The following is a 57671-nucleotide window of genomic DNA, read 5'->3' as shown; positions in this document are numbered from 1 at the left end:
TATATGACCGCTGTTCGTTGAAAGCTACACATGACTCACACTGATTGCAAGCCTCTCCGTCAGCGGTAGGCGTCATACAATTAATGGTTTTGGCAAAGATACGCGCGCAAGTCGTTTTTCCTACCCCGCGCGGTCCGCAAAACAAATAAGCATGAGCCAGTTTTTGGGTAGCAATTGCATTTTTCAGCGTAGTAGTCAACGCCCGCTGCCCCACCACCGATTCGAACGTGGACGGACGGTATTTACGGGCTGAAACAATATAGTTTTCCATATCCGGGATTCTCTCTGTTTTTGAAATTTCGCTTATTCTGCAAATGTACACAAAAAAAGTGATAAGTAATAAGGGATAAAGAGAGAAGTTTTGAAGCCGAAGCGATAAGTTTTTAAGTTATTAGTTTTATCTTTGCAGATATTAAAAGGAGAAATTATGGGTAAACTAATCAGTATCTGGAGTTTCATATGCAGACGCAAGTACCTCATTACGGTCGTTGCATTTGCTGTTATCATTGGCTTTCTGGACGAGAACAGCCTGGTTCGTCGTTTCGGATATGAACGGGAAATCAGCCAGTTGAAAGAAGAGATAGAAAAGTACCGGGCAGATTACGAAGAGAACACCAAACGTCTCAACGAAATAAGTACCAATCCGGACGCCATCGAACAGATCGCCCGTGAAAAGTATCTGATGAAGAAACCCAACGAAGATATTTACGTTTTTGAAGATTAAAGAATGAAACAATTAGTACCCGCCCTTTTCACCGCAGGCGCCATAATGGCTCTCACCGGAGCAGCTGTGTTTATTACCGGATGGATATACGCTCCTTACATATATACTGTTGGAGCCGGATGTATCGCATTGGCACAAGTGAACACACCCGTCAAAGGAAAGAGCAAAACATTGAAACGCCTGCGTGTTCAGCAGATATTCGGCGCACTGGCACTTATCCTGACCGGAGCCTTTATGTTTACCACACGAGGCAATGAATGGATTGCCTGCCTCACAGTTGCTGCCATCCTCGAACTTTACACCGCTTTCCGTATTCCACAGGAAGAAGAAAAAGAAAGGTCATAAAAAAAGCCCGTTCATAGCTTTTCAGTCTTGAACAGGCATCACTTTTTTTAATTCGATAATGTTTCGTCCTTTTATAAAGAACGGAACAGTTTTATATCATTTATTTCTTCACAGGTGAATATCTTGCATTCAACCCGTCAACAATTTCTTTTGTAATATTGAAAGTGCTGTCAGCATAAAGCAGGTTATCGAAACCAGTGTTGCTGAAGATCAGGCTATATCCGTGAGTCTTATTATATTCTTTCAGGAAAGCGTTGATAGAATCGCGGAACTGCAAGCTATTCTTGTTGTTCTCTTCCATCAAACCATTCTGAAGTTTGTTGCTCAACTCTTGCAAATCTTGTTCCAACTTCACCAGACGGTTGTACTCTTGCTGCGCTCTATCTTGTGACAGGAAAGCATTGTTTTCAACTTTCTTCTGAAAATCTTGCTTTTCCTTGTTCAAAGAGGTAGCCTTCTGATTCAATGTCATACGAACGTTTTCGCTCTTCTTTACCATCGCCTCATTCAAGTCAATACAGAAATTGTATTTGGCAAGCAGCGTATCTATTTCAACATAGGCAATTTTCATTCCTGACAGTTCGGCATTAGCCTGAGCCGGAGCATTGGTAGTTTGATTGTCAGTTTTGCCAGCACATTGTGAAAATAAAACGATAAACGCAAGAGCAGCCAAACCGTTCATGAGGTAGTTCATTCTATTCATAATTAATAAGTATTGTTTTTAATAAATTTAATTCATACTATCGTTCAAGGCTTTTTCCAACTCGTTAATAGAAAAACGCGGCTTCTTTTGTGCTTCGCGATCTTGCGACTGTGCGCATCCGATTCCTTTCTGACGCAACGCTTTATTCCCACTCACGTGACCATTCGGGAATTTCCCACCCTTCGTAAAGAATACTTTCACCCCTAATAATACCAGGGAAATAGCAACTATTAACAAAGTTATCAGTATAGTCTCAACCATTTCTATTAATTTTGTGAGTGCAAAGATAGGCTTTAATGAGATATGAGTTCAGATAAGTCAATCAAATTAACCATATTTAGCAATAGAAGAAGCGAAAACAACCCTTCTATTCCTATTATAAAATAGAAACAGCATGGAAAAAAAAGACTTAAAGCCGGCTGGCGTATTCAAGTATTTCGAAGAAATCTGCCAAGTGCCACGCCCTTCGAAGAAGGAAGAGAAAATGATTGCCTACCTGAAGGCATTCGGAGCAAAACATAATCTCGAAACCAAGGTGGACGAAGCCGGTAATGTATTGATTAAAAAGCCCGCTACTCCGGGAAAAGAAAATCTTCAAACCGTCGTTCTGCAATCGCATATCGACATGGTGTGCGAAAAGAATAACGATGTTCAACATGACTTCCTCACCGATCCCATCGAAACTGAAATTGACGGTGAATGGCTGAAAGCCAAAGGCACAACCCTCGGAGCCGACAACGGTATCGGTGTAGCTACCGAGCTGGCTATCCTGGCTGACGACAGCATTGAGCACGGCCCGCTGGAATGTCTGTTTACTGTAGACGAAGAAACGGGGCTTACCGGAGCTTTTGCCCTACAAGAAGGTTTTATGAGCGGTGACATCCTTCTGAACCTTGATTCGGAAGATGAAGGAGAAATCTTTATCGGATGTGCCGGAGGTATTGACTCCGTTGCAGAATTTACGTATAAAGAGGTAGAAGTTCCCGCCGGATATTTCTTCTTCAAGGTGGAAGTGAAAGGTTTGAAAGGCGGTCACTCCGGTGGTGACATTCATTTGGGACGGGGCAATGCCAACAAAATACTGAACCGTTTTCTTTCACGCATGGCTGGCAGACATGATCTGTACCTTTGTGAAATCAACGGAGGTAATCTGCGTAACGCTATTCCCCGCGAGGCTTATGCCATCTGTGCTGTTCCCGAAGACGCCAAGCATGATGTCCGCACCGAACTGAATATTTTCACCAGCGAAATGGAAGACGAATTATCCGTTGTAGAGCCTGACTTAAAGTTGGTACTCGAATCGGAAGCTCCCCGTAAGATAGCTATCGACCAGGATACCACTACCCGCTTATTAAAAGCTCTGTATGCAGCTCCTCACGGTGTATATGCTATGAGCCAGGATATTCCCGGACTGGTGGAAACGTCTACCAATCTGGCATCTGTCAAGATGAAACCGAATCATATCATCCGTATTGAAACCAGTCAGCGAAGTTCTATACTGTCCGCACGCAACGATATGGCGAACACGGTTCGCGCCGTATTCCAACTGGCAGGAGCTAATGTTACGTTCGGTGAAGGTTATCCGGGATGGAAACCGAATCCACATTCGGCCATCCTCGAAGTAGCAGTTGAATCATACAAACGCTTATTTGGTGTAGATGCGAAAGTTAAAGCCATCCATGCAGGATTGGAATGTGGTCTGTTCCTTGATAAATATCCAACGCTGGATATGATCTCTTTCGGACCGACACTGACAGGTGTTCATTCTCCTGACGAACGAATGCTTATTCCTACTGTAGAAAAGTTCTGGAAACACCTGTTGGACATCCTGGCACATGTACCTGCCAAGAAGTAGCGGGCAAATAAGTCAACATAAAGAAGAGTATGGTAACAGTCAAAAAAGAATAGCTGTTATCGTACTCTTTTTTACTATGATTTTATCAGGTGTAAGTTTCCTCGCTCCTTCCAATATCATTGCACAAGAGGTTCACGGCAGACAAGCCTCCTCTCAACAAGAAAGAATCTCTTTCCGTGTTGTAAGTTGGAACATAGAAAACCTGTTCGACACACACCACGACAGTCTGAAGAACGATCATGAATATCTTCCCGATGCGATACGTCATTGGAATTATAGCAGATATAAGAAAAAACTGGCTGATGTTGCCCGTGTAATTACTGCTATTGGCGAATGGAATCCTCCCGCATTAGTTGGATTATGTGAAGTAGAAAATGATACAGTGCTTCGTGACCTTACCCGTCGTTCTCCTTTAAAAGAGCTCAGCTATCGTTATGTAATGACCAACTCCCCTGATTTAAGAGGAATTGACGTAGCCTTGCTTTATCAACGGGATCTATTCAAACTATTATCTTCCCGTTCCATCTCCATTCCTCCGTTTAAGCAGCACCGTCCGACAAGAGATTTGCTACACGTCAGCGGGCTTCTACTGGCGGGAGATACACTCGACGTATTTGTCTGCCACTTCCCCAGCCGTTCGGGTGGAGCCAAAGAATCGGAACCTTATCGTTTATATGTAGCTCACATACTGCGTACGGAAGTCGATAGCATTATGAATATTCGTTCTCATCCGCAAGCCATTATCATGGGGGATTTCAACGATTACCCGACGAATCAGTCCATTCTGAAAATACTGAAAGCCGAAGCGCCTCCTGTTAAAACCAATGACCTAGCTTCAACAACCGACTCCGCCAACGCCTCAACAGTTACCCCCTCCTCACTAAAACTATATCATCTACTTGCCCGAAAAGCAAAATCAAAAAACTTCGGTTCTTACAAATTTCGTGGTGAATGGGGATTACTCGACCACTTGATTGTATCAGGCACGCTATTAAATCAATCAAATCACTTTTTCACTAGCGAAGAAAAAGCAAATGTATGCCTTCTCCCTTTTTTACTGAAAGACGACGAAAAATATGGTGACAAAGAACCTTTCCGCACTTATAAGGGAATGAAATATCAAGGAGGCATCAGTGACCATCTTCCTATCTACACAGACTTTGAATTGATTGTATATTAATTATGGCAAACGATAGTAGCCAATATTATCAGGTTATTACAAATAAAGATAGTCAACCATTATCAGAGAAGTACAAACGCCGCTACAGCATACTCTGACAAGAGACTATTCTCATCGTAGTGAGAATACTTGAGAAATATAACGCCTCATCATAGCTTCATAAATTAAATTATCAAACAAGAGTTCCGAACTTCTATTTCTCCATGTCCTCTATGATGCAAATGATGAATTAGTCCGAATACTGATAAACCTTCAAATCGAACTTCGGAACCATTGCCAGCAAATGGTCGAAGATATCCGACTGAATACGCTCGTATTCTTTCCAGACCTTATTGCGGGAGAAGAAATAAACCTGAATAGGTACTCCGTACATCGTAGCTTCTTTCTGACTGATAATCAAATCCAACTCCTGATTGACCACAGGCAGACTACACAAATAGCGTTCAATATATACCCTGTACACTTGAGAATTGGTAGGAACGACTCCTTCTTCCGGCTGATAATCCGCCATTAATGGAATTTCTTTCCGGTAACGGTCCAACATTTCCGGAGTACAGAATTGAAGTGTAGTCAAATCCAAAGTTATACTCTTCATCACCCGTCGTCCTCCCGACTGTGTCATTCCCCGCCAATTCTGAAAAGGACTGCTCACTAATGTATAAGGAGGAATAGTGGAAATGGTATTATCAAAATTCTGGATCTTGACTGTATTCAGCGTTATTTCCTGTACAATGCCATTTGCGTCACCGGAAGGAAGCGTCACCCAGTCCCCCGGACGAACCATATCGTTGGCAGAAAGCTGGATACCCGCCACAAAACCTAATATGGAATCTTTGAATACTAACATTAAAATAGCCGCTGAAGCGCCCAAGCCCGCAAACAAAGTAGCCGGAGACTTATTCACGATAATAGCAATGATTACAATCCCGCCAACAAAGAAAAGAAGCACCTGCAACACTTGGATAAAACCTTTCATCGGGCGGTCTTTCATCGACTCTCTTCCGTCATAGATATCCATTATCATCAACAGAATCCCATTTATAGCCAATAGTAAAGAGAAAATAATATAAATGACGCACGCCTTCTGGGAAATCAGCAACAGCTCTTTTCCACGGATAAAAGCCATCGGCAACAACGAATAAACCAGAAAAGCCGGGATGGTATGAATCAAATTATGAAATACCCTACGCTTCATCAACAATGTATTCCATTGATGAGGTTTACGTCTCGTATACTGTTTCATACCTCCAATAAGAATTGCCTGGCAAAGATAATTCAAAACGATAGCAACCACTATCATCAGTAAAGCCATAATAGTCTCATCAAAACGATCGGCAACAGCCGGATCTATTCCCCAATTAATGAGGGTTTTATTCATCCATTTTCCTAAATCTACTACTAACATAACTTCTGTCTTTTTTTATAAATAACAGTAAAATATTCATTTGGTTTAGAAAAAAAGAGACTAGTATCCGATTTATCAAGAATCAAGACACCGGTCTCCACTGCTACTCTCTAAGCATATCATTTTTCGATGAGGGCTCCATCAGGGAATCACCATCACCCCTATTTCATTCATATTTACTTTAGCAACGGTAGCATCAGGTGTAGTGGCCTCCAGTTTAATGAAACGTGCCTGTACTTTCTGACTGAAAGCAACCGTCTGTGGCAACGGATTATGCATAATATTGCTGAACTCTCCACTGGCAGGCACTTCTTTCCAGCTCTTACCATCCATGCTTACAAAGAATTGATAACGGAATGCCATCGTCGGCTTTGCCTCCGCTTTTGAAGGCGCGTACGTGAAACTGCTCAATGTTACCGTCTTCCCCAAATCAATCGTTAATGGAGAAGCAGCAACCTGTTTCCATCCGGAACGCGGCAAATTATTCCAGTCTTCTTTCGTTGTTTCTTCCTGCAAAGGTTCTGCATAATAAGCGGCAACCTGACTAACGTAAGCAGTCAACCGGCACTCGTCTATTCTCACCCGGAGCTTATTGGCATTAACTGCCGGAAAGCGCAACATACGTTTATATCCTATCGTCGTACCTTTTCCTACTTCTTTCCAGCCATTATCCGTCAAGGCTTCCACAGTAAAAGCCTCTACCCTCTGCCCTTTCGTTATATCTTCCTGCAACATGACCAGATTGATTTCCGATTTGGACTTCAAGGCATAGACAGCCTCACCGCCCGAAGTAGTGCTCCAGTATTTTCTTCCGTTTTTCACCCGGTTGTCAGCAAACGTTTGTTGCCGATAATCAGCAAACTCTTTCAACCGCTTGATATCAGCTTCATGAATCAGTCCCCTCCGGTCAGGTGGAATATTCAACAGGAGCACTGAATTATATCCTACCGACTGGAAATAAATATCTGATAAATGCTTCAAAGATTTCACTTTACCATCTTCCTCCGCATGATAGAACCATCCCGGACGGATAGATACGTCGACTTCCGAAGGATACCAGAATAATTCCGTAGCTTTCTCCAATATCTTACGACTTCCCAAATCCTCTGCTTTACTGAAAACACCCAAACGTTTGTTGTTCTCTTGTGAACGGGCATATATACCGGGAGTCAACACAGTTGCGTTCCATTCCGTTTCACGGCCTACTCCTTTCTCGTTTCCGACCCAGCGGACATCATCCCCCATAATTGCCATCACAGCTTTGGGTTGGAGGCGTTGGATGGTTTGGTAAAAAGCGTCCCAGTCATACACTTGCTTCTTTCCGTTCGGACCTTCTCCATTCGCCCCGTCGAACCAGACTTCATGTACTTCACCATAATTGGTGAGCAATTCCGTCAATTGCCGAATAAAAAAATCATTGTAACGGGGAGAGTCTCCATAACATTCCGCATTCCGGTCCCAGGGAGAAAGATATACTCCGAACTTCATATCATATTTGTCACAGGCAGCACGAAGTTCTTTCACTACATCGCCTTGTCCGTTTTTCCAGGGAGAAGAGGCCACGGAATGTTTGGTAGTAGCCGTTGGCCAAAGGCAGAAACCGTCGTGATGTTTTGCAGTCAGAAGCACCATTTTAAAGCCGGCTTCCTTGAGGGTACGTACCCATTGTTCAGCATCCAGTTCCGAAGGATTAAAGAGCGCGGGATCTTCTTTCCCGTCCCCCCATTCACGTCCGGTAAAGGTGTTGATACCAAAATGAAGGAAAGCTGTTAATTCCATTTGTTGCCAAGCGTATTGCTGTGGAGTAGGTACCAGACGCGCTGCCATATCAACCTTCTGTTCGATAGTTGCACTTTGAGGAAATTCAACATGCTTCACATAGTAATTTTCTTTTTTCTGCGCCTGCGCTCCACTCATGAGAGTAACAGACAATAAAAGAGAGGTTAGTAGTTTATTCATGGTCTATTAATTATTGCAATCGTACAAAGATAAAATAAAGGTGCAGATTTCACGATCCTCATGGAATATTTTCTTACGACATTCCATCCAATCAGTGTAACCCCCACCTTTATATATAATCTAAATAACCTATTGATTTAGTATCTATTTCACCGGATAAAGGGTAAATTCAAAACTCTGTTTCTTTAATGGAACCAAGTATTGCGGTAATACTCCGGGACCACAAGTAGCCGTTCCCACACCTGCCTGTTCAGCATCCAGATGCACTGTCAACAATCCATCGCGTTCCAGTTCATTGATATGGCGGGCCTTCTCTAATAATACATCCGAGAAAGGAATGATACTAAACTGGAAAGCACGATCCGACTCAACAAAGATACCTTCGCCGGAAGTATCTGCCAACTTCACCCAACGTACATCGGTGCGGTTGCCTGTAGATTGCGGAGCAACATAATAGTGGAACATCCGTTCCGGTGTGGTCTGATATACACCGATTTTACCGGACTGATTGCGGTCAATATAGGTTTCATTATCTCCACGTCCCAAGTAAGAAACCTGATCGTAGGCGTTCGACACACGGAACGTCAATCCCAGGCGTGCCATTGATTTCACGATGGTCGTGTCGGGTTGGAAAGTTGTATGTACTTTCAGTGCACCGTTTCTATCCAGTGAATAAACAAAGTCAGCAATTCCTACCCTTTGCGTTTTTGCATTTAGAATTTCTACACGGGCAGTGGTCGAAGTCTTACTTTCCCTCAATGACACTACTTTCTGGGTCAGACAATCCAATCCCGCATCACGCCACAAGCGTGCGCCGTTCTTATCCCGGTTGTCATTATCCGTTGCCGGGCGGTAAAGGCTCAATGTCAGCGGAGTAGCCAATAATTCTTTGCCGTTCAGGTTCAATGAAGTCAGCGCGCCTGTTTGCTTATCAACGGTGAAAGTCGTTTCACCTGCTTTTTGCGGACGGTAGCCTGTGTAGTTCTTATTACCGGCAAATACAAACTGGTCGTATGCCACCTCCCAATCCTTATCTATCATTGAAGAAGCTTCACGACGGGTCCAGCTGATATTCAAATAAGCCTCACGGACTGTATTCGGAAGTTTTACAGCACCCAAAGTAACATCAACAGTAGCGTGCGGTGCACAATCAACCGTTTTTGTACCTTCCGCCAAAATCTTGCCATTATCTGCCGTCACATTCCAGTTCAGTACATACTCATTCAAGTTAGAGAAATCATACCAGTTCTTGACACGGATAGTCAGATTCTTCTGATTCGCCAGCGTTACTTTTATGTTCTGATATACTTTCTTTACTTCGAGCAAATGCGGGTGCGGTTCACGGTTGGCGCCCACCAAACCGTTACAGCAGAAGTTTCCGAAACTTGGAATTCCTTCCGGTCCGTAATCACCGCCATACGTCCAGTACCATTTACCATTCTTGTCTATTTCGCGGAATGACTGATCCACCCAGTCCCAAACGCAGCCACCTTGTGCCATCGGATTGTTTTCAAATACGTCCCAGTATTCTTTCAGTCCGCCGCAACTGTTGCCCATCGCATGAAGATATTCACAAAGAATGAAAGGGCGGTAGATGTCTTTCTCTTTTACGTATGCTTTGATATCGTCTACACTGCGGTACATACGACAGTAAATATCCGTATTATAGTTCAATTCGGCACGTTCATACTGTACAGGGCGAGTTTTCTCCACCGATTTCAGCCAGTCATAAGTACGTTCGAAGTTAATTCCGTTTCCTGCTTCATTTCCCAATGACCAGATAACGATAGCCGGGTGATTCTTAGAACGTTCATACATCCGGTGAGTGCGATCCATGTGTGCAGTCAGCCAGGTACTATCCTTGGCTAGGGAAGCAGGACCATATCCCATTCCGTGAGATTCGATGTTTGCCTCATCAATCATGTACAAACCGTAACGGTCGCAAAGTTGATACCAGTAAGGATGTGTAGGATAATGCGAGTTACGCACCATGTTGATATTGTGCTGCTTCATCAGTTTGATGTCCAGTTCCATCAGCTCCTTGCTCACGGTACGTCCCAGTTGAGAATGCTCGTGTCGGTTGGTTCCCTTCACCAATACCGGAACGCCGTTGATGCAGAAACGTCCGTCTTTGATTTCCGAGGTACGGAAGCCGACTTCACAACCAGTCAGTTCGGTTACCTTGCCTTGTTCATCCTTCAGTTCGAGTATTAATGTGTAAAGATGAGGATGCTCTGCACTCCAAGCCTTTACATCGGGAATATTCTTTTCATCAAACGTGATAAAATTGCTCAATCCGCGGGATTTTATCCGGATAGCACCCTGCAGGACAGCTTTACCATCGGCGTCTTTCAGGGTATAAGCAATAGAAGTAGCTCCAGATATAGCAGAATGTCCCTCTACGGTCACTTCAAGTCCGAAAATACCATCTTTGTATTTCTCTTTTTCTAAAGAAGCATTCAGTTTATAATCCGCAATGTACTGTTTGGGAGTACTGTAAAGATACACGTCACGTTCGATACCACTCAAACGCCACATATCCTGACATTCCAGATAAGCACCCGAACTCCAGCGATACACTTCCAAAGCAACCACATTTTCGCCTTCATTGAGGACATCTGTAATATCCCATTCGGCAGCCGTCTTTGATCCCTGATTATAGCCAAGTAATTTTCCATTCACCCATACATAATAGAAAGAAATGACTCCTTCACAACACAGTACTACCCTGCGTCCTTTCCAGTCGGCAGGCACTTTGAAGGTACGTCGGTAGGAGCCGACTTCATTCTCTGCATAAGGCACCAGCGGCGGATTCTTCTTGAAGTTGAACATTTTATCATCAAACTCATACGTTTCGTTGACATAGATAGCCGTGCCATACCCCTGGCGTTCCCAGTTACCGGGCACATTGATATCCGCCCATCCTCCTGTATAATAAGAAGGTTGGTAAAAGTCCTTCGGACGATTATCGAGATTCTTCACCCAATGGAATTTCCACTTTCCATTGAGACTCATATAAAAAGGAGACTGTTCATACCCTCCCGGCTTTTCAATGTCGGAAGCGTTGGCGTAAGGCCATACGTATGTGTGAGGAGCGAGTTTGTTCAGTCCCACCGCATACTGGCTTTGCCATTCGGGCAACGGTTGTTGCTGCGCTAAAGTGAAAGTAGCAGTCAGTCCTGACAATAGAACTAAAAGAGTTCGTTTCTTTAAGCTAATATTCATAAGCATGTCATCATAATTGGTTTATATAATAAATTAGGCACAGATTAAGCTGATTGACGCTATTATTTTATATACTCATCATTCTAAAAACCGTGAAATTCGTGTAATCCGTCTCTAATAATATAAGATTATTCTGCAAGAGCACTTAATTGCTGTTTTTAACTATTTGATTACTATTCTATAATCACTTCATCAAAATAGACTCTCGCTTCCTGACCGGGACGGACATGCTCGTCGGGACATATCCCCGCACCTTCCGCCGTCACTCGGACATAACGAGCAGATACTCCGCCCATATCTATCGAATAGTCATTTCTAAAAGTTCCTTCCAGATAGATTTCTTTCGGAGAGAAGTTCAATTCTCCCATAGTATGGTAGGTTCGATTGTCATCGGAAACTTCTACGCGAATCATCTTCGGTTTATGTGCTCCCATTCCATAATTCGTAATGCAACCGATGGTAAATTTATTCAAAATCTCCCGCCCCTGCAAATCTATCGTGAAAGATATAGAATCATTTTGATTCCAGTTACACCATTCAAAATCAGTATATTTCAGGCTTCCCCGCAATCCGTTGACTAATAACATTTCGTTCTTCTTATTGCCAAGCAAAGGTTTTGCCGTAGCTTTGTTCCATGTGAGTTGCAACTCTAAAGTTTCTCCCATTTGCTTGCCGTTCATAAAGGTAGCGGCTTTCACCATTTGCGTCTTCGTCACACGGATAGGTCCGTCGTAACGATGAGAAGACATAGCCGGATTACTTCCGTTCAGTGTATAATGAATCTCTACATCCGGGCGGATACATTCCAAATTCACTTCCAGATGTCCGTCCACTGGTGTCACCGTCTGTTGTATGTTATACATTGAGCGGGCATAGACAATTCCTTTTTCCGCAATATGCGCGTTGTATGCATCCATCCGCTTCAAGAATCCAGACCAGTCCTTCGTTCCTGCGGGCGTCCATGCCACTTCTGCTAAAGCGGCCAAGCGGGGGAACAAAAGATAATCCACATCTTCTGGCTTATTACAGAACTCTGTCCACATACAAGCCTGTACTCCCATTAACAAAGACTCATATTCCGGTTTCCAATCCTTCTGTACAGGTTCGTAATCGAAAACATCTTTCAGGGTATTGTTGCCAAAATAGGTTACCGGTTCAAACCATTGCGGTCCCTGATAACGAATCAAGTATAAGACACGCGCCGGAGTCATGATAAAACGATGTCCCTTTTCGGCAGCTTTCAGAGCAGCCGTACCCATTCCCTGCCAGCCTAGGATAATAGATTCTTCAGGAAGAAAAGAGCTGTTTGTCAACTCATCCCAGCCAATCACTTCACGACCTTTCTTACGCAGATAATCACTGATACGTTTCATGAAGTAACCCTGCAAATCTTCTTCATTGGCCAAACGCTGTTTTTTCATCCGTTTTTGGCAAAGCGGGCATTTCTCCCAGTTTGTCTTTCGCGCCTCATCTCCACCAACATGAATATAGCGAGAAGGGAAAAGCTCTAGAATTTCGTCAAAAACATCTTGCAAGAATGTAAATACGCTATCATTTCCCGCACAGTAGATAATCTCGGAATTTCGTCCTCCCAGTCCGGGAAGTACACCGACAAAGTCTTTCACAACCGGACAGGCAAGCTGGGGATAAGCAGCCAGAGCAGAGTTACTGTGTGCCGGTACATCTATTTCGGGAATGACTTCTATCTGTCTGTCGGCTGCATAAGCTACAATTTCCCGGATGTCCTCCTGCGTGTAGAAACCGCCTATCGGAGTAGGTTCTCCCCGTTCCGGGTTGCGACGTGAGTGGAAAGGCACATCTGTACGGTCTACTCTCCACGCTCCTATTTCCGTCAAACGGGGGTATTTCTTTATTTCAATCCGCCAGCCGTTATCGTCTGTCAGATGAAAATGAAGTTTGTTTATTTTCAGCATCGCCATACAGTCAATGATTCGCAGTACATTCTTTTTAGGGATAAAACAACGTACCGGATCCAACAGTAATCCGCGGAAACCGAAACGGGGTTCATCCTGAACCGTCATTGCCGGAACTCTCCAATCGACATTCCGGACCGGTTGTTCCGATTCTATGGCAGCCGGCAGAAGTTGGCGGATAGATTGCAGGGCATAGAAAAAGCCTTTTGTATCCGAAGCTTTAATGAGTATCTGTTCCGGCGTAATCTCCAGTAAGTAGGCTTCACTTTTTAAAGAAGAATCCGTCACAAAACGGACTTGTCCCTCTTCACGCCCGACATTCAAAGCAGGAGTTATTCCGGCAGCACGAGTAAACAAGTCAATAAAATTGCGAGCAATCACGGCTTGTTCCTGACTTTCTACCGCAAACACCGTTTGGGCTGAAAAGGTGAAGTTACCACTACCCGGCACAATCTGTGTCGGGCGTGGTACTATTGAAATTAAAGGGGATGTTAAGTTATCAGCCTGCAAAAACGCTGTCAGTGGCGAAAGCAGTATGAGAATGATTAAGATGTATTTTTTCATGGCGTATGTACATTGGTATTATTCCTTGTCTCTCTCCGGTGAGAAGCGGACAGGATCATTGTATTGCTCCTGAAGTTTCAGCATTTCTTCTTTTAGTTCTTTCACTACCGGTTCATATTCAGGTTGTCCGTAGAGATTGTGCATTTCCGACGGGTCTGCCTGCAAGTCATAGAGTTCCCACCAGTTGATATCATTATAGAAATGAATCAGTTTATAGCGGTCTGTACGTACACCGTAATGACGTTTCACCATGTGTTCAGCGGGATATTCGTAGAAATGATAGTAGAGAGCCTTCCGCCAATCTTTCGGATGTTCGCCTTTCAGCAAGGGGACGAGGGATACACCTTGTATGTCTGAAGGAATCTCTGCTCCTGCCAATTCGAGGAAGGTAGGTGCATAGTCGATGTTCTGCACCATTTCAGTGATGTCTCCCCTGCGGTCGAATCCTTTCGGCAGACGCATGATAAGCGGTGTACGCATGGATTCTTCATACATGAAACGTTTGTCGAACCAACCGTGTTCGCCCATGTAGAATCCTTGGTCGGAAGTATAGACAACAAGTGTGTTATCCAGTAATCCTTTCTCTTTCAGGTAGTCGAGTACACGACCTACATTGTCGTCCAGCGACTTCACCGTCTTCATATAATCGCGCATATAACGCTGGAATTTCCAGTTGGCTAGTTCCTTGCCTTGCAGGTTCTGTTTATAGAAGTCGTCTATTATTGGGGTGTAGAATTTGTCCCATGCAGCACGTTGTGCTTCATCCATACGACCAATATATTTCTCATATAAGGATTTCAGACGGGTCTTTTTGTCGGGACGAAGCATTTTGAGGTCATAAATCATGTCCATGTCTTTCATAATACTCATCTCTTGTGCGGCAGCGGCAGGGCGTCCTTCGTAATCGTCAAAGAAATTGTCCGGTAGCGGGAAGGTTTTATCTTCGTACAAAGCCAGGTTGCAAGTATCTGCCAACCAATTACGGTGAATAGCCTTATGGTGAATCAAAAGACAGAAAGGTTTCTCCGGATTGCGTTTGTTTTCTATCCAGTCAATGGCATCGTCAGTGATAAGGTTCGTGATATATCCATGTTTTTGGATAGTGTCATTGTTCTGTGTGATGAAATCCGGATTGTAGTAGTCGCCTTGTCCGGGGACAATCTGCCAGTAATCAAAACCGGAAGGCAAACTTTCAAGATGCCATTTACCTACCAGTGCTGTCTGATAACCGATTTTCTGCAACAGCTTCGGAAAAGTCTGTTGCGAACTGTCGAATACGCAAGTGGTATTATCATAGAATTTATTAGCACAACTATGTTTACCCGTTATCATGCAGGCACGACTGGGACCGCTTAATGAATTGGCTACAAAACTTTGAGTAAAGCGTACACCATCGGCAGCAATACGATCGAGATTGGGTGTTTCCATGTAGCGTGTGTCATAACAGCTCATCATCTGAGCTGTGTGATCGTCTGTCATAATGTAGACGATATTCAAAGGTTTCTGTTCCACAGGCTTTTGCTTGTTTGAACAGGAAGCAAAGGAAGCTACAGCTGCTACTCCTGCTAAAGGAAAGAATAAGTTTGGTTGCAATTTTTCCATAAATACTAATTTGTATAAGATTGTGTCAGCAAAGATAGAGGACAGCCATCTATTTAACTTCCACAAATTACCATTTAATTTCCAATAATCTCCATTTCTGCATAATTGACTAATAAATAGCCGGAAGCATATCGCCTTCTAACGATAGCTTCCGGCATAAAATTCATTTCACACTATTGAAAGCTAATTGAAAGAGATAGCATTAATAAAATAACTGATTAGCCCAGACTTTTTCAGCATCAGTCTGTACATAATTCTTATTTGTATAGATACGAATCCAATCAATTTCCATTCGAGGCGTATTATCATCCGTTTCACAATTGGCAATACTTTTCAGTACATTATCCCAACCTTCAGGCGCTTTACCAGCAGCCCGTTCCGAGCTTTCAGCCAATCTCATAAAGAAGTAGAGACCGGCACTGCCACCAGCAGCAGTAGCAGGATCAGGATTAGCAGTAGCAGGAGTTCCAGCCTTGTCGAATGGCCACCTGTCAGGAGATTGTGTACGATTCACAGTCAGATTGGTTGCTCCATTAATTCCTAAATTGATTATATTTTCATCCACAAGTTCCACCCAATATATATTCCATTCATTCGCTTGAGGTATTGCTACACTCTTTGAACCTATCTCATTATCAACAGTTACAGCCTGAGTAATTACAGAACCTTGAGTGTTCTTGAGAATATCGATCTCATCTTTCGTGTTCGGAAGGGAATTTTTCTGATTTTTAAGTCCGATTGTCGGAACAAAACCAGTCCGTATTCCTCTCAAACGCGCCTTCACTTCAATTCTCATACCAGGAAAGAACCGAGTATGTTGTGGGGCAAAAATACCACCAAATTTAGAACATTGCAATGCGGCGACACCGTAATCCTTGGTAGCAGTCATGGCACCAGTCCCCTGAACATTTTTATCCACCCACATATTTAAAATACCTTCATTGGTTATATTTGTACATTTTGCATTATTCACAGCTTGTATTTTCTGTGACGGTGCATCATTAATATCAGAAAAGGCCCAAGAAATACGATGTCCGAAAGCATTAGGGGTATTATTTCCGCCACTAAAACTATTATTAATATAATGGAACTCTATCGCATTGCATAATACCCAATCTTTATCTTTCAAAGCTGAAGTGGGATGAGCGCTATTCTTATTCATAGCTATTTTATCTCCCGTAAACCAACTTTCAATTGCAGTTTTATTTTTATCAGACATAAACGGCCTATCCGGGAATTCATACACCTTCGTTATATCAAACAGATTAGGATCTCCCATAGATTCCAAATCAGTCATAGTTATAGTCAGAGTAGAATTTATCATCGGATTCGCTGGAGAATCACTCTCCAGATTCAATACCAGTTGCAAATCCCCTGTCATTTCAAAATCCTGTTTAATAGTCACAGCATCACTTTTTGCCGAAGTTCTTCCTGCAGGAATTGTTAATGTAGAAGGTAAATTTTCATACCTATCTCCTTCCCCTTCTTTCGGAGTAATTTTCATATTAAGAGGTACGGAACTTGGTTTTTCAATCTTTGCAACTAATACAAACTTACCACCTTCCATTACTACATTCTCCGCATTGTTCTCCAATGATGCCATTATCCGATAATAATCGGAAACCTTAATTACCTGACTGGAGCCTTCCATCTTATAACCACGGGCAAAAGCCGTAAAGTTTATAGCAGTACTACCCGTCAGTCCGGATGCCTTTACCGGGAAATCCACCTGAATCTGTTTTTCCCCCTTCGGAAAAGTAACGATTCCATTGAACTGTTCGAATACATTCGAAGCATCTTCCGCTCCGGCTTTCGCCGTAAAGTAAATATCAAAATCTTCATTTGCTACAACCTCCTTGCCATCAGCATCCGGTTCCACATTTATATTCACTTTCAAGTGTTCGCCCATCGCTAATGCGTTGTCATTGATGCTCATCGTTAATGGCACGATTTCCGGTAGAGGACGGTATTTCGTTTCTTCCTCACACCCGGTCAACCCCATGGTCAACAAGCATATCGGAAATATTTTATATAATATGTTCTTCATATCTTTATCTATCTAATTATCATAAATGAATTTTATTCAGTTCCCTTACTTAGTCGGCCATCCCGGATTCTGATTCAGCTCATGGTCCATCTGGATTTCATCCGGTGGTATGGGTAACAAGTAATCACGATCTTCATTAAACTTGTAGCCTTCAGGCAAGTACTCTTTCAACGGATCCATCCATCCTTCATTATCTGTCAGTACATGATTCAGTCCTTCTTTCCGCAATGTAGGCGAAAAGCTCAGATAAAGCACACCGTCTTTGCCCAGATAAGCTCCACGTCCGCGTCCTTCCACACCTTTCAACGTACCGGCTACCCTCCAACGCATCAAGTCATCCAAACGAAAACCTTGCAGAGATAGCTCTGAACGTCTTTCCCGACGTACCTCCTGCACTGCCGGCGGCAGGCCTTGGAAAGGGAAGTGAGGATCAGCCGCCGGAGTAACATAGGCCACACCGGCTCTTTGACGCAATGGCTTTAATGTTTTCTCTGCCACGTTATCATTATACTGCCCTAATTCGGCAGCAGCTTCAGCATAACAAAGCAACCCTTCGGCATAGCGGAACATGACATGAGCCGTTTCACAATTGCCGGTTACATAGGTCGTATCAATGCCAAGGCGAGTATGGAATCCGGTCACGTTCTTGTAAATTCCATCCCCATTCAAGCGCGGAGATGAAATATCTTTATTCTTTTCCTTTTGTTCTGCTTCGGTCCCTGTCTCGTCATACGCTCTCACATTCATCAAGCTATTAGACTTGAACTTACAACCGGTATGCATCACCATAGCCAAAAGTCTTCCGTCACGATCTTTAAATACCTCATTAAAGTCCTTATACTTTTCATCGGTTGGGTCAACCGGCGTACCATCCACATTCAGAAAATTATCCACCAAAGACTTGGATAGTCCCGAAGGCTTCACATTATCTGTTACTCCACCGCTAAGCTGTTGAGTAACGGTATTGAACACGCCATCAGCTATTGAATATTTTTTCCAAAAAGTCACTTCGCTAATGTTGGAAAGATCGTTTGAATTGAATAGCTCCGAAAAAGCGTCATCTATATTGGTAGCTTTCGGATTGGTTGCTGTCATATGCAAAGTCAGTCCGACCGGGAACAAATATTGATCTCCCCAGTTCATCACTTCCTTAAAAAACTCTTCAGAGTTATCTTCCGTTGCAAAATCAGTTCCTTTGTGATACTTCTCCCACGAACCTTCGTACAAAGCAACTCGCATAGCCAGAATCATGGCCGTTTCTCTGTTGACACGCAATCCACTGTATTTACTGCGGGAATGTAAATTAGCACGAGCCTCCGGTATCAACCCAATAGCCGCTTTCAAATCGTTCAGGATAAAACGGGCTGCATCCGCACGTTTTGTCGCAGGAATTTGCAAACCGCCCAACGTAGCATTGCCATCCCAGAAGTCATCCATAATGGGAATATTACCAAAACGTGTGAGCAGATAGAAGTGCCAATAAGCACGGAAGAAATACGCTTCCCCTCTCAATGAAAGCACTTCGTCCGTTTCGTCCACTTCGGAAACTGCGTAATAATGAAAAAAGTAATTCACCATACGCAAGTTTTTATAGCCTTTATTCCAATCGTCAGAGCCACTGAATTGATTATTCTCTCCATTCAGGCGCATATCATACTTTTCCGAAAGGATATTGTCACTGTTCACCTCTTCTCCTCTGACACCAATACCATATTGAGCCGGAGCCGGTAGAGAAGTATACAAATTATTTATATAGCTCTCTACATTCTCTCTGGTTTTCAAGAAATCTTCATTGTTAGGCTGCGTATAGGGTTTACGGTCCAAATAGTCGGAACACGCCGACAACAGTAAGCCTGCAAAAACAGTCAGGATAATTATTTTATTTTTCATGATAGCGTTCCTCTTTAATTAAAATGTAAAATCAAGTCCAAACACGAAATTACGGTTCATCGGATACACCTTTCCGTTACCATTCTGATTTTGAGCCGAGGTAAGTCCCGGAGCAGCCGCGTTACTTCCGCCTGCCCACGCGTTCACCTGATTAAGGGTTTCCGGATCAAACTGATTCGGCAGTTTACTGATGGTAAACAGGTTATCGCATGTAAAGTATACTTTCAGGTTACTTAGTCCAATATTCTTCAACAATTGAGGCTTAAAAGTATAGGATACTGTCAAGTTCTTCATACGCATATATGCCGCATTCAGCATATAGCGGGTAGTATTGTATCCCGTATTGGCATTCGTTGTCTGGGCATCGGTCGTCAGTCGAGGTAGATATCCATTGGGATTCTCGGGACTGAAATAATCGAGATGCTCCTTGAACCATTCTTTACCACCGAATAGGTAAGTACTGGCGGCCATCGGGAAATCTCTCTTGGCAACTCCTTGCAGTAAAGTGGATATTTCAAATCCCTTATATCCTACGTTCAGATTGATACCGAAACTGTATTTGGGAGTGGCATTACCGATAATTTTCAGATCACCATGGTCGGCCAATGTACCCTTACCCGGGTCCACTTTACCGTCACCGTCAGAATCAATGTATTTCAAGTCGCCTCGTTGCCATTTGTCGCCGGACTTAAAGAAACTAAGATCTACTTGTCTTAGGTATGCGTCCACTTCGCGATTGGACAGAAAAAGATCATTCGCTTCATATCCCCAAATCTCACCTATGTCCATTCCTTCATAATATCCTTTATTAGTTGCCAAACCGGTATGATTGTTGTATATCAATCCCTCCGGATTGTTGTATTTGGTAACAACAGCTTTGTAATTGAATACATTGAATCCTATGCCATAGCTAAAGCCACATTTTAGCTGGTCCTGCCAGTTTACAGACAATTCCCAACCACGATTACGTAAAGTAGCGTTATTGACCTTCGCACGGTCATCCGTACTAATACCTCCGAGATTCGGAATAGCTTCAGCAGGTCCAATCATGTCGCGCGTGGTACGCTGATAAATATCGGCAGTAATAGACAGTCGGTTATCCAACAACATCAAGTCGATACCTAAGTTGGCATTATCCACCTTCTCCCACGTAATATACGAACTGATCATCTTAGGCGTAGTGGCTAAAGTTCCTTTTTGAGGAGTAGCTTGCACACCGGGCAACAGCCAAGCATTGGGTGAATCGGAGGTCAAACTCTGAATCCCAAGGTAATCGTAGAGTCCCGCTCCATTCTGATTACCCAAGCGACCGTAAGAAACACGTACTTTCAATTGAGAAACCGGCAGATTCAAAGCTTTGAAATAGTCGGTACGAGAAATGTCATAACCGGCTGAGAAAGAAGGGAACAATCCCCAGCGATTTCCCGGAGCAAAACGGGAAGAACCGTCATAACGTCCACTGAATTCCAGAAAATAAATCTCCTTGTAATTCCAATTCAGTTTAGCGTACATACCCATTGTAGCCCAATGCGTCCGGTCTTCACCTGCCAATACTTGCCCGTTAGCATTCACAAAAGAGAATATATCACTAGTCAGCAATCCGTCTTTATAAGTATAACCATTCGAATTTTCTTGCAGTTCCATCTGGAAACCCGCCATCGCCTTAAAGAAGTGGTCGCCCCAAGCATGTGTGTAGGATGACGATACGTTTGGAGACAGGTAGTAGTTGAAAGTATTACCGCGTGTATAAGAGCCCCAATTTGAGTTTTTCCAGTTCATGCCCGGATATTGATACCCCTGCTTGGTTCCCTTACTTATATCCAACGTTCCGTCAGGCTTTTCAGCAGTGGGATATCCGCGTTTGAAGTCATTGTTTTCCACATCGAAGCGTACTTTCATTTCACCTACAATATCCCAACCTTCCAGCGGAGTAATCGTAGTGGCAAACGACATCGCATCAGAAATTCTGTTCTGCACATAATGCGATTGTTTCAGATAACGGTATTCGGAATTGTCATTATATTCCGACTTTACAGGAAGATGGGTAGGAGAATTCGGAAAGCTGCTTCCGATAGTTCCATAAAAAATGGTCTGGTTAGCCATCGGACGCTTCAGTATATTCAGCGAAAGGTTATTATTGAAATTAAACTTCAACCATTTATTGGCTCGGATCTGAAACTTCGAGTTTACATTGTACTTACTCAAGTTATCGTCCACTTGATCCAGTAATCCTTCCTGGTAAATATATCCCAAACCTACGTAATAATTAAATTTATCAGAACCTCCCGTTACGCTCAGATTATGAGAATGACGGATGGAAGCTTTTTTAAAGTAGTAATCATACCAGTCGGTATTGGCATACACAGCATCTTTAGAACCTGCCCAACCGGTACCGTCCGCATTAGGTCCTATGCCCGGGAACTTTTCCGAATAAGGATTCTCCATAAAGCCCTGCATCTTTTCGATGAGCGCATCAGGAATCGAGTGTTTTACTCCATCGTTATCATCTCGTTCGTTCAGATAATTGGCAAATTCAATAGAATTCATCATTTGGGGCATATTAATAGGAGAACTGAATCCTACAGTACCACTGTATGATATACGTGTTTTTTCCTTTTTACCACTTTTGGTAGTGACGATAACCACACCATAGGCGGCACGTGCACCATAAACGGCAGCAGCAGAAGCATCTTTCAATACACTGATGGTTTCGATGTCGGCAGGATTCACGTTCTGCAAACTTTGCTCCACTCCGTCTACCAATACATAAGGTTCGCCTCCATTGATAGAACCGATACCACGAATATTGAATTTAATTTCGGCACCGGTCTCACCGCCTACCCCATTAGCAACCGCATCAGAAGAGAAGTTTAAACCGGCTACATTACCCTGAAGGGCACTCGTGAGGTCAGTAACCGGACGGTTGACAATAGCATCGGAACCTACAGTAGCCACCGCCGCCGTAATGGTGCTTCGTTTCTGTTTATCCATACCTACTACTACCACTTCATCCAAGACTTTTGTATCCTCTTTTAACGTAAATCGGTTGCCTTCTGCTTTTGTCACCTTTATTTCAAGGGGAGTAAAACCGACATAAGAAATAACCAATGTGTTACCTACTTTCCCTTTCACGGAAAAGTTACCGTCAATGTCAGTCAGCGTCCCATCTTTAGAACCTTTCACCATCACTGTGGCGCCGATAATGGTTTCACCTTTATCATCTACCACTTGTCCTTTTATCATTTGTTGCTGTGCCAACGCACTCAAAGGAAAGGATAGCAGGAGTATCAGAAACAGAATCAAAAATTTCTGTACTCGCATGAACTTCTTTTTTTCCATAATATTGTATTTGATTAATTTAGATTCTCTTTTATTCCGTCGGATTCGCATAATATTCAAACTCTTCTTTTATGACCTTCAACAAAGACTTATTATTGGTTATGTCAATATCTGTTGCCAAATCCCAACTCATAATGCCTGCATAGTCTTCTTCACAGACATACCTCGCTTTCTTGCGAATCGTTTCTATACTGTTGAAAGTATATGTATTTCCTTTATATGTATATGTATCTTCATTCGTAGTAGCCAAACCATCATTCACGAAATCACAATAGGCAGCAATCAGACTACCCGTAGAACCATAGAAAGGCACTCCCATCACCAGCTTATTCTTAGGGATTCCATATGCCACAGCTGCTTCTCCATCTTTTACAAATTGCTCGTAAGGAAAACGCATCACTGCAGGGCCGTAACATTGATAAGAGATAAAATCCAGAGCATCAATAGCTTCCGGGGAAATTTTAAAAGAAACCGGATGCAACGACGCGGTGAAGTAAACATACTTTCCTAATGTAGAACGCATTTGGATTACAGTTGCACTATAATTATTATATTCACTGGCATTTGTAGGCCATTCAAAATCAAAATCAACTCCATCAAAATCATATTGTTCGATAATCTTCTTCACCTCGGAAGCAAATCTTGTACGGGCAGTGGCATCAGCCATCATCTTTTTCCATTCTCCACCAGCAATGCCCAAGCGCAATCTTCTATCTCCCTGTTGTCCCTGTAAAGCGGTACGTATATTATTCAAACGCCCCAGCCAGGAATGTGAATCCTTGCCAGGTTTCGTGGCATCATCGTATTTCCAGTAAGCAAGTATTTTTGAATTATTCCAATTGTCAAAGGTGATAGGGTTTCTACCTGATGTACCTACTACCAGACTGCTTACAAAAGTTTCATCTAAATAACCTTTAAATTTATCTCCAATCAAAAAATCAGTACGTGTATTAGGTACTTCATTAGGGAGAGCACCTACAAAACTTATTGCAGTATTGTTTGTATCTACATAAAGTTTAGCCGTTCCCTGTTCATAAGTCAACCCAATATAGTGCCAGCCTGTTGCCAGATCAGGAGTGGTAACGGTTGCAACCGAACTTCCAATAGACAGTTTCAAACTATTAGCTGTCGCACCCATTTGAAAAGCAATAATCGTGGAATTTCCATCCATTTTCTTAAAGAGAAAAGCTCCGTCCACCCATTCACTTATATATATATAGGTACCAAAGGTGAATTTATTAAAGGCTCCATCAGCAGAGTGAAGTAATCCATCACCGCCATTCATAAGACTTGTTCCTTCAAATTTAACCACTCCATTACGACCTTGAAAAGTGCCAGCATGAGATACGTTTGTCATCGTTGCATCATTCAACGGCAATTCAAAAGCTACCTCACCATTTGCATAAGGACGCGCTGCCAAATAAATCAAATCTGTACAAGCACCCATACTGGCTGCCGAAATACGGTTTATTTCAAAAAAATCCCCCCGAATATAAGAGCAATTAATGAATGATTTTACAGTAGGATTATCCGGTTCTTCCGGTTCACCAGGTTTTCCTGTGATTGCACCTTCAGGAGGAGTACCAGTTGGAACGTCTACCCATTTTGTGTCTTTACAAGCTGTCAACGTTCCAAAAAGGAGGAGACAAAGAAATAGGAATTTGTTTCTCATAAATTTAATAATTAAGATTAGCTTTATTTAATAATTGTGCTGTCCCTTTTGACAATCACTACCACAAATGTAGGCTATATTAAAGGCAAAGAATGTTCTATTTTAGCTACGATTCTTCCAAATTTGTCTAAAATCGTCCATTTCATCGATATATCTAAACATCATAGACATTGTTGGACATCTTACGAATCAAAAAAAGAAAGCGGAAGTATTCATTCCTGAATATTCCCGCCTCTTTTATATTTTATCCTAATATAACTACAACAATTTTCCTACGAAGATATATTATAGGTTTTCTATATCAGAAGATTGAAGACCCGTGTATTTGATAATTGTATCAATGGATATTCCGTCCTCCCTCATCTTTCGAGCAATTTCAATTTGCTTCTTTTGCTCTCCTTTCTCCATCCCTTTCTCCATTCCTTCCTTTATTCCTTCTCTTATCCCTTCCTTTAGCCCTTCTTTCATCCCTTCTTCAGCCGCTTTTCTCCGCATCTCTTCGTTTTTACGCCGTTCATCCTCCTCTACGATTTGATTGACTCTATATCGATCTAATGCCTTATCATAAGCGATACGATTTTCTTCCGAAAGATCGGCAACTGCTGCCAATCTCGCCAGATGTTCAAACACTTGTTCTTTAATTGATTGATCACAACCATGAAAGCCAACAACAAGATTAGAACGACGTGAGTATAATGTTTCTTTCATCTATAAATTTTGGTAAGTTCACCTGATTTAGAGACTATTCCAGCTTTTTTTAGAAAAGATTGGGCATTCCTTTTATTAGCTGTAATTTTCTTCACTACCTCAACTCTAAGTTCTTCCCGAGTTTTTATTTTCTTTGTAGCAGTCATTATATACCTCCTTTCTTGTACAAAGATAACTATTTAAATCCATAAACATAAAAAACAATCCCAAACTTTACGGATTTATAGCCTTTTAAGTAAGCCGTCTCCCTTTCAATTCCTCCAAACAAACAAGAGAAATGTTCTTTTTTTCAGATTAAGAAAGAAAACAAAACTGTTGAAGATGGGAATCCGGAATTAAAAGCATCCATATTATCACATATATATGCATATTACTGCCACAATACAGCATATATTTTCAGATAATATGCGTTTTCTTTAAAGAAATAAATGATTTTCCTCGGTGAGCAATAAGCCATTCCTCGGTGAGGAACACATCCTTCCTCACCGAGAAAGCCTTCCATACTCACCGACCAAGTTATAAAAGCCCTTGGAAAAGCCCGTTTATAGGCTAGTTCATCATCACATGCGCGCAAAATAAGAATGATAAAACAAACTACATACGGGCAAACAGTAAGCATATAGATAGCAATACAGAGGAATTATTTATTTTTAGACAGGAATTATCCAGGATAACAAACAGCCCTACATTCTTTCATCCAAAATGCAGAGCGTTTTTTCCTTCACCACAAACAAGTGACTGATATATTAAAAACTGAAAGAATAGAATATACCCTTTTTCAGATCAGCATATTTTTAATCCCATCCTTTCAACAACCATACTCTTTCAGCGTCTGCATCAACTTCGCACCATTGATCGGCTTCACCAGATAATCATCACAACCAGCTTTCAACGCAGCTACCCGGTCGGCATCAAAGGCATGAGCAGTCAGGGCGATAATCGGAATTTCAGCATTGAACTTCCGGATCTCCGAGGTTGCAGTACGCCCGTCCATTACAGGCATCTTCATATCCATCAGTACCAAATCCACCGATTGGGTACGGACAATCTCAACTGCCTCCAGTCCATTCGGTGCGTGTAACAACTGGCATTTGTTTTTCAAGATAGAAGATACCAAAAAGAAGTTACTTTGTATATCTTCAACGACCAGTACTCTTTTAGGTACTTTCTTTGTTTCTTCGGAGTCAAGAACATTTTCTTTATCTGCATCCTTCTCATTATTCCGACGTGAAGAAGTCGATTCGCTGCCAACTGACTTAAACTGGCATGGCAAAACCGCCCAAAACAAAGACCCTTTATCAAATTCCGACTCAAAGCCTATCTCTCCCCTGCAAGCCTCAACGATGGCTTTACAAATAGACAGTCCCAATCCGGTTCCCTGTGCAAATTCATCCAGTTTCTCAAAACGATGGAACACCTTGTCTTTTTTATCTTCCGGTATACCAATACCTGTATCGCGAACGTAAAGACGAATATTTCCGTCTATCTTTTCATACCCCATTTCAATCATTCCTTTGGAGGTATATTTGATAGCATTAGTTACAAAGTTAGTGAGAATCTGCGCTAACCGGTTTTTATCCAAACGAACGGTACAAGTTTCATAAGGATTCACGGGAACTAACCGAACCTGCGGATTTACTACACGACGATGCATCGAAGCAGCTAATTCGTTGAAATAAACAGCCAAATCAAAATTTTCGTATTTCAGTTCTACCGAGCCGGCTTCTATTTTCGAAAGATCCAGTATGTCGTTAATCAGCTTCAAAAGCAACTCATTGTTGGCATTGATAATCTGAATAAATTCTTCTTTTTCTTCTTGATCTTCCGTCACCATCAATAAGTCGGAAAAACCAACGATAGCATTTAACGGTGTACGAATTTCATGGCTCATATTTGCCAGAAAGGCGGATTTCAACTTATCGGATTGTTCAGCGCGGCTCCTTGCCTTTTCAAGTTCACCAATCATGTGCTGCCGCTCGGTAACATCATCTACACGAATCACGACACCGTCAACATCTCCCTGTTCATTAAATATGGGAGTAGCAAAGACTTCTATGACATGCTTGTTATCCAGATTAAACAAGATAGACTCTACCTGACCGGATTTCCGGGCACGTTGCATCACACAATTCTCACAAGGAGTGGTGCGATTATGGGCTGTCAGATAGCAAGGTTCTCCTTTTTTGTAAGCCTCATAAGAAAGGCTTTTACTACAAAGCGAGATATTCTCCCATTGTACGATATAGTCGTTCGCAATATATGCCAATCCCGAATTAATATTGTTCAATACCAATTCATTCTGACGAATCAAATGGATCATTCTTTGTTCGCTCTCAAGAAGTTCTTTTTTCGAACGCACAACCTCTTCGTAAAGATTATCATATTTGTTTTGCCACAAAACACGTTCGGTGATATCTTGAGTTATCACCATATAATTGGTAATTTCAGACTTATCATTATGTACAAAAGAAACGGTAATCTCGAAGAATTTTATACCGGACAGATTAGTAGGAAAAAGACGGCACAAGTCATCAAAATCATATTTTGCCATGAAACGCACTGTTTCTCCTTTTCTGATCTGTTCCTTGATTTCATCAGAGAAACTGGTGTAGTTGAATAGATTATAGCCCAAAATATCCTTTTTGTCTTTTATCCCCATTGATCTCAACCGTGAATAATTGACATCTATCATGAGACCGTCCTTATCATACAATTCCAAGCCTACAGACAAGTCATTAAAGATATTATGCAATAAGTTATCAGCTATCCCATTTACCAAAGTCTGTTCCATGCAGCAAAATTTGTATAGTATTACAATATTGATTGTTTATCCAAGCAAAGTTACTTTAATATTTTGTTACATAGAAAGAAAGAGGCCTTTTAGCCTCTTTCAGTATCTTTATTTCGCATTTTGGTATAAGAAGCCTTCTGCTTTCGCTAATGTTTCCGGTTTGCCTATATCAATCAGATGCAACTTTTCTGTCAAGTAACCACCATAGTTTACTTGCCGGCAAGTGGCAAGATAGAAATCCATGATAGAGAATTTTCCATCCCATGAGGGAGAGGTCATCCATTGAAAAATGGCGGGCGAAAGTACATGGATGCCACTGAATGCATATTCTTGATAAAGGGAAGAATCATACTGAAAACCTTCCGGTTTCACTTGTTCCGTATCCTTGTTTATCCATCCGCAAAGTCTCTTATCTGTATCAAAAAGAAGATAGCGGGAGGTTTTACGTTGGCTGGCCAGTAAAGTGGCAACAGCACCGCTTCGTAAATGGTAGTCATATAATTCTTTCAGATTCACGTCTGAAAGAATATCGACATTGTGTATCAGGAAAGGCTCATCGGAGTTTTCAAAGAAAGAACGGGCTTTCTTAATTCCCCCACCGGTGTCGAGCAACAGATCGCGTTCATCGGAAATATGTATGATAAGCCCAAAATTCTCATTGGCTTCTAAGAAATCAAGTATTTGTTCGCCAAAATGATGGATATTAATCACTATTTCTGTGAATCCGGCAGCTTTCAGTTTTAAGATCACATGTTCCAACATCGGATGTCCGGCTATGGGAACCAAAGCCTTCGGCATGGTATCGGTGAGCGGCTTCAGCCGGCTACCCAAACCGGCTGCAAATATCATTGCTTTCATTCTTTCGGTTACTTTCTTCTTTAATATTTACTCTTCTTAGATTGTTGCCTCAAACGTATGTTCGATATTCTGTTCCCGATGCACCAGTTCGACTTTCACACCAAATTTCTGATTCAGGTGCTCTGCCAGATGCTGGGCAGAATAAACAGAACGATGCTGTCCGCCGGTGCAACCGAAGCAGACGGACAAATTGCTGAATCCGCGTTCCATATAACGTTGCACGGAGGCATCCACCAAAGCATAGACATGATCGAGGAAACGGAGTATTTCTCCATCTTCTTCCAAGAAAGTGATTACAGGTTCATCCAGTCCGGTGAAAGGTTTGTAACGCTCATACTTACCGGGATTATTCACGGCGCGACAGTCGAATACATAACCTCCTCCATTGCCGGTAGAGTCATCAGGAATTCCTTTCTTATAGGCAAAACTCATTACTTTGACGGTTAACTGCCGCTTTTTCAGATCGTCCGTAAATTGTTTCAGTCCGGTAAGCTCTCGCAAAACGTTACAGAGATACGGATATTCCGGATATTCTTCTTTCAACAATTCACGCAGGTTTTCGATGGCATAAGGAACACTTTGGATAAAATGCGGTTTCTTTTCAAAGTAACCACGGAAACCATAAGCTCCCAGCACTTGCAGCGTACGGAAAAGGACAAAGTGACGAAGCTGGCTATAAAAATAGGATTCGTCAATCGGTTGGTATTTGCGAAGAGCTTCCATATACTCTTGCAGCAGTTCTTTACGAAGACTATCGGGATATTTCGCTTTCGCTTGCCACAGGAAAGAGGCTATGTCATAATAGAACGGGCCTTTGCGTCCGCCCTGAAAGTCGATAAACCACGGTTCGCCGTCTTTTATCATCACATTACGGCTCTGAAAATCACGATACATGAAAGTAGCGGAAGAACTGCGAAGCAAGACATCGCTCATTTTCTGGAAATCATCTTCCAGTTTATCTTCCTGAAACTCCATACCGGTAGCTTTCAGGAAGCAATATTTAAAGTAATTCAAATCCCACAGAATGGAGCGTTGATTGAACTCCGGTTGAGGATAACAACGGGAAAAATCAAATCCATCGGCCCCGGCAAACTGAATGGCAGGAAGCAAACGAATCGTTTTGCGAAGCAACTCTTTTTCCTCTTCTGAAAAGACGCTGGTAGCACGTCCTTTCTCTATGGCATGGAACAACAGAGTATCGCCCAAATCCTCCTGCAAATAATAGGTCTTATCTTCCGAAACGATGCGCACTTCGGGAACAGGCAGTCCACATTTGTGGAAGTGTCCTGCCATATAAAGAAATGCTTCATTCTCATCGATAGAAGCTCCGTAAACTCCAATCAATGTTTCTATACCCGTCAGCCGAAAATAACGGCGGTTGGAACCGGAAGACGGTAATTCTGTTATGTTTTCAGCGGGAACGCCCGTATATGACTGATAAAGTTTCTGTAGTTCTTCGGTAATCATAGTCGTATATTTTCGAGCAAAGATAGAGAATCTAGCTAAATAATACTATCTTCCCGCTGATAAAAACCGGCTACTTTACCTAATCTGCTGTGTACAGGCCTTTACTTCCAATAAGCCGGTTATTTAAAAAAGTTGTTGGAATGGCTCCCTATGAATATAAGATGAAGAATTAGCAATTCTCATTGTATTCAAGGATTTTCAGTGCAGAGATTAAAGATTTTCAGTACAGAAATTTATAATAGTTTATGCAGTCGAGTAGTCATCCCCTTATAAGGTGACAATAATCATTTTGTAAAGTGATAAATAGCACCCTATAAGATGACTATTATCCCATTACAAGGGGACAACTTATCTTTAGAAGGACGGAAAGCTTTAAAGATACAAAATTAAATAGAAAAAAGCAACTATATATAACTCTTTTACCTGAAGGAATACAAAATAAGTTTGCTTTTCAACAAACATTCATCCGAATGTATTATCTTTGTTTTAGTTTAACTGACCTAATCTCATGAGAAGAAAGACCTTTTTACTACTATGCATCGCATTTATCGCACTGTTTATCGGCATCTCCCCTCTTCAAGCCGGTCATTATTACTATAAGCAAATCTCACTAAAAGACGGACTGCCTTCTACCGTACGATGCATCTTAACGGATGAACAAGGTTTTGTATGGATTGGAACCCGCTCCGGACTGGGACGATATGACGGACATGAACTTAAAAAGTATGTCCATCAGTCAAACAACCCTCATTCCATTCCTCACAATTTAATCTACCAGCTGATAGAAGATGTACAAAACAATATATGGATTCTGACAGATAAGGGAGTGGCACGTTATCAGCGGCAAAGCGATGACTTTCTTATACCGACTGATGAAACAGGAAATAATATCATCGCCTATTCCGTCTGCCTGACTGATGATGGAGTGTTATTCGGTTCGAAAAATAAAATCTTTTTCTATAATTATCAGGATGCCACTTTCCGCCTCCTGCAAACGTTTGACCTAGAGCCCAATTATAATGTGACTCTGCTAAGTCTATGGGATAAACGAACATTACTTTGTTGTAGTCGCTGGCAAGGACTACTCCTGCTCGACCTGAATACCGGAAAATGCCGCCGTCCTCCTTTCGATTGCGGAAAGGAAATAATGAACGTACTCATAGACTCACAAAAAAGAATCTGGGTAGCCCCTTACAACGGAGGGCTGAACTGCCTGACACACGACGGTAAACTACTGGCTACATATACTACCCACAACTCTTCTCTAAGTAACAATGTTGTACTAAGTCTCGCCGAACGGGAAGGAGAAATCTGGATTGGAACAGACGGAGGAGGCATTAATATTCTCGACCCGGAAACCGGACATTTTTCTCTGCTGGAACATGTGCCCGGAAGTGACAACTATTCACTTCCCGCCAACTCTATCTTATGCCTATACAACGACTACAACAACAATATATGGGCAGGCAGCATCCGCAACGGACTAATCAGCATCCGGGAAGTTTCCATGAAAACATATACAGACGTACCACCCGGCAACGACCGGGGACTTAGCAACAATACCGTTCTAAGTCTTTTCCAGGAATCTCAAGATCAAATCTGGGTAGGCACGGACGGAGGAGGTATCAACAACTTTAATCCGCTCACAGAGAAATTTACTCATTATCCCTCAACCTGGGAAGACAAAGTTGCCTCTATCTGTCAGTTTACTCCCGGTAAATTATTAATTTCTATTTTCTCACAAGGAGTATTTATTTTCAATCCGGCAACTGGAGAAAAACAACCTTTCACCATTGTCGACGCTGAAACAACAGCACTCTTATGCAATCGAGGCAAGGCTGTAAATCTACTCCGGAACACTCATCACAGCATTCTGTTCCTTGGAGAACATATCTATATATATGATTTGAATACACGTACTTTCAGTACCGCTATAGAACAGGAAGAACAAGATATTATCGGTGCTCTCCTGCCAATCGGCAATTATAGGAACACCACTTATCTAAATGATACGAAGCACATATATGAACTGGACAACCATACAAACCGGCTGAAAGCCCTATACAGATGCTGGAAAGACACGACCATCAACTCCGTTTCAAGAGACGAAGAGGGAAACTTCTGGATTGGGAACAATTACGGATTGGTACACTACAATCCCGCCACCAAAATACAGACTCCGATCCCGACCTCTCTATTTAGTGAAATCACTTTGATCGTATGCGACCAGCAAGGAAAAGTATGGATAGGAGCTGACAGCATGCTTTTCGCTTGGCTTATCAAAGAAAAAAAGTTCGTTCTATTCGGCGAATCAGACGGCGTAATCCAGAACGAATATCTTTCCAAACCCCGCCTGTTAAGTATGCAGGGAGACGTCTATATGGGTGGAGTAAAAGGTTTACTGCACATTAACTGCAAAATACCATTAACAACTTCTGAACTTCCCCAACTCCAATTATCTGATGTCATCATCAATGGAGAATCCGTGAATAACGAATTAACCAATCGACCAACAGGGATCTCCGCTCCCTGGAACAGTAATATCACTATCCGGATCATGTCGAAAGAGAAGGACATTTTCCGACAGAAAGTGTACAGATACCAGATAGAAGGGCTGAATGACCAGCAAATCGAATCGTACAATCCCGAACTGGCTATACGTTCACTTCCTCCGGGAAGTTATAAGATTATGGCTTCATGTACAGCTAAAGATGGCAGTTGGATTCCCAGTCAGGAAGTACTGGAACTAACCATTCTCCCTCCCTGGTATCGGACATGGTGGTTTATTCTTAGCTGTACCGTTCTTACTGCTGCCGCTATTATTGAAACTTTCCGAAGAACTCTAAAGCGTAAGGAAGAAAAACTGAAATGGGCAATGAAGGAACATGAACAACAGGTATATGAAGAAAAAGTACGTTTCCTTATTAATATCAGTCATGAGCTGCGCACACCTTTAACGCTCATACACGCACCGCTTAGCCGGATACTGAAATCGCTTTCTGCCGAAGATACACAATATTTACCTATAAAAGCAATCTATCGCCAGTCACAGCGAATGAAAAACCTTATTAATATGGTACTCGATGTACGCAAAATGGAGGTTGGGGAAAGTAAATTGCAGATACAGCCGTATGCTCTCAATCAATGGATTGAACATGTATCCCAAGATTTCGTCAGCGAAGGTGAAGCTAAAAACGTCCGTATCCGCTATCAGCTTGACCCACAGGTCAATACTGTAAGTTTCGATAAAGATAAGTGTGAGATTATTCTAAGCAATCTGCTTATCAATGCCTTGAAACACAGTCCACAAGATGCAGAAATAACAATTACATCGGAGTTGCTTTCCGAGAAAAATAGCGTACGTATCTCCATCATTGACCGGGGAAACGGATTGAAACAAGTAAATACACAAAAACTCTTCACCCGTTTCTATCAAGGTACAGGAGAGCAAAGCGGCACAGGTATCGGATTATCTTATTCCAGGATTCTGGTAGAACTACACGGAGGCTCCATCGGTGCACGGGATAATCAGGAAGCTGGTGCAACATTCTTCTTTGAACTACCCTTGAGACAACAATCGGAAGAGATCGTCTGTCAGCCGAAGGCATATCTGAACGAATTGATGAACGATGATAGCAAAGAACAGTTACCGGAGGAAAATACGTTCGATACGAGTCCTTACAGTATTCTAGTGGTGGATGACAATCCGGATTTGACGGATTTTCTGAAAAAGTCACTGGGAGAATATTTCAAACGGGTAGTGATTGCTTCCGATGGTGTGGAAGCCCTTCAACTGACCAGAAATCATGCTCCGGATATTATCGTCAGTGACGTGATGATGCCGAGAATGAATGGATATGAACTTTGCAAAAATATAAAGGAAGATATTACGATCAGTCACATTCCTATCATTCTGCTGACAGCAAGAGATGATAAACAAAGTCAGTTGAGTGGCTACAAGAATGGGGCGGACGCTTATCTGACTAAGCCCTTTGAGATAGAAATGCTAATGGAAATCATTCGCAACCGATTGAAAAACCGCGAATCTATCAAGAAAAGATATTTGAATACAGGATTAGTCCCTGCGCCGGAAGAGAGCACTTTCAGCCAGGCAGATGAAACATTTCTGCTGAAACTGAATAAAATTATTCAGGAACATCTGGATAGCAGCAATCTGGACGTCACTTTTATCTGCAAGGAGATAGGTATGAGCCGGGCTTCCCTTTACAATAAGCTAAAAGCTCTGACCGATATGGGAGCCAATGATTACATTAATAAATTCCGGATGGAGAAAGCGATCACATTAATCACCAGTACGGACATGTCGTTCACGGAAATTGCCGAGAAGGTCGGCTTCACTACTTCACGCTATTTCAGTACGGCTTTCAAACAATATACAGGAGAAACGCCAACTCAATATAAGGAGAAGAGAAAACAGGAACGGAAAAAAGAGTAATGAGCAGCTACCCGAAAAAACAAATATTCTTTAGGCACGGAATTCTAAGACCTGAGCAAATAATCCGTGCCTAAAAATTTTAATATACTGCAAGTTTCATTACTTACTTAACCATTGACTTTTTTATAGTCTTCCAGAAACTTCTTCAATCCCGAATCCGTCAACGGATGATTCAATAAACCCTTGATAGCACTCAACGGACAAGTAGCAACGTCCGCTCCCACTTCCACACATTCGATAATATGTTTCGTATTGCGGATAGAAGCAGCGAGCACTTGTGTCTTGTAATCATAGGTACGATACATACGTACAATATCTCCCACAAGCCCTACTCCATCTTCACAAATATCGTCCAGACGACCGACAAAAGGCGAAACATAGGTAGCTCCGGCTTTAGCTGCCAGTAATGCCTGTCCTACTGAAAAGACTAATGTACAGTTAGTACGGATTCCCTTTTCCGTGAAATGTTTGATCGCTTTAATGCCATCGGCAATACAGGGGACTTTTACTACAATATGCGGATTGAGCGCGGCAAGTTCTTCACCTTCACGAATCATTCCTTCATAATCGGTTGCTATCACTTCGGCACTGACATCTCCGTTGACAATCTTACATATCTTGATATAATGTTCACGCTGATTCTGCGTTCCTTTGATACCTTCTTTCGCCATCAGCGAAGGGTTGGTAGTCACTCCGTCAAGTACTCCGAGGTCATAAGCCTCCTGAATTTGCTCCAAATTAGCTGTGTCAATAAAAAATTTCATACTCTTAATTTTTAATGGTTAACGATCTAATAGTCAAAGATAATAATTTATTTCCATTCATCTCTGATTATGCAATCGTTATTGACGAATCAAGATATACATCCTGAATAGTATTCAATAATTCCACCCCTTCGTTCATTGGTTTCTGGAACGCTTTACGTCCGCTAATCAATCCCATACCTCCTGCACGTTTGTTGACTACAGCTGTAATGACTGCATCACGCAAATCGGAAGAACCGTGAGATTCTCCACCGGAGTTAATCAAACCAACGCGTCCCATATAGCCGTTGGCTACCTGGTAGCGGCAAAGGTCAATCGGATGTTCGGAAGCAAGTTCGGTATACATACGCTCGTCGATCTTTCCGAAACCGATAGCTTTGAAGCCACCATTATTAGTCGGAAGTTTCTGTTTCACAATATCAGCTTTGATAGTCACTCCCAAACGGTCGGCCTGTCCTGTCAGGTCGGCGGCAGCATGATAATCGACAGCACCTTTCTTGAAATCATTATTGCGCAGGTAACACCAAAGAATGGTTGCCATCCCCAGTTCGTGAGCATATTCAAAAGCTTCGGCTATCTCCACGAGCTGACGGCGACTCTGTTCCGAACCGAAATAGATAGTGGCGCCTACCGCTACTGCTCCCATATTCCAGGCTTCTTTAACGGTACCAAACAATACTTGGTCGAAACTGTTAGGATAAGAAAGTAATTCATTGTGATTCAACTTAACGATAAAAGGTATTTTATGGGCATATTTACGTGCTACGGATCCAAGAATCCCAAAGGTAGAAGCTACTCCATTACAGCCTCCTTCAATAGCCAGTTTTACGATATTTTCCGGATCGAAATAGATCGGATTGGGGGCAAACGATGCTCCGGCAGTATGTTCGATGTCCTGATCGACAGGAAGTATAGACACATAACCGGTATTTGCCAGGCGGCCATGTCCCAACAACGTTTGCAGACTGTTCAATACTCTGATGCTCCGGTCCGAATCAATCCAGATTTTATCTATTGTATCGGGAGACGGAACATGAATCAATGATTTATCAATGGTTTCGCAAGTGTGGTCCAGGTAATAACAGGCCTTATCTCTTAATAATTCTACTACTTTACTCATAACTTCTTTTTTTAATGTGTAACTTTTCTATTTTTTCTTTCCCTGATTGGCTACTGCTTCCATCAGTTTTTTGATCTCTTCCGGGTTTCCCAGGAAATAGTCATTAGCAACGTTCAGGTTTTCATCAAACTCAAATACGTAAGGCACAGCCGTAGGTAGATTCAGCTTGACAATATCTTCATCGGAGATGTTTTTTAGATGCTTGATGATGCCTCTCAAACTATTGCCATGAGCGACCACCAACAGCGTATGAGCTGTTTTCAGACTAGGAAATATATCACTTTCCCAATAAGGCATAATACGTTCTATGGTATCTTTCAACGATTCAGTACGAGGCAACTCCGCATCGGGTACTTCATGATAACGGTAATCAAAACGGGGATTTCTCAAATCACTTTCTGAAAGAGGATGGGGAGCTATATCATAGCTACGACGCCACACTAGCACTTGTTCTTCTCCATATTTCTCGGCAGTCTCGGCTTTATTCAATCCCTGCAATTCACCATAATGCTTTTCATTCAAGCGCCAGCTTTTCTCTACAGGTATCCAGTCCAGATTCATCTTATCGAGAACACAGTTCAAGGTTTTCACCGCACGCTTCAAATAGGAAGTATAAGCCTTATCAAAATTGAAACCATATTCTTTCAATGTCTCTCCAGCTTTTTCAGCTTCGGCAACTCCCTTTTCTGTCAGATCTACATCTGTCCAGCCCGTAAAACGATTTTCTTTATTCCATGCACTCTCTCCGTGACGAAGTAATACTATCTTTTTCATTTCTAAAATTCTCCTTTCTTCTTTTTATATATACAACAGATTGTTTCTTCACAAAGTTCACTAGAAAATAAATAGTTGTCAATACCCAGAAATAATGATTCTTTCTACAAAGAAGCGGGATGCAGTAATCAGGGATATAAAAAAATACCCTCCTCTAATTCTAAGCTTGCATTATGGATGATGATTCATCAAAGCAAGGTTATCATTAGAGAAGAGTAAGTCTGTAAAAGTAAAAAGAGAGAGTTTATATATACAAGAAAATCTGTTCTACTTTTCTATTTTTTCTATTCTTCGTTTTCCTCAAAGCTATTTATCAGAAGACCGCGTATCAGCATCTTTTCCATAATATCCTTCTTTTATTTTCTGAACGTTGCGCAGCAATGCCGCATAATGCCGGTAATTGAGATCTCCCTCCTTAGAAGCAGCAAGTTGCTCTTTTACTGACTCTTCAATCTTATCTAAATGCTGTTCTACAAAAAGCTGAATATCAGAACGGCTGATTGCCAGATTTGCATTGGCACCATCTTTGCTACTAGGTTTAATCATTCCTTCGACAAACCCCAGATAAGTCCGGTGCAACTGACGGCGGAAATTATTCTCCAGTTCACTGGGATCATTCAACGGTTTCCATATTGCAGTAAATACATCGTTCAAATAATCATCGAGTGCATACGATTCCGAAGAACACAATGAGGTTGAGTAAATATTATACAACATTCCCGGTGCAAGTAGCAAAGCTACAACAGAGCTTTGGCGGTCACGAATCTCATCCACCGGCTTGACTCCGGTACGACTCACCACTTCATCAGGGTAGAGCCAGAGCGGAGCTACAAACAAATTGCGTCCCAACCATTCAACAGCTTCTTTCTGCAAACTGCGTGGCAGATAATCATGCACTTTGAGATCCGGCAAATTATTGGTATAGCGTCCTCCTATGTTCTTCTGCACTTGCAGGGTATACTTCAGATGTTGGGCACGAACCGAATTATAAATGGTGGTTAAGTCAGTGTACTCTCCGTCAGGCTGTGCTGTCCAGGTCAGTATGTTTTCCATCACTCTTTTCAGGTTCTTTATACCGTATTCATTGGCTTTCATATTATTGTCGCCCAAGTCCTCACTCTGGCTACGGGGATCAAATCCCTTTCCTTCATCACCAACAAACCACAAGCGATGATCTCCCCGCAGTTTTTTGGTTACTTCGGCACGTAATACGTCTTTTTCTTTATAAGGATCCTTAAATTCCGGACGATAGCGATATCCCCATTGGATAGCCCATTTGTCATAAACACCGATACGAGGGAACAATCCTTTTTCGGAAATCCGATCTTCCGGTTGGGCTACATAATTAAACCGCGCATAATCCATGATCGATACCGTATGACCATTGGCTTCTACCCAAGCTTTATCACGCAGTTTCTCTACCGGAGTAGCCGAACTGGCTGCCATATTGTGCCGTAAGCCGATACTATGCCCCACTTCATGTGAAGAGACAAACTGAATCAGACTGCCCATTAATTTGTCGTCAAAAGTCATCGTGCGTGCGCGCTTATCCAGTGGCCCGCACTGCACCATATACCACTTTTTGAGTAAGTTCATTACGTTGTGATACCAACAAATATGACTTTCCATAATTTCTCCACTACGCGGATCGACAATACGCGGACCGTAAGCATTCTCCGTTTCGGAGGGTAGATAACGTATCACACTATAACGCGCATCGTCCAAACTCATATTGGGATCGTTCGGCCATTCTTTAGCTATTATAGCGTTCTTGAATCCGGCAGCTTCAAATGCTGTATTCCAGTCTTCGACACCTGCTTTAAGATAAGGTATCCACTTCTTCGGTGTTGCCGGATCAATGTAGTAGATAATGGGATTTTTCGGTTCGGAGAGTTGTCCCCGACGGTAACGTTCCGGATCTTTCGGTTCCAACCGATAGCGCTGGATGATGGCTCCACGATCGGTAGTCTGCTGGTCGTCCGAAAATTCGGTCAACGAGTTTTGGAAAAATCCCACCCGGTCATCGGCAAACCGTGGCTGCATCGGTTCTTTGGGTAACATCACGATGCTTGTATTCAGTTTCACAGTCACCGAACCAGTCTGTGCAGCCGGTAGTCTACCAGCACTAATACTATAAGTACGCAAAGTCACTGCCTCCACGTTGATAGGATAGGTTTTTATCGTATCCATAAATGTGCGGTCCTGGGCTAAAGTACCGATGCCAAGAATGGAACGGTCGCTTGAGGTAAAGCCGCACAATTTATTATCACCTAAAAAGAGTTTTGATACATCAATGAGCTGTGCCTGAGTCTCCGGATTTCTACCGATTACATCAAACTTATAGATTACAGGATCTACAGTCGATTGTTTCAATGCCTCGGCAATGTTATCACCCGGACGGGCAAACTGTGATTGCACATATTCGCGTAAAAAGAGAGTCTTATCATCATGCTGTTCCCAATAAACAACACTCCGGTTCACCTCTTCTCCGCTAAGCATTTTGAAACCCTGTGGCACTGCTTTAAACCGGGTCACAGCCAACAACAACCGTCCTAAAAGAGTATCCGGCACCTCAAAATACCAGTTATCTTTGATGTGGCGTACCGTAAACATACCCTCACATTCACTTCCTCCATCTTTCAACAGTTTTTCATAAGCCGTTACTTTCTTAACAGTGTCTTTCTTGACCGTATCTTCCTGTGCTACCAGTTTCTTCTTTCCACTTTCCAGAAGAGATATACCACTGGCACGAGCTCCCACACCTTGCAAGGACAGGAACGCCAACACAGCCATCATCAAAATCTTTCGCATAGTTTTCTCTTTATTTTTTTCATTCGTTAGTGTTCATTGTCAGGTTCGGATTTTTTTCACGGGCAGCCAACGGGAATGGAATGATATACAACCGTGAATCCGGCTTCAACGTATATGTCTTTTTCTCGACATCCGTAGATACCAGCGGGAAAGTACGGGTGATTGTCTTTGCGTAATCAGCTTCCGTATTGTATCGTTTCAAATCCCAGAAGCGACTAAATCCGGAGATTAACTCCTTACGGCGCTCATCAATGACTGCCTGCACCATCGCACGTTCGGTAGCAGGTTCCGGCAATACAGCTTCGGCTCCCTTGATTCGTTTTTCACGCAACTGATTCAATGTTTGGACAGCTCCCGGTATATCTTTCAGCCGTGCTTTCGCTTCTGCCAGAATCAGGTAAACTTCGGCAGTACGCATTCCCACAGACATAGGCTGAAACTTAGAATAAGTAATCGAAGTATTCCACAAAGCAGCTCCTGAACCTTCGTCAAAGTAGTATATACTGTTGTCACTCGTTTTAAAGAATTGGTTCAAACGTTCATCATTCTGCCCGAAAAGTTGTACCATCTCCGGGCTAAGCATACCATAACAAAAGGCCAAAACTTCAGTAGGACCACCCATATAAGCATAGTTCAGCACTTCCGGGTTACCGCCTTTGGCATAAGTAGTAACCTTAGTCGGACCTCCTTTAGCTCCCAAATCAATATAATCAATCAGGGTATTATTCAACTTCAATGATTCTTCGGCAGCTTCTTTCGCTTTTTTCCAATCTCGATGGAACAGATAAACACGGGCAGCCAACGCATATCCAAAAGCTTTTGACGGATGATATACATTCACCGGCTCTTCCTGTAAATAAGGAAGCGCTTCTTCTATATCCTTAATAATAAAATCGTATACTTGAGCAACCGTAGATTTGGTTGGAGTAGCCTCCAAATCATATTTATCAATGATAGCAACTCCACCGTCAGTGGCTGCTGTTTCCGGATTATATGCTTTCGCAAATGTATTTATCAGAATAAAGTGATCCCAGGCACGCATGATCTTTGCTTCCGCTTTTGCCAATTCCTTAACATCTTTATCACCCAGACTAGCATCAACCAATGAAATTACGATATTTGACCGTAGGATATATGTATAACAATTTTCATATAAATTGTTATCACTTAGCTCTTTCCGGTTAGCTGCCTCATTAAAAGTCATGTTAATACCATCCCATGAAATAAATTCATTACCTATGATATTCGATTCTTTCGACCAGACATTATCGCTCAACAAGGCAAAAGCTGCCGGATGGTAGGCCCGGTTGGGCAGGGCTATCAATTCATAATAAGTATCAGTAGAATCCACCGTTTTCTTGCCTGTAGGAGTAATATCCACATAGTCTTCACAGGCTGCAAAACCCAATATGAGAATAACTGGCAATATATAAAGTAATTTACGCATATCTTATATCTTTTAAATGGTTAGAAACTTGTTGATAATCCGATGGAGTAAGTCTTAGGAGAAGCGATGCCACGTGTACCGTCATTCATTCCATAGCTTTCCGGATCAATATCACTTCCTGCCTTACACCAGGTAAACAGATTATTTACCTGCACTTTCACTTTCAGAGAAGAGAGGCGGAGGTACTGGCAAACCATAAACGGCAAGTTATATCCTACACTCAAACTACGCAATTTCACATAACCTGCATCTTTCACATTGATGTCACCAAATTGCCACCAATCCTGGAAAGTTGTTGCATAAGTTTTTACCTGTGCCGGTATATCGAGGTACATACGTACCTGTGCATTCGAATCATCCGCAGTCCAACGGTTAGCAATTCCTTTCAAGGTTTGAGTACCTAACTGGTCATCCATTTTTAATACACTGTTACGCAGTTTATTACCACCAGCATACACAAAGAATGCATTCAAATCAAAATTCTTATAGTTGAATCTTAACCCTACTGACCCGCTGAATTTCGGAGTCAGCGAACCAAGGTTCACCAAGTCATCAGTACCTTTGAGCGAAGAACCAGAAGTGATACTGGCTACCGTACCATCTTCATTGAATTTCACCAGATCATTTCCATCTTTATCCACTGCTACCGGATATCCATTCTCGATACGATGTATACGGTAAGCCCATAACGTATTATAACTAGTACCTTCCATAAAATAAACCTGCGGACTTGCGATAAAGACTCTTGCATTATCAGATTCACTATGATCGACTTTCAACATTTTGTTCTTATTATAGTCAAAGTTAAAATCTACAGCGAAGTTCCAGTCTTTCTTACGTATGATATTGGTTGTAAGGGAAAGTTCTACGCCACGATTACGCATCTCACCATTATTCACCACACGTGAACCGGCTCCTAAAGTAGGGTCCATATATCGGCGTACCAGCAAATCAGATGAGTGACGATTGTAATATTCCAGACTACCGCTTATCAGATTCTTGAAAAGACGGAAATCTAATCCTATATTGTAGGTGGCTGTTTTCTCCCAACGAAGCTTCGGATTTGGCAAATCATCATCCTCATAAGTCAGATAGGTCGTTTTAATAGGATTACTTTGCGTTTTTTTCTTTACAACAAAATAGGTAGTTGAGCTTTGATCGACATTACCGTTGATACCGTATGTCATACGTAGTTTAAGGTAATCCAGCCAGGAAATCTCTTTTATGAACGATTCTTCCGATAAAATCCAAGAAGCACCGATTGACCACAAAGGATGGCGCTGATTGCGTATATCGAGCCCGAACAAGTCAGCTTGATCCCAACGTATACTTCCGGAAAGATTATAACGTGACAGATAAGAGTATCCTGCATTTGTATAAAAAGACGCATAACGATGGCGTGACTCGTGCAAAGTAGCAGACAGCCCCGATAAAGTAATTGTTCTGCCAGAAAGAGCACTTGTTCCTACACCGTCACGATAGGTCTGCCAGTTCATAAAATCAGAAGTTAATGTCTGCGGATCGTAGCCATACAACAATTGGCGGGCAGGTGTCGGAATCTTGTTTTCACGAAATTCCAGACCGGCAATGGCAGTTACTGCATGGCCTTTCCAAGTTTTGTCAAAGTCAATCTGGTTTCGTACCGTGTAACGCTTACTTTCTACTTCTGTCTGATTAAAACGTCCCCCTTGCGGCAATTGTGCTTTTCCATTTGTATCAACCATACTGTTATATAGCATACGCATTACATAAGTATTTTCCGACTCAAATAGTTCACTCTTACCTTTATTCCATTCATACTGATACATGAAGTTGTATTTGAACATTTTCAGGAAACGAGCCTGTAAACTTACAAACGGACGAATACTAACATCATGTGACTTTGTTATGCTTTCCTCCAATGCATCAAGTACATTGAAACCAAACGTTCTATAAGGTGAGACACCTTCAGCTTTTCTTACAACACTCCCATTATAGGAAGGAGATGTATCCACATTCACGTAAGGAGAAGTATAATGGTTACCATCGGCATCCAATATCCGTTCATATCGCTGTTGCAGGGTGTAGCTAGTATAACCGCTATTCGGGGTATAACTACGTCCCATACGTACATCCACTCCGGCATTCAGGTTCAGCCAGTTTGTAACCGCATAATTCGATTTATAGTATAAAGAAATTTTATTACTTTTGCCACTGATAACGCGCTGACTATCCTTTTCATAATTGAAAGAAAGGAGATGGTTGCTATTTCCGGCTTTCTGTGATACGGTTACATTATAGCGCTGGGTTATAGCCGTACGCCAAGCGTTATCACGATATTCTTTATAATAATCATTATTGCGCCATTGCCTCAACGTAGCATTTACTTCACCACTGGTAATATCCCCATTGGCCTGATCCAGATAAAGCTGAAACAAGGGATTGTAATAATTATACTCAAAAGAAGATAAAAAATTCGCCGCACTTCCTTTTTCCGCTACATTGGCATCAAAAACAGCTGTCTGATAATCAATAATATCACTTGTTGAAGCTAAATTCAAACTCTTGAAATTTGGTTTGGTAGTGATAAACCAGTCTGCATTAATGCTCACGTGCGCACCTTCTTTTTTAGCCCGCATCGTGGCTACCACAATAACGCCATTGGCTGCCAAAGCACCATAAATACTGGCAGCGGCAGCATCTTTCAGTACAGTGATACTCTCTACATTATACGGATTTATCTCGCTCAATCTCAAATTGGTTGGCATATCGTCCACAACAATCAGTGGTTCTGTTCCCACATCATGCGAGAATGTACCTACCCCACGAAGAATAGGACTCATATCACCCGTATTCGAATTGATATTCATACGCAAACCAGCTACTTGCCCTTCCAGAGATGAGGCCAGATCACTGTGCATCTGTCTGTTCAGTTGCTCGGAATCAACGAAACCGAAAGCGGCAGTAGAACGTTCACGGCTAATACGCTGATAACCCGTCACAATAACATCACCCAACTGTTGCTTGTCCTCATGCATTATCACCCTGACGTTGTTACGGTCTTTAACAGAAACCTTTTCCGACTGCATACCAACGAAAGACACTTCCAATGTATGTACATCGACCGGAACTCTACAAGTAAAGTTTCCCTCTGCGTCCGTAATAGCACCAAAGGGACTGTTAAGCACCTTTACATTTGCTCCCGGCAAGGGATCACCACTTTCATCCACTACCTGACCTCCAACATTTCTGAACTTGCCTGAAGCAGTTGTCGAGGTAGCTTTCACTTTACGGACAGTGATGAAATTTTGTTTCACATCATACTCAAAAGGCTTTCCTTCCAGCATCTTCTGAAGTGCTGCAAAAGGAGACATCTGATATATACTCACAGTTACACGATAGGGTGCAACGTCTTCACTGGGGAAATTCACCTTATAACCAGATACATTGCTGAACTGTTTCAAGGCCGAACCGAGCGGCTCGTTTTTCATCTCTAAAGAAATCTGCCTGTTTTCTGCATTCTGCGCCCATCCTTGCAAGGCTGTTGCTGTAAACACCAGCAATAGAAAGGCAGTTCTCATCCACACAAGCTTTTTTTTAGTTCTTTTTTCTAATAATGTAATTTGTTGCTTTTTCATAAGAGTTGTATTTGTATAGTTAAATCTGCTTGATTGTAATGGTCCCGTCCTGATAGTCCACCTGCACTTTCTCCAACTTATTCAGCAGTTCCAATGCTTCATCCAAATGGGTATTTTTATTAGCCCAGAAGTTCAACCTGATATGGTACAGTTCGCACCGCTCAAAATCGATATTCACATTATACCATCTTCCCAAAGCACCCATGATTTCTTCCAACGGCACATCCTCAAAGTAGAACATTCCCTCTGTCCAGGCTGTATATGTAGCGATATTCACTTCTGATACTTTTTCCTCTCCGGTTTCCGTATAGGTCAAATCCTGTCCCGGACGTAATGTTACCGACTTATTGTTAACTGTGTTTGTGACCTGCACCTTACCATTCACCAAAGTTACATGACGATCTTCAACACTATAGGAACGCACGTTGAATTTAGTTCCCAGCACCATGGTATTCATGCCATTAGCACATACAATAAACGGATGTTCGGCATCTTTTGCCACTTCAAAGCAAGCCTCCCCTTCTAGTTCCACACGTCGTTCTTTTCCATGAAATGCCACAGGGTAGCGCAAACGACTTTCAGCATTGAGCCATACCTTAGTCCCATCAGCCAGTACCAGCAGAAAATCTTTTCCACGTGGTGTAGTCAAAGTCTGACAGCATACAGTGTCTGCCGAGACAGTTTTCCAGTCTTTCACATCCATCACACTGTCTGTCAATAACTGCTGTTCACTACGACCATCCATTTGTAGGACCACATGTTCATCATTGTTGTTCGCAGCAAAAAAACGTATCGGCTGTTCTGCAGGTAAAGAAGTGGAAGGAAGCAAAGAAGGAATCAGAAAAGCCAGTATCAAGACAGCTGCAGCAGAAGAAGCAATTGCCAAGATACGCATTTTCTTTCTGTACTTGCGTTTCCGTTGCAGATTCTCACGTATCACAGCTTCCTTACAAGCCATTAATTCCAAGAAAAGTTCTTTATTTTCAGGTATACCTATCCACTGAAGAAATTCATCAGTTTCTCTTAATTGTGGATGTTGTATGGCACGAAGTGCATAATCTAATTTTTTATCTGAATGGTCTATCATAGTGTCAATAGTTTCATTAAACACGTAAAGGTTACTGAAACTGATGACACCCCGATAGGATTTTTTTTAAAAAAAGATGGTTAATTGTTTTCGGAGTATCTTTAAAGCTCTGGCAATGTGCGTTCTAACGGTATTATCACTAATACGTAACTTTTCACTGATTTCCGCACATTTCTTTTCATTTAAGAAGAATTCTTCCACTACGGTTCGCATTTGTGGAGCCATCTGGCGAATACTCTCCTGCATCCGGTTTATCTTGTCTTCATACTCACGGTATTCTTTCACAGTCCAGCCACTGTAAAGTTCTTCCAGATATCTTTCCGCATTTTTATGCACCACGTTCTGATGACGTATTTGGTCAATACAACGATTTCGCACCATGACGAAAAATAACGGCAGCAGATCCTCTTCCGTTGTCAACCGTTCGTTGCTCTCAAGCACCGAACAAAAGACATCGTTCACCACATCTTTTGCGCTTTCCTCATCATTCAGCAGATTATATGCATGAATATAGAGTTTTTGCCAATGTTCCCTGTATATAACAGTTATAGCATTTTGACTATTATTCATGTATTTATAGTTACTTTTTGCGTTTCATAGAGCGCAAAGATAACCAATTGGAGCAAAAAACACTCTATTTATTAAAAAAGATTATAATTCATATAAATACATTTGTTGTTATAGACATATTCTATTCCCATCGTCTGACTCTTAATATTTTGACACTATGTTTCTCTCCAGAAAGATACGATTCACAACTATATCCGGCCGTTTCCATTCATCTGGACGTTGATTTAATCTTCGCTTTATCTTTACGCGTACAGAATGCTTCGATTACTTTTTTTACACGAAGATAATTTATTGATACTCTGCTCATATATGCCCATTTTCTTTGTAATACATACTTTCCTTGTGATACAATCATACTATCTTTTACTTTTTTAAGGTGGAATTCAACAAAAATGATTATTTTTACGAGCAAATTATTGTCTAACTACCTGATAATACAGACATACCTTGAAAATAAACGAACAAAACGAAAGCGAATTCCTACAAAAGCTTATGAACAAAGCGAATATAGGATGGTGGGAAGCTGACTTGAAAGCAGAGACTTACAAGTGTTCGGAACTTATCTCCCAACTACTCGGAATAGGAGAAGACGGGCTCATCAGTTTCGAAGATTTCAACAAGCGTATTCTAAAAGAAGATCAGGGATACGCAACTTTTCCGTCTTTTGACAAAGTACAACAGACTGTAGAAGAAATATACTTGTTTGATACTCCCAAAGGTCATGTATGGATTCGTAGCAAGGCATGCTTCCAGGAAACAGACGAAAATGGTAACACCAAAGTATATGGAATTGCCGAAACCCAAGAGGGAATTCATATAGCATCTGCACACCAGGCTCTACAAAATAGCGAGCGGATCCTTCATAATATATATAAGAATCTTCCGGTAGGCATCGAATTATATGATAAGGACGGTCAAATGGTCGACCTGAATAAAAAAGATATGGAAATGTTCCGAATTTCCAATAAAGAAGATATTTTGGGAGTCAACATTTTCGAGAATCCTATATTGCCGGAAGAGATAAAACAGAAAATAAAAGACAATGAGAACGCAGATTTTACATTCCGGTATGACTTTTCCAAAATCAACAAATATTATCAGCCTAACAGTACAACCGGTTTCATTGACTTAACAACCAAAGTCACCACTCTATACGATCACAATCACGAACCTATCAACTACCTCTTAATTAATGTAGACAAGACCGAAGATACAATTGCTTATAATAAGATTCAGGAATTCGAGAGTTTTTTCGACCTGGTAGGAGATTATGCCAAAGTAGGTTACGCGCACTTCGATGCTTTGAGTCGGGATGGGTATGCTTTGAGAAGCTGGTACAGGAATGTAGGTGAAGAAGAGGGTACCCCATTGCCGGAAATCATCGGCATTCATTCCCATTTCCATCCAGAAGATCGGGCTGTGATGATCGACTTCCTGGATAAAGTGATAAAAGGAGAAAGTTCCAAGCTATCCCGCGATGTCCGGATTCGCAGAGCAGATGGAAATTACACTTGGACACGGGTTAACGTATTAGTAAGGAATTACCAGCCCCAGGACAATATCATCGAAATGCTGTGTATCAACTTTGATATTACCGAACTGAAAGAGACAGAGCGGATGCTGATTGGCGCCAAAGAGAAAGCTGAAGAAGCCGACCGGCTAAAATCTGCTTTTCTTGCGAATATGAGTCATGAGATACGTACCCCGCTCAATGCGATAGTAGGCTTTTCCAGTTTGCTTGAGGAAGCGGAGGATGCAGAAGAAAAACATCTGTATGCAACGATTATTGAAGAAAACAACAAGCTCTTGTTACAACTGATCTCGGATATTCTTGACTTGTCAAAGATTGAGGCAGGGACTTTCGACATTATCCCGGAACAAGTGGATGCACAACAACTTTGCAACGAACTGCTACAATCTATGCAGGTAAGGGCTACAGAGCAAGTAGAGATTCTCTTAGCACCGGAACTGCCCGAGCTTACTTTTACCAGCGACAAAAACAGGTTGTATCAGGTATTGCTGAATTTTGTAACGAATGCTCTGAAATTTACTTCCGAGGGCAGTATTGTTATTGATTACCGAATCAACGGAAATGAAGTCAGATTCTCGGTTCAAGATACGGGAATGGGCATCGAACCGGAAAAGCAGGAAGCTATCTTTACCCGATTCGTGAAATTGAATAATTTTATTGCCGGCACAGGGCTGGGACTCCCTATCTGTCAAAGTATCGTCACACAGTTAGGCGGCAAAATCGGAGTGGAATCAGAACCGGGGAAAGGTTCTTGTTTCTGGTTTACGCATCCGATTAACTAAAATCTAAATTCAAAATAAATATCAGAAAACAATGTTTACCGGTTTCTCTTTAAGAAAATACGATCTGTTATAGTGTTGGGAAGTTCCGATTCATAATGTGTCACCATAATCATCGTCTTATCTTTGCGTCGGCAGAAAGCCTCAATCACTTTCTTTACCCGTCGACGATTATAAGTATCCAAGCCATGAAGCGGTTCATCCAGAATCAGCAGTTCCGGGTCTTTGACGAAAGCTCTTGCCAACAAGGACAAACGTTGTTCTCCACTGGATAGTTGCAGGAATGGTTTATCTTTCAAATCTGCAATGCCAAATATATCCATCCACCACTCACAGATAGCCATCTGTTCCGGTTGAGGACGTTTATACAGACCGATACTGTCATGCAAACCACTGGCTACAATCTCAATAGCGGGCAGATTTTTAAGATAAGCACGGTGCATCTCCGGACTTACGTAACCAATATGTTTCTTGATTTCCCAAATACTTTCTCCCGTCCCTCTTTTCCGTCCGAAGAGACTGATGTCACAGGCATACGATTGCGGATTGTCTGCACAGACAAGGCTCAACAGAGTCGATTTCCCAGCACCGTTCTCACCACTCAACGCCCACTTCTCACCACGACGGACTGTCCAGTCCAGTTCTTTCAGAATAGTTCGGTCGCCATAACGGATACTGACCTTATTAAGTTTTACTACTTCCTCCGAATCGTAATTGTTGCCATCAGATGGCAAATCTATAATCCGTTGCTGCAAATCATCCAAAGCGGTAACCACATCTCTACTGCGGAAAGCTTCCAGATAGGCTTCACGTTCCATTTTAGGAAAGACCTCCATTTTGTCCACAGGAATGACATGAGTGATGAATGAAGGTATATCATCGAGCATGGAAAGTACCAGAATGATCTGTACGGACGACATTTTTGTCAGACGTTCGAGCAAAGAAAACAACAGTTCACGCGTAGGAGCATCCAGTCCGATAAACGGATTATCCATAATCAACACGCGGGGAGCAGTCAACAGGGTTTTGGTTAGCTGGAATTTACGTAATTCACCGCTGGAAAGGAGAATAATTTTCTTGTCGAGCAACGGTTCGATACGGAAGAGTTCAAACAGTTCGCGTTGTAGTTGCTCGTCCTTGATTTCTCCCAACATCTCACGAACATCAGGAGCTTCATCCTGATCGTGAGCATTCCAACGCTGCTGGTAGTAGTAATTGGCATCGGCAGCTCCATAGGTATCACGGAAAGCAATGTATTTCACATTATCATAAAGAGTCTGGGTGGCAGAGGGGGAAAAATCATATTGTACGGTTCCTTCACGCAATGGATATTTTCCGATCAGGGTATCTACAAAAAGACTTTTACCGCCACCATTGGGACCTACAATAGCTATGTGTTCATTCGCTCCGATAGTTGCCGTGATGGGTTTGGCTAAACGCACAAGCGGGTTGCGTGCTACGCCCCCCGCCATGCAGAATGTATTTTGGTTCATATTCTTTTATTCTGTTTTATTATTGCCCGCAAAGGTAACAATTTTATCATAAAAGACGCCAAATTGCAAACATATTCTTATTCGTTCCGTAGAAGGAATATCTTTATTTACTTACTAAACCCATAAGGTGGACATTCAAAATTGGTAATATCCAATTTGTATTCCATCATATCTTTCAACTCGTGTATGGGACGTTCCAATTCGTAAGGTATCGATTGTCTGCTGAATTGCTGGAAGTAAAGCAAACAAGCATCCCGCCACCAGACAGCATCCCGTGCCTGAATCTTCAGGCGGTGTTGCACATCACGAAATCGTTCGGAATCAATATACGGTTCCATCCTGTCCCACACTTTTTGAAAGTTTCTCACTTCGTTTACACCACGATCATACGCGTAGCACAGTTCTGCCCAAAGTGTACATCCGCTCTTCATCTGATGATTCCAAGGGACATGGTGAAACCAAAGGAGCAGATTCTCCGGACAGGTATTCACATTGTCCAGTTGCTCGCATAATGGAGAATGGTATTGTCCGGTAGCATTACTTCCTGTACTGCTGCGGTCGAAACCTATTCCCGTGTTGTCGGCACGGTGGTAATAAGGAGGCAGCCAATCCGGGCGGGCATCGGGAATATCACACCAGGGTTCCGGTCCGTAATGATGTCCCCATGCAAAGATATGATGCAAGCCGAGAGGCATCATGTAGTCTACTACTGCTTCTCTCGATTTCTGAAGCACCTGGGAGTTGAGAAGGGAGAGTTGAGCGTCGATTTGCTCTTTTTGAATGACTTCTCCTGCCGGAGTATCGGTTTGCGCACCGGTAACGGGAAGAAAAGTCTGTTTCAACCATTCTTCTCCTATCTGTTCGGAAGAGAGCGAATGTTTCCATGCCAATCGTCCGAAAGCATACCAGTTGGCTTGAGCAAAAGGATGTCCACACCAATTAGTATCATCACCGATGTTTGCCACTCCGGAAATAGCCGTGAGCGGATGAGAGAATAAAGAACCATCTGTCACACGGGCAACGGTAGAGCCTTTGCCTTGCAGATAAGTATCACTGTCTAAACACTCTTTCCACATAGGAGCAAGGAATGCAAGATGATTGGAAAAACCAAGATACTCTTGTGTGATTTGAAATTCGGGCATAACTGCCGTCTTTTTCATGGCTCCGAACAACGGGCTGAATGGTTCACGGGGTTGGAAATCTATCGGACCGTTCTTGATCTGCACAATAACATTATCCCGAAACTTACCATCCAAAGGTTCAAATTCAAGATAGGCTTGTTTGGCACGGTCGCTGTCGGTAGGAGAATAAACGAAAGCGCGCCACATCACAATGCCATGATAGGGCCTCAACACATCGGCAAGCATATTGGCTCCTTCGGCATGAGTGCGTCCGTAGTCACATGGACCGGGCTGTCCTTCGGAATTAGCTTTCACCAGGAAACCTCCGAAATCGGGAATCAGGGAATAAATCTCTTTGGCTTTCTGCTTCCACCAGTCTATCACTTCTTTATTTAACGGATCGGAAGTGGATAAACCGCCTAAAGCTGCGGGAGAAGAGAAATTGATAGAAAGATATATTTTCAAGCCATAAGGGCGGAAAACGTCGGCCAAGACTTTGACTTTCTGCAAATAATCATTAGATAGTATCTTAGGACTTGCATTGACATTGTTTATTACAGTGGCATTAATGCCGATAGAAGCATTGGCACGAGCGTAGGCTTCATAACGGGGAGAGACAACAGACGGAAGTTCGTCCCATTTCCAAAGTGAATGTCCGGCATATCCGCGTTCGATTGTACCATCCAAGTTATCCCAATGATTCAGGATACGAATTCGATAATCAGGTCGTTCGGAGATATTGAGGGATTGCAAAGCTGATTCCGGTAGTTGTCCGGTAGCTTGCAGACGGAGTAAATGATACGTTCCATAAAGTACTCCTTGTTCACCGGAAGAAGCTATCGTTATTTGATTGCCACCTTTGGAGGTCTGAATCGTATATCCCTCATTTCCAAGTGCACGAAGTTCTTTATTGTTCCGGACCTCCAAAGTAACCGGGATTCCTCCCTGCCAGAAGTTCTGTAATTCGGAAACCGCAATACGTAATGTAGGTGATTGTTTCTTGCTGGTAATTTCCGCTTTCGCTCCCGATGCATAACGAAGCCACAAGGCACTTCCATCTTCTGCCCAAATAGAAGAAAAGCAAAAAAACAAAGTGAATGTCAATGCAAATATATTTCTCATAGTACAAAGTATGTTATCACAATTAATTTACAGTATGATAGCATAAGTAAATTAAGCATTCATAGTTAATAATAACCGCCTCTACCTGAAAAATCCCTATTACCTAATATTCTGGTAAAAGTAGGTATGTTTTTCAAATAGAGGCGGTTGTTTTAATGTATCCTATTATTCATCTTTTCCCTCGATAGTAATGATTCGCCCGTCTGCATCATACTGAAGTTCACAGACTTTCAAGCTACGGAGCCAAGTCTTTCCCTCTGATGGTACACAATCGTGATGAAACAGATACCACTTACCTTTAAACTCTACAATAGCATGGTGAGTAGTCCATCCTACCACCGGAGTCAGAATGACTCCCTGATAAGTAAACGGACCATAAGGGTTATCACCTGTTGCATAGCAGAGCAAATGAGTGTCTCCCGTAGAATAGGAAAAATAGTATTTACCATTATATTTATGCATCCACGAAGCTTCGAAGAAACGGCGTTCCGTATCCCCTGCTGTCAATGGCTTACCGTCTTCATCCAGAATTACCACTGCACGGGGTTCTTCGGCAAACTCCATCATGTCTTCACTCAAACGAGCAACACGCGACGGGATTGCCTCCTCCTCTCCTTCCGGCAAAATGGCAGATTCCAAGGCTTTATTATTACGGTAACGTTGAAGTTGTCCACCCCACAATCCACCGAAATATATATAATAGTTACCATCTCCGTCATCCCATACAGCCGGATCGATGCTGTAACTTCCTTTCATCGGATTAGCTTCCGGTATAAAAGGACCATAAGGTTTATCACTCACAGCTACCCCGATACGAAATATATCATTCTGATCTTTCAATGGAAAATACATATAGTACTTACCATCTTTACAAACCACATCACAATCCCATAGTTGACGGCCCGCCCAAGGAATATCCTCTGTGGAAAGCACCACTCCATGATCTTTTATTTCACCGTTCATCACATCATCCATAGAATACACGTGATAATCTTTCATATTGAAATGATCGCCATTATCATTTTCAGCAATACCACTTTCCCAATCGTGCGAGGGATAAATATACAGTTTGCCATCAAATACATGTACGGCAGGGTCAGCCATATAATCACCGGGAACTAAATATCTTTTTTCTGTTTTCATGCTTTTTCGGTTTTTCTGTTAGAAACTTATTTTGTTTTTTCAGCCTCTTTGATAATCAGGCCGACTACCGGCTTCGGCTGATAATTGCGATCAAAAAGTAACGGATAATCCGTGCGGCCTCTCATCGGCCAGTCATTACGCCAAGAGTTCTGATCGGCTACTCCCCAAAGAGTAACCCTGGTGATAAGGTTATGATGTTTCAGGAACAGACGGAAAAAGTCATTCATTCTTTCAGTCCATGCTTTCGATACCTCTTCCGGTAATCCATCCGGATAAGGATTCATCTCTTTCTTATATTCAAAGGAAGCGGAAACTTCTGCACCTACATTGGGATTCGGTGATGGTATCACCGTCAAATCCAGTTCTGTTATCATTATCTTCACTCCTGTTCCGGCAAAGGCCAGCATACTCTTCTCAAATTCACTGATTTTCGGGTAGTCCATGCCGATGTGTCCTTGCATACCTATGGCATCAATACGGATTCCACGTTTTTTCAAATCGTTCACCATTTTCACGACGGCTTCTCTTCTGCCCGGTTGGGCCATTGAGTAGTCATTGTAGTAAAGTTCGGCATCCGGATCAGCCTCGTGTGCATACTGGAAAGCCAATGGGATATATTCTTCCCCCAGAATCTCATAAAACTTTGTCTTGCGATATGCTCCATTATCTTCAATCGCTTCATTTACTACATCCCAGCCTTTGATACGGCCTTTATAGCGTTTCACGATGGTAGTGATATGGTCTTTCATCCGTTTCTTCAGGACTTCCGGAGAAACATTATTCCCGTCCTTATCTACGCAAAACCAAGGAGCCAATTGTGAATGCCAAATCAGGCAGTGACCAATGATAGCCATTTGATTGCTCTCACCAAAACTGACAAATTCATCTGCCTGCGCAAAATTATACTTATTTTCTTTCGGATGAATGACAGAAGACTTCATGCAGTTTTCCGCCACGATGGAATTAAAATTCTTCTTTACAATTTCAACAGCTGCGACATCCTTACCGGAACTTTGATGTGTGTTCACTGACACGCCAATCAAAAACTTGTTTTTCAAAGCCTTTTTCAGCGAACTTCCATCTTTCGCAAAAACTTCTCCATAAGAAAAAGAAAACATCACTGTCAATAACAACAGAATTATTCGTTTGAGTTTCATACGTTATATTTTTGAGTAATAAACATTCTACTATCTTATCTATTCGCCTTTTTTACAGCGCGATTCTATCTCCTCATTTATATTGTCAATCACATTATCTTCCAATTCATATTTAGAAATAATGAACATAGCGACCAAAAGCAACAACGCCGGAATAACGGCTACGAGCCACAGTATTCCCTGTTCGGCAAAAGGCGATTGTGACACTTCATTTGTCTGGTCGAATCCGACAAAAGCCATAACAAGTCCCGGTACAACTCCTCCAAGAGCCATTCCCGCTTTATAGAAAATACCAGTCAAAGCATTGACTATACCCGAAATACGTTTACCATGAGTATATTCGCCATACGAAATTACTTCGGGAACCAAAGCCCACATATACCCTGTCGCAATAATGACTCCCGTCGATTTTATGAACTGCGCCACAAAGACCAACCATATCTGCGTTTTGAGTACCGGAACCACAGAAATAATATACAGCAATGCCATACCCAATATAGCGACTGAAAGGAATACATAAAACATTTGCTTTTTTCCAATGGCACGTTTAATGGCAGGTACCATCGGCATGAAAATGAATGCGGGTATCGAGCCCAAGGCCATGAAATAAGGTAACATCTCCGGTGCACGTACATTATAAATCATATAATATGAACCGGCAGAATTACCAATCGCCATCATTGCAAAAGCAGTAATGAAAAAGAACGCCAAAATACGCAAAGGTTTATTTCTACAAAATTCTACCCACAAGTCGGACACTTTTACTTTAGATGTCTCCTCCTGATCCATAACCACACGCTCCTTCGTCTGGTTAAAGCAGAACATCAATAACGCCAATCCGATAACAGCATAAATAGTCATCGTAATAAACCATGCGTTAGCAGATGCAGTAGTATTGATTTTACCATCGGGAGACAACACCTTCACCAGTATCGGAATACCGTATGCCACAGCCAAACCACCCAAATTGGCAAGAAACATACGCACTGACGTCAACACCGTGATTTCATTCGTATCGCGGGTAAGTGACGCATTCAGTGCTCCATAAGGCACATTAATCAATGTATAACACATGGATAATCCAACGTAAGTGAAATAGGCATAGAACAGTGAACCCGAAAAGCCGTTCCAAAAACAAAGAATAGCAAAACCAGTCAGCGGAATTCCTCCCCAAATAAGATATGAACGGTATTTACCTAGTTTAGGATTGTGTTTATCGACGAAAGCACCCACCAGAGGATCCCAAAGGACATCCACTATCCTGACAATAAGAAACATCACGGCTGCCACTTCCGGTTTAAGTCCATATACATTGGTATAAAAAATCAGCAGATACATACATACGGTCTGGTAAATAAGGTTTTGCGCCAAATCACCGGAACCGAATCCTATACGTTGAAGCCAAGAGAGTTTATAGAAACCTTTCGCTTCATTGGTCTTTATTGTATTCTCCATAAAATAGATAAATTGGTCATTTTCTGTTTTTCGTATTCATTTCTATCAAGATAGCTGCTGCCACTCGTTGCCCTAGCGTCTTTTTATCCAATGGATGAATATCATTCCATTCTCCTAAATCACTATTTTTAATCAGAGTAACATTTTTATTTGTATCGGCTACTTCCGCCTGCGCTTTCCGGAATTCCGCCCAGGCAGTGCGTCCTCCTTTATCTGTGGGTGAAAGGAAATCCGCCAGCTCAATGATATAGAAAGGCATATCCGACTTATTCCATCGTTGTCTCCAATCGCTAATCATAGCCGTCAACAAGTCTTTATACTCATTTCTGCGTGAGACATTCGATTCTCCCTGATACCAGATAACACCAGATACCGTATAGTTCAGCAAAGGAGCAATCATTGCATTATACAGTCCTGTGGGTTTATAATGAAAAGCCGTTTGTCCCGGAGCAGCGGGCATAGGAGCACCGAGATGATATTTCCAACTCCCCTCCAAATTGATCTCCGATTCTCCTTTTTCCGGCTGACCTTTTCCGAAAAGGATTTTATAAGGCTTTTCCTTTACAAATTGAGGACGACCGCCATAACTGAAAAGGCGTATGGTTATTGTATTTTTTCCGGCTTTCAACAATCCGGCAGGAATGGTGTAGATACGGGGAGGATACTGATAAGAGACAGTCCCCACAAATGTGCCATTTACATAGACCGAATCTGCATCTACGATGCATCCCAAACGAAGAGTCGCTTTCTCTCCCGCCTGTTGTGCAGACACCTGAAAGTCTTTACGGAACCAGTGGGAGCCATTGACGGTATTCAGTCCGTTTGTTGCCCAGCCGGAAGTAAACAAATCTGTTTCTGTCCAATTGCTATCATCATAATCGGCAGCATACCAAGGGGTAGCCTCATGCATCCCTTTATCTCCCTGAAACAACGCCACATTCCAGGCATGACTTTTC

General features: G+C 42.2%; 36 protein-coding genes (2 of these 36 only partly in view). 6 read left to right on the top strand and 30 right to left on the bottom strand.

From position 1 onward, the window contains the following. Positions 1 to 271, bottom strand: partial view of a DNA polymerase III subunit gamma/tau gene (locus KSX81_RS18685; RefSeq protein WP_217725743.1) — the beginning only. The gene continues 1595 nt to the left of window position 1, outside the view; 271 of the gene's 1866 nt are visible here — the first part of the coding sequence; the start codon lies at positions 269 to 271; its stop codon lies beyond the left edge, outside the window. A gap of 156 nt (positions 272 to 427) precedes the next feature. Here KSX81_RS18685 and KSX81_RS18680 point away from each other — a divergent pair, with 156 nt between their 5' ends. Next, complete coding sequence (locus KSX81_RS18680; RefSeq protein WP_004300802.1) at positions 428 to 724, top strand: FtsB family cell division protein; 297 nt, start codon at positions 428 to 430, stop codon at positions 722 to 724. A 3-nt stretch (positions 725 to 727) separates the two neighbouring features. Continuing rightward, positions 728 to 1069, top strand: a complete 342-nt coding sequence (locus tag KSX81_RS18675; protein ID WP_004300803.1) for a hypothetical protein — start codon at positions 728 to 730, stop codon at positions 1067 to 1069. A gap of 100 nt (positions 1070 to 1169) precedes the next feature. On the opposite strand, the gene KSX81_RS18670 is transcribed toward KSX81_RS18675, so the two are convergent. Together KSX81_RS18670 and KSX81_RS18665 are read right to left on the bottom strand one after the other, a co-directional pair. Further along, complete coding sequence (locus KSX81_RS18670) at positions 1170 to 1772, bottom strand: OmpH family outer membrane protein (RefSeq protein WP_004300804.1); 603 nt, start codon at positions 1770 to 1772, stop codon at positions 1170 to 1172. Positions 1773 to 1799: 27 nt separating this feature from the next. Next, on the bottom strand, positions 1800 to 2033 hold the full coding sequence (locus KSX81_RS18665) for a hypothetical protein (RefSeq protein ID WP_004300805.1): 234 nt from the start codon (positions 2031 to 2033) through the stop codon (positions 1800 to 1802). 133 nt (positions 2034 to 2166) lie between these two features. On the opposite strand from KSX81_RS18665, the gene KSX81_RS18660 reads away from it, so the two are divergent. Then, a complete protein-coding gene (locus KSX81_RS18660) occupies positions 2167 to 3627 on the top strand; it encodes an aminoacyl-histidine dipeptidase (RefSeq protein ID WP_004300806.1) in 1461 nt (486 codons plus the stop codon). Further along, complete coding sequence (locus tag KSX81_RS18655) at positions 3608 to 4807, top strand: endonuclease (protein ID WP_004300807.1); 1200 nt, start codon at positions 3608 to 3610, stop codon at positions 4805 to 4807. Before KSX81_RS18660 ends, KSX81_RS18655 begins: the two co-directional genes overlap by 20 nt. A gap of 229 nt (positions 4808 to 5036) precedes the next feature. Here KSX81_RS18655 and KSX81_RS18650 read toward each other — a convergent pair whose 3' ends face one another. The 13 genes from KSX81_RS18650 to KSX81_RS18590 form a co-directional block, all read right to left on the bottom strand. After that, positions 5037 to 6212, bottom strand: a complete 1176-nt coding sequence (locus KSX81_RS18650) for a mechanosensitive ion channel family protein (RefSeq protein WP_004311434.1) — start codon at positions 6210 to 6212, stop codon at positions 5037 to 5039. A gap of 141 nt (positions 6213 to 6353) precedes the next feature. Beyond that, positions 6354 to 8171, bottom strand: a complete 1818-nt coding sequence (locus KSX81_RS18645) for an alpha-L-fucosidase (RefSeq protein WP_004304358.1) — start codon at positions 8169 to 8171, stop codon at positions 6354 to 6356. A gap of 144 nt (positions 8172 to 8315) precedes the next feature. Beyond that, entirely contained in the window at positions 8316 to 11402 is a 3087-nt protein-coding gene (locus tag KSX81_RS18640; protein ID WP_217725744.1) for a glycoside hydrolase family 2 TIM barrel-domain containing protein, read from the bottom strand. A 167-nt stretch (positions 11403 to 11569) separates the two neighbouring features. Further along, positions 11570 to 13894, bottom strand: coding sequence for a glycoside hydrolase family 20 protein (locus KSX81_RS18635; RefSeq protein WP_217725745.1), 2325 nt, complete (start codon positions 13892 to 13894; stop codon positions 11570 to 11572). Positions 13895 to 13912: 18 nt separating this feature from the next. Then, the gene (locus tag KSX81_RS18630) at positions 13913 to 15496 is read right to left on the bottom strand and encodes a sulfatase (RefSeq protein WP_128131230.1); all 1584 of its coding nucleotides are present in this window, start codon (positions 15494 to 15496) and stop codon (positions 13913 to 13915) included. Positions 15497 to 15698: 202 nt separating this feature from the next. Further along, positions 15699 to 17543: a DUF5006 domain-containing protein gene (locus KSX81_RS18625; protein WP_217725746.1), complete on the bottom strand. Its 1845-nt coding sequence runs from the start codon at positions 17541 to 17543 to the stop codon at positions 15699 to 15701. A 45-nt stretch (positions 17544 to 17588) separates the two neighbouring features. Next, positions 17589 to 19433: a RagB/SusD family nutrient uptake outer membrane protein gene (locus KSX81_RS18620; RefSeq protein WP_217725747.1), complete on the bottom strand. Its 1845-nt coding sequence runs from the start codon at positions 19431 to 19433 to the stop codon at positions 17589 to 17591. Positions 19434 to 19451: 18 nt separating this feature from the next. Continuing rightward, positions 19452 to 22772, bottom strand: a complete 3321-nt coding sequence (locus tag KSX81_RS18615) for a SusC/RagA family TonB-linked outer membrane protein (protein ID WP_008999844.1) — start codon at positions 22770 to 22772, stop codon at positions 19452 to 19454. Between the two features lie 31 nt (positions 22773 to 22803). After that, entirely contained in the window at positions 22804 to 24444 is a 1641-nt protein-coding gene (locus KSX81_RS18610) for a glycosyl hydrolase family 18 protein (RefSeq protein WP_217725748.1), read from the bottom strand. Between the two features lie 285 nt (positions 24445 to 24729). Beyond that, positions 24730 to 25152: a hypothetical protein gene (locus KSX81_RS18605; protein ID WP_008648815.1), complete on the bottom strand. Its 423-nt coding sequence runs from the start codon at positions 25150 to 25152 to the stop codon at positions 24730 to 24732. 808 nt (positions 25153 to 25960) lie between these two features. Next, positions 25961 to 27943: a response regulator gene (locus KSX81_RS18600; RefSeq protein WP_217725749.1), complete on the bottom strand. Its 1983-nt coding sequence runs from the start codon at positions 27941 to 27943 to the stop codon at positions 25961 to 25963. A 108-nt stretch (positions 27944 to 28051) separates the two neighbouring features. Beyond that, positions 28052 to 28801, bottom strand: a complete 750-nt coding sequence (locus KSX81_RS18595; RefSeq protein ID WP_004300821.1) for a nucleotidyltransferase family protein — start codon at positions 28799 to 28801, stop codon at positions 28052 to 28054. Between the two features lie 36 nt (positions 28802 to 28837). Further along, the gene (locus KSX81_RS18590; protein ID WP_004300822.1) at positions 28838 to 30268 is read right to left on the bottom strand and encodes a phosphotransferase; all 1431 of its coding nucleotides are present in this window, start codon (positions 30266 to 30268) and stop codon (positions 28838 to 28840) included. A gap of 508 nt (positions 30269 to 30776) precedes the next feature. Here KSX81_RS18590 and KSX81_RS18585 point away from each other — a divergent pair. Beyond that, complete coding sequence (locus KSX81_RS18585; protein ID WP_004300823.1) at positions 30777 to 34724, top strand: two-component regulator propeller domain-containing protein; 3948 nt, start codon at positions 30777 to 30779, stop codon at positions 34722 to 34724. A gap of 107 nt (positions 34725 to 34831) precedes the next feature. Here the strand turns inward: KSX81_RS18585 and fsa are convergent, their stop codons facing one another. The 8 genes from fsa to KSX81_RS18545 all read right to left on the bottom strand — a co-directional run bounded on the left by fsa (position 34832) and on the right by KSX81_RS18545 (position 46914). Next, positions 34832 to 35488: a fructose-6-phosphate aldolase gene (gene fsa / locus KSX81_RS18580; RefSeq protein ID WP_004300824.1), complete on the bottom strand. Its 657-nt coding sequence runs from the start codon at positions 35486 to 35488 to the stop codon at positions 34832 to 34834. 67 nt (positions 35489 to 35555) lie between these two features. Next, entirely contained in the window at positions 35556 to 36608 is a 1053-nt protein-coding gene (locus KSX81_RS18575; protein ID WP_004300825.1) for a class I fructose-bisphosphate aldolase, read from the bottom strand. 27 nt (positions 36609 to 36635) lie between these two features. Further along, positions 36636 to 37382: a 2,3-diphosphoglycerate-dependent phosphoglycerate mutase gene (gene gpmA, locus KSX81_RS18570; RefSeq protein WP_004300826.1), complete on the bottom strand. Its 747-nt coding sequence runs from the start codon at positions 37380 to 37382 to the stop codon at positions 36636 to 36638. Positions 37383 to 37688: 306 nt separating this feature from the next. Further along, a complete protein-coding gene (locus KSX81_RS18565) occupies positions 37689 to 40193 on the bottom strand; it encodes a zinc-dependent metalloprotease (protein ID WP_004326491.1) in 2505 nt (834 codons plus the stop codon). A 19-nt stretch (positions 40194 to 40212) separates the two neighbouring features. Continuing rightward, positions 40213 to 41640 (bottom strand): RagB/SusD family nutrient uptake outer membrane protein, encoded by a 1428-nt coding sequence (locus KSX81_RS18560; protein WP_004304371.1) that lies wholly within the window; start codon positions 41638 to 41640, stop codon positions 40213 to 40215. A gap of 20 nt (positions 41641 to 41660) precedes the next feature. Beyond that, positions 41661 to 45257, bottom strand: a complete 3597-nt coding sequence (locus KSX81_RS18555) for a SusC/RagA family TonB-linked outer membrane protein (RefSeq protein ID WP_128131233.1) — start codon at positions 45255 to 45257, stop codon at positions 41661 to 41663. A 19-nt stretch (positions 45258 to 45276) separates the two neighbouring features. Further along, positions 45277 to 46344 (bottom strand): FecR family protein, encoded by a 1068-nt coding sequence (locus KSX81_RS18550; protein WP_009040543.1) that lies wholly within the window; start codon positions 46342 to 46344, stop codon positions 45277 to 45279. 66 nt (positions 46345 to 46410) lie between these two features. Beyond that, on the bottom strand, positions 46411 to 46914 hold the full coding sequence (locus tag KSX81_RS18545) for an RNA polymerase sigma factor (RefSeq protein WP_004300832.1): 504 nt from the start codon (positions 46912 to 46914) through the stop codon (positions 46411 to 46413). Positions 46915 to 47406: 492 nt separating this feature from the next. Between KSX81_RS18545 and KSX81_RS18540 the strand changes: the two genes are divergently transcribed. Further along, positions 47407 to 49227 (top strand): PAS domain-containing sensor histidine kinase, encoded by a 1821-nt coding sequence (locus KSX81_RS18540; protein WP_004311422.1) that lies wholly within the window; start codon positions 47407 to 47409, stop codon positions 49225 to 49227. A 35-nt stretch (positions 49228 to 49262) separates the two neighbouring features. Here KSX81_RS18540 and KSX81_RS18535 read toward each other — a convergent pair whose 3' ends face one another. The 6 genes from KSX81_RS18535 to KSX81_RS18510 form a co-directional block, all read right to left on the bottom strand. Beyond that, entirely contained in the window at positions 49263 to 50717 is a 1455-nt protein-coding gene (locus tag KSX81_RS18535; RefSeq protein WP_004304375.1) for an ATP-binding cassette domain-containing protein, read from the bottom strand. 107 nt (positions 50718 to 50824) lie between these two features. Next, on the bottom strand, positions 50825 to 52960 hold the full coding sequence (locus KSX81_RS18530; RefSeq protein ID WP_004300837.1) for an alpha-glucuronidase family glycosyl hydrolase: 2136 nt from the start codon (positions 52958 to 52960) through the stop codon (positions 50825 to 50827). A 165-nt stretch (positions 52961 to 53125) separates the two neighbouring features. Continuing rightward, complete coding sequence (locus tag KSX81_RS18525) at positions 53126 to 54103, bottom strand: glycoside hydrolase family 43 protein (RefSeq protein ID WP_004300838.1); 978 nt, start codon at positions 54101 to 54103, stop codon at positions 53126 to 53128. Between the two features lie 26 nt (positions 54104 to 54129). Continuing rightward, positions 54130 to 55260, bottom strand: a complete 1131-nt coding sequence (locus tag KSX81_RS18520; RefSeq protein ID WP_004300839.1) for an endo-1,4-beta-xylanase — start codon at positions 55258 to 55260, stop codon at positions 54130 to 54132. Positions 55261 to 55299: 39 nt separating this feature from the next. Then, entirely contained in the window at positions 55300 to 56715 is a 1416-nt protein-coding gene (locus KSX81_RS18515; protein WP_004300840.1) for an MFS transporter, read from the bottom strand. 16 nt (positions 56716 to 56731) lie between these two features. Next, positions 56732 to 57671 carry the 3' portion of a sialate O-acetylesterase gene (locus KSX81_RS18510; protein ID WP_004304379.1) on the bottom strand. It continues 719 nt past the right edge of the window, so 940 of the gene's 1659 nt are visible here — the last part of the coding sequence; its start codon lies off the right edge, out of view; it ends in the stop codon at positions 56732 to 56734.

Origin of the sequence: Bacteroides sp. MSK.18.37 (genome assembly GCF_019129155.2) — a bacterium.
Taxonomy (GTDB): domain Bacteria; phylum Bacteroidota; class Bacteroidia; order Bacteroidales; family Bacteroidaceae; genus Bacteroides; species Bacteroides ovatus.
Note: the sequence above shows the minus strand (reverse complement) of the source record. Positions and strands in the feature narration are given on the sequence as shown.

Coding starts and splice junctions, on each gene's coding strand:
- KSX81_RS18680 (WP_004300802.1), top strand. CDS start 428: ATGGGTAAACTAATCAGTATCTGGAGTTTCATATGCAGACGCAAGTAC.
- KSX81_RS18675 (WP_004300803.1), top strand. CDS start 728: ATGAAACAATTAGTACCCGCCCTTTTCACCGCAGGCGCCATAATGGCT.
- KSX81_RS18670 (WP_004300804.1), bottom strand. CDS start 1,772: ATGAATAGAATGAACTACCTCATGAACGGTTTGGCTGCTCTTGCGTTT.
- KSX81_RS18665 (WP_004300805.1), bottom strand. CDS start 2,033: ATGGTTGAGACTATACTGATAACTTTGTTAATAGTTGCTATTTCCCTG.
- KSX81_RS18660 (WP_004300806.1), top strand. CDS start 2,167: ATGGAAAAAAAAGACTTAAAGCCGGCTGGCGTATTCAAGTATTTCGAA.
- KSX81_RS18655 (WP_004300807.1), top strand. CDS start 3,608: ATGTACCTGCCAAGAAGTAGCGGGCAAATAAGTCAACATAAAGAAGAG.
- KSX81_RS18650 (WP_004311434.1), bottom strand. CDS start 6,212: ATGTTAGTAGTAGATTTAGGAAAATGGATGAATAAAACCCTCATTAAT.
- KSX81_RS18645 (WP_004304358.1), bottom strand. CDS start 8,171: ATGAATAAACTACTAACCTCTCTTTTATTGTCTGTTACTCTCATGAGT.
- KSX81_RS18640 (WP_217725744.1), bottom strand. CDS start 11,402: ATGCTTATGAATATTAGCTTAAAGAAACGAACTCTTTTAGTTCTATTG.
- KSX81_RS18635 (WP_217725745.1), bottom strand. CDS start 13,894: ATGAAAAAATACATCTTAATCATTCTCATACTGCTTTCGCCACTGACA.
- KSX81_RS18630 (WP_128131230.1), bottom strand. CDS start 15,496: ATGGAAAAATTGCAACCAAACTTATTCTTTCCTTTAGCAGGAGTAGCA.
- KSX81_RS18625 (WP_217725746.1), bottom strand. CDS start 17,543: ATGAAGAACATATTATATAAAATATTTCCGATATGCTTGTTGACCATG.
- KSX81_RS18620 (WP_217725747.1), bottom strand. CDS start 19,433: ATGAAAAATAAAATAATTATCCTGACTGTTTTTGCAGGCTTACTGTTG.
- KSX81_RS18615 (WP_008999844.1), bottom strand. CDS start 22,772: ATGGAAAAAAAGAAGTTCATGCGAGTACAGAAATTTTTGATTCTGTTT.
- KSX81_RS18610 (WP_217725748.1), bottom strand. CDS start 24,444: ATGAGAAACAAATTCCTATTTCTTTGTCTCCTCCTTTTTGGAACGTTG.
- KSX81_RS18605 (WP_008648815.1), bottom strand. CDS start 25,152: ATGAAAGAAACATTATACTCACGTCGTTCTAATCTTGTTGTTGGCTTT.
- KSX81_RS18600 (WP_217725749.1), bottom strand. CDS start 27,943: ATGGAACAGACTTTGGTAAATGGGATAGCTGATAACTTATTGCATAAT.
- KSX81_RS18595 (WP_004300821.1), bottom strand. CDS start 28,801: ATGAAAGCAATGATATTTGCAGCCGGTTTGGGTAGCCGGCTGAAGCCG.
- KSX81_RS18590 (WP_004300822.1), bottom strand. CDS start 30,268: ATGATTACCGAAGAACTACAGAAACTTTATCAGTCATATACGGGCGTT.
- KSX81_RS18585 (WP_004300823.1), top strand. CDS start 30,777: ATGAGAAGAAAGACCTTTTTACTACTATGCATCGCATTTATCGCACTG.
- fsa (WP_004300824.1), bottom strand. CDS start 35,488: ATGAAATTTTTTATTGACACAGCTAATTTGGAGCAAATTCAGGAGGCT.
- KSX81_RS18575 (WP_004300825.1), bottom strand. CDS start 36,608: ATGAGTAAAGTAGTAGAATTATTAAGAGATAAGGCCTGTTATTACCTG.
- gpmA (WP_004300826.1), bottom strand. CDS start 37,382: ATGAAAAAGATAGTATTACTTCGTCACGGAGAGAGTGCATGGAATAAA.
- KSX81_RS18565 (WP_004326491.1), bottom strand. CDS start 40,193: ATGCGAAAGATTTTGATGATGGCTGTGTTGGCGTTCCTGTCCTTGCAA.
- KSX81_RS18560 (WP_004304371.1), bottom strand. CDS start 41,640: ATGCGTAAATTACTTTATATATTGCCAGTTATTCTCATATTGGGTTTT.
- KSX81_RS18555 (WP_128131233.1), bottom strand. CDS start 45,257: ATGAAAAAGCAACAAATTACATTATTAGAAAAAAGAACTAAAAAAAAG.
- KSX81_RS18550 (WP_009040543.1), bottom strand. CDS start 46,344: ATGATAGACCATTCAGATAAAAAATTAGATTATGCACTTCGTGCCATA.
- KSX81_RS18545 (WP_004300832.1), bottom strand. CDS start 46,914: ATGAATAATAGTCAAAATGCTATAACTGTTATATACAGGGAACATTGG.
- KSX81_RS18540 (WP_004311422.1), top strand. CDS start 47,407: ATGAACAAAGCGAATATAGGATGGTGGGAAGCTGACTTGAAAGCAGAG.
- KSX81_RS18535 (WP_004304375.1), bottom strand. CDS start 50,717: ATGAACCAAAATACATTCTGCATGGCGGGGGGCGTAGCACGCAACCCG.
- KSX81_RS18530 (WP_004300837.1), bottom strand. CDS start 52,960: ATGAGAAATATATTTGCATTGACATTCACTTTGTTTTTTTGCTTTTCT.
- KSX81_RS18525 (WP_004300838.1), bottom strand. CDS start 54,103: ATGAAAACAGAAAAAAGATATTTAGTTCCCGGTGATTATATGGCTGAC.
- KSX81_RS18520 (WP_004300839.1), bottom strand. CDS start 55,260: ATGAAACTCAAACGAATAATTCTGTTGTTATTGACAGTGATGTTTTCT.
- KSX81_RS18515 (WP_004300840.1), bottom strand. CDS start 56,715: ATGGAGAATACAATAAAGACCAATGAAGCGAAAGGTTTCTATAAACTC.